Origin of the sequence: Saccharopolyspora oryzae (assembly GCF_027853915.1) — a bacterium.
Classification (GTDB): Bacteria; Actinomycetota; Actinomycetes; order Mycobacteriales; family Pseudonocardiaceae; genus Saccharopolyspora; species Saccharopolyspora oryzae.
In genome coordinates this window covers 111344-167549 of the sequence record NZ_JAQGLA010000008.1, presented here as the reverse complement: position 1 = coordinate 167549, position 56206 = coordinate 111344, and the positions used below count along the sequence as shown (strand labels likewise).

Below are 56206 nucleotides of genomic sequence, written 5' to 3'. Positions count from 1 at the left end.
CCACCGACATCATCGTCGGCTTCCCGGGGGAGACCGAGGAGGACTTCGAGGGGACCATGGAGGTCGTCCGGCAGGCGCGGTTCTCCAGCGCGTTCACCTTCCAGTACTCCAAGCGACCCGGCACGCCCGCGGCGGACCTGCCCGACCAGCTGCCCAAGGAGGTCGTCCAGCAGCGCTACGACCGGCTGGTCGAGCTGCAGAACGAGATCTCCTGGGAGGAGAACAAGAAGCTCGTCGGTCGTCCGGTGGAGCTGCTGGTCGCCGAGGGTGAGGGCCGCAAGGACGCGGAGACCCACCGGCTGTCCGGCCGCGCCCGCGACGGGCGGCTGGTGCACTTCACGCCGACCGGTGCCGTCGACCGCGAGATCCGGCCCGGCGACGTCGTGCACACCACCATCACCCGCGCCGCCCCGCACCACCTGGTCGCCGACACCGACATCAGCGCGCACCGGCGGACCAGGGCCGGTGACCACTGGGAGGAGGGCGTGCGGCCGAAGACCTCGGGCGTCACGCTCGGCCTGCCCTCCTTCGGAGCACCGGCCGCGAAACCGGCCGCGGAACAGGGATGTGCGTGTTGAGCCGAGTTCAGGACGTGACGATGAGCAACGCCAAGATCGGCCGAGACCTGCTGCGCCCCATCGACCCGGGCGCCCGAGCGGTGCTGATCGCCTCGGTGATGCTGATGCTGGTGCTCTCCTCGCTGCTGCCGTGGGCCGGTGACGCCGCGGGCTGGCAGGTGCTGACCGGCCAGGCGTCCCCCGAGCTCAAGATCGGTCTGCTGCCATGGCTGTTCGCGGTCAACTCCACGGTCGTCGGCCTGGGCTTCGGCGCGCTGGCGCTGATCACCCGCCGCTGGGTGTTCGCCTTCGCGGCGGGCCTGGCCGGAGCGGTGGTGACCTTCGAAGGCGTGATCGCGATCTGGTCCCGCCAGACCAGCGGCCAGCACGGCCCGTCGATCGGCCTGATCCTCGCGGTGATCTGCATGGCCGTCCTGGCGGTCCAGTGGATCAAGACCATCTGGACGCGCGACGAGGACTGAACTTCCTCGGTGCCGGGGCACCTTCGACCGCTGGTCGGAGGTGCCCTTCGCTTTTCGGCTGATCGGGTGAGCGCGCCAACCGGCCCGGTGCTCCGGACGTCCCACGGGCATGTCGAGAGATCTTCACTGGGACGGCGGCTACAACGTCCGCGACCTGGGCGGCCTGCCCGCAGGGGACGGGCAGCAGGTGCGTCGGGGCGCGGTCGTGCGCTCGGCGGGTTTGTCGTTCCTGACGGAGAAGGGCTGGACGCAGGTGTGGGAGCACGGGGTCCGCACCGTCGTCGACCTGACTAGCGAGGGCGAGGAGCGAGCTGACCTCGCGCCGCGACCGGCCGGTCTGACCAGCCTCAAGATCCCGCTGGACCCGGTGCACGACACCGAGTTCTGGGACTGCTGGGGCAACGGGCTGCACGGCACCCCGCTGTACTTCCGGCCGTTCCTGGACCGGTTCCCGGAGCGCACCGCGGAGGTCGTCAAGTCCATCGCGCACGCCGAACCGGGCGGCGTGATCGTGCACTGCTCCGCTGGTCGCGACCGGACCGGGATCATCTCGCTGGTGCTGCTGGCCTTCGCCGGGGTGGCGCCCGACGAGATCGTCGCCGACCACGCCCTCAGCGACGAGCGGTTGCGGCCGATGTTCGAGCGGCTCGGTCGACCGGACCAGGAGCCGGTGATCAACGAGGTCCTCGCCGAACGCGGCACCACCAAGCGCGAAGTGGTGCGCGCAGCGCTCGACGGCTTCGACGCCGAGGCCCACCTGCGTGCTGGCGGCTGCACCGACGCGGACCTGTCGGCTCTGGAGCAGAGGCTGCTCGCGCCGTCCGCATGACGGCGCGAGCCCGCGCGGCTTACCGGCTGGCGATCGCCTGCTCCGCGGCCGACAGCCACTCCCGCCACTGGTCGGCCTGCTCCTGCGCCTTCTTCGCGCGGCGTTCGTCGCCCGCGGCGCGCGCCTTCTCGGCCTGCGCCTCGAACTGCTCGACCCGCTCGCGGAACTGGTCGACCCGGGCCTGCGCCTCGGGGTCGGTGCGCCGCCACTGCGCGTCCGCGGCGGAGCGGATCTTGTCGCCCACGGCCCGCAGCCGGCCCTCCAGCTCGCGCATCCGCTCCCGCGGCACCTTGCCGATCTCGTCCCAGCGCTCCTGGATGCGGTGCAAGTGCGCCTGGGCGGCCTTGAGGTCGGCGGACGCGTCGATCTGCTCGGCCTCGACGAGCAGCTCCTCCTTCAGCTTCGCGTTCTCGGCGAACTCGGCGTCGCGCTCGGAGAACGCCTCCGAGCGGCGGCTGAAGAAGCGGTCCTGCGCGGCGCGGAACCGCTGCCACAGCGCCTCGTCGCTGTCTTTCGGCGCCCGCCCGGCGGCCTTCCACTCGGCCATCAGCTGCTTGTAGCGGTTCGCGGTGTCGCCCCAGTCGCTGGACTCGGTCAGCGCCTCGGCTTCCTCGACGAGTTCCTGCTTGCGGGCCTTGGACGCCGCGCGCTGCCGGTCCAGCTCGGCGAAGTGCGAACCCCGGCGGCGGCTGAACGCGTCGCGCGCCTTGGAGAACCGCCGCCACAGCTGCTCGTCGGTCTTGCGGTCGACGCCGCGGACCTTCTTCCACTCCTCGAGGATCTGGCGCAGCCGGTCGCCCGCGCTCTTCCAGTGCGTGGCCTCGGCTGCGATCTCCTCGGCCTCGGCGACCAGGGCTTCCTTGCGCGCGATGGCGTCCGCGCGGGCCTGCTCCTTCTCGTGCTTGGCGCCTTCGACGGCCTGCTCGGCGCGCTCCAGCAGGTGCTCGATCCGGGCGTTGAGCGCGGCCAGGTCACCGATCACGTGCGCATCGGCCAGCGACTCGTGCAAGTGCTTGGCGTTGGTCAGGGTGTGCTTCGGGTCGCCGGCGTGGGTGCGCAGCCGGGTCTCCAGCAGCTCGACCTCGGTGAGCAGGTCGTCGAACTTGCGCGCGTAGAGCGCCAAGCCCTCGGCGGCGTCACCGGCCTGCCAGGAGCCGATCGCCCGTTCCCCGTCGGCGGTGCGGACGTAAACCGTGCCGTCGTCGTCCACCCGACCCCACTTGGTGGGATCGCTGGACGCGGTCGGTACCGCGGGCGCGGCCGTGGTTGACCCGGTGGTGCCGGTGGTCGAGTCCTCGGTCGCCTTCTTGGCGACCGGCTCGGGGGTCGTGTCCTGGTGCGTCATGGCCGGCTTCCTCCTTGCGTGCCCGCTCCGATGCCCGTGCTCGGCACGGGCGCCCCGAACGATCGGGGCCCAGCAAGCGGTGACCCGAACCCATCGGCGGTCCGTCCTCCGCTGGCGCATTCAAACAGGTCAAGGCGCGAATCGGTACTCCGTCGCGGAATTGACGCGCCGGAGCAACGGCGAACCTCCGCGCGCGGCACCCGCAGCGATCTTGTGACCTGCACGGCTTCATTGTCATCAAGCACCTGTTCGGTTGCAGCGGGCAGGGGTGGCCGAGCCGGCCTCGAAGCCGCTCGTGACTCCCCGCTCCGTGCCATTCGCCAGTGCCTCTACCGTGCACAGATGTGATCACCTGTGTCGCCGTGGTGCCGTACCCGCCGTTGCTCGCCCCCGCGCTGACCGTGCGAGCCGATGCGGAGACCGAGCGTGTGCGGGGCGCCTGTTCGCGCGCCGTGTCCAGTCTGACTGAATGTGCAACCGAATGGGTGGCCGTTGGTGCAGATCGATCGGGCCCGCGCGTGCTGGGCCCGGACTCGGCCGGAACCTTCGCGGGGTTCGGCGTCGACGTCCCGGTGACGTTGGGCGGCACCGCGCCCGCGGACCCGGATTTCCCGCTCCCCGCGCTGGTCACCGGCCTGCTGCGCGAACAGGCCGGTGCCCGCTCCGCATCGGTGCACCTGCTCGCTCCGGACACCCCGGCGCAGGAGTGCCGGCGGCTCGGTGAGTCGTTGGCGGAGGAAGCAACCGGCCTGCTGGTCCTGGCGGATGGCACGAACTGCTCCGACGAGCGCTCGCCGTACCCGCCGGACCAGCGAGCAGGGCAGCTCGACGAGCAGATCCGCACGGCGCTGGCCGATGTCGACACCGACCGCCTCCAGGCGCTGGACCCGGAGCTGTGCGCCGAACTCGGTGTCGAGGGCCGCGCGGCGCTCCAGGTGTTGCCGGGAGTGGTGGCCGCCAGCGGCGGAACCTGGCGGGGCGAGCTCCTCTACTCGGCAACCCCGTACGGAGTCACCTACCACGTCGCCACCTGGACCCGGCAGCTCTGACCCCAGCGTCATCACCCCGGGCGGTGTCGATTTCGTGCGAAATCGACCACCCAGGGCAAGGGGATCCGGTGGGTCGGGGGCGATTAGGGTCGGGGGGTGCAGTGCCTTCCCCACCTGGTGGCGATCGTCGGTCCCACCGCCACCGGAAAATCGGATCTGGCCGTGGAGCTCGCCCAGGAGCTCGGCGGTGAAGTGATCAACGCGGACGCGATGCAGCTCTACCGGGGGATGGACATCGGCACCGCCAAGCTCACCGAGGCCGAGCGGCAGGGCGTTCCGCACCACCTGCTCGACGTCCTCGACGTCACCGAGACCGCGTCGGTCGCGGCCTACCAGCGGCAGGCCCGCGGCGTCGTCGAGGACGTGCTCGCCCGCAACCGCACCCCGATCCTGGTCGGGGGCTCCGGCCTCTACGTGCAGGCAGTGATCGACGACCTGACCTTCCCCGGTACCGATCCGGAGGTCCGCAGCAAGTTCGAAGCGGAGCTCGCGCGGGTCGGCCCCGCCGCTCTGCACCAGCGGTTGGCGGAGCTGGACCCGGCGGCCGCCGCGGCGATCCTGACCAGCAACGGGCGGCGCATCGTGCGCGCGCTCGAAGTCATCGAGATCACCGGCAAGCCGTTCTCGGCGAACCTGCCCAAGCCCGGGCCGCCGCGCTACGGCGCGGTGCTGCTGGGTCTGGACCGTCCGGTCGAGGCCCTCGACGAGCGCGTCGACCTGCGCGTCACCCGGATGTTCGACGCAGGACTCGTCGACGAGGTCCGCCGCCTGGAGAAGGTCGGGCTGCGCGAGGGGCGCACCGCCAGCCGTGCCCTCGGCTACCAGCAGGTCCTCGCCGAACTCGACGGCGAGCAGGACATGGCGGAGGCCGCGGCCGAGACCGCCAAGCTCACCCGCCGCTTCGTCCGGCGGCAGCGGTCCTGGTTCCGCCGCGACCTCCGGACCCGCTGGTTCGACGCCGCCGACCCGGCGCTGGTCGCCGACGTCCGGGCCGCGCTCGCTCCGTAGACTTGCTGCGTGCGCACTTCTCAGGGGCCCGAGTTCATCAAGGGCCACGGCACCCAGAACGATTTCGTCATCCTGCCCGACCCCGACGGCGCGTTGGAGCTGACCGAGGCGCGGGTGCAGGCGCTGTGCGACCGCCAGCGCGGGCTGGGCGCGGACGGCGTGCTGCGGGTGGTCCGGGCCGGCGCGCTGCCGGACGCCCCCGCCGACGTCCCGGCCGACGTGTGGTTCATGGACTACCGCAACGCCGACGGTTCGATCGCCGAGATGTGCGGCAACGGTGTGCGGGTGTTCGCCCACTACCTGGTCGACGCCGGGCTGGCCACCGGGGGTGAGCTGCCGGTCGGCACCCGCGCGGGCGTGCGACCGGTCCGGATCTGCGACGACGGGCAGGTCACCGTCGACATGGGTGCGACGAAGATCTTCGGCGAGTCCACCACCACCGCGTCCGGCCGCACCTTCACCGGGGTCGCCGTCGACGTCGGCAACCCCCACCTGGCCTGCGTGAGCGACGTCGAGCTGGAAGGCCTGGACCTCAAGACCCGGCCGCCGCACGACCCAGACCTGTTCCCGAACGGCACGAACGTCGAGTTCGTCCGGCCGCTGGACAGCGATCACGTGCAGATGCGGGTCTACGAGCGCGGGGTGGGCGAAACCCGCTCCTGCGGGACCGGCACCGTCGCGGCGGCGGTCGCGGCGCTGCGCGCGGCCGGCGCGGACACCGGGCGTCGGGTCGTGCACATCCCGGGTGGCACCGTCGAGGTGGAGGTCACCTCGACGACTGCCACGCTCACCGGACCGGCAGTCCTGGTCGCCCGCGGGCACCTCGACCCGGCCTGGTGGCAGAACGCGTAGCGGTTCGGCTGTTGGTGGCCTCACACGGGTGCGAACGGGTCACCGCCGGTTCGAGGCGTGAAAATCAGTCGCGGGCCGTGGGACAATGGCGTTGATATGAAAAATTCTTTGACCTGGTCCGCCGAGCTCGACCACGACGTGGTCGAACCCGACGAGTACGAATCCGTCCCGTCTGCAGATCCGTCCACGGGTGAGATGGAACGCACCGAGCGTGCGTCGCTGCGGCGGATCGCGGGGTTGTCCACCGAGCTCGAGGACATCACCGAGGTCGAATACCGCCGCCTCCGCCTGGAGCGCGTGGTGCTGGTCGGCGTCTGGACCGATGGCGACGCCGCGCACGCCGACGCCTCGCTGGAGGAGCTGGCCCGGCTGGCCGAAACGGCCGGTTCGGAGGTGCTGGAGGGCATCATCCAGCGCCGCGACCGACCGGACCCCGGCACCTACGTCGGGTCCGGCAAGGTGCTCGAGCTCCGCGACATCGTCGTGTCGACCGGCGCGGACACCGTGATCTGCGACGGTGAGCTCTCGCCCGGCCAGCTGCGCCAGCTGGAGGAGAAGCTCAAGGTCAAGGTGGTCGACCGGACCGCGCTGATCCTGGACATCTTCGCCCAGCACGCCCGCTCCAAGGAGGGCAAGGCGCAGGTCGAGCTCGCCCAGCTCCAGTACTTCCTGCCGCGCCTGCGCGGTTGGGGCGAGACGATGTCCCGGCAGGCCGGTGGTCGTGCCGGCGGTGCCAACGGCGGTGTCGGTACCCGTGGTCCTGGTGAGACCAAGCTGGAGACCGACCGGCGGCGCATCCACAAGCGCATCAGCAAGCTGCGCAAGGACCTGGCCGCGATGCGCACGGTGCGCGGCACCAAGCGCGGTCGCCGGGAGGCCAACGAGGTGCCGAGCGTGGCCATCGCCGGCTACACCAACGCCGGCAAGTCCAGCCTGCTCAACGCGCTGACCGGCGCGGGTGTGCTGGTGGAGGACGCGCTGTTCGCCACCCTGGATCCGACCACCCGCCGGGCCGCTACCCCGGACGGTCGTGCCTACACGCTGACCGACACCGTCGGTTTCGTGCGCCACCTGCCGCACCAGCTGGTCGAGGCGTTCCGCTCGACGCTGGAGGAAGTCGGCGGCGCGGATCTGCTGGTGCACGTCGTGGACGGCTCCGAGGCGTCGCCGCACGAGCAGGTCGCTGCGGTGCGCGAGGTGCTCAGCGAGATCGGCGACGAGCACGAGTCGGAGATGCCGCGGGAGCTGCTCGTGGTGAACAAGATCGACTCGGTGGACGAGACGCGCATGGCCGAGCTGCGGCGGTTGCTGCCGGGCGCGATGTTCGTCTCCGCGCACAGCGGCGCGGGTGTGGAGGAGCTGCGCGAGGCCATCGCCGACTTGCTGCCCCGCCCGGACGTCTTCGTCTCCGCGCTGGTGCCCTACACCCGCGGCGAACTGGTCGCCCGGGTGCACGCCGAGGGCGAGGTCGTCGCTGAGGATCACACTCCGGACGGCACCCGTCTCCAGGCCAAGGTCCGGTCCGATCTGGCCAGCGCGCTGGAGCCCTTCGCAGGCAAGGGCTGAGGACTGCTGTTGCACTGCTGCTGGTGACGTCGGGCGCTGCCTCGACGTCACCAGTTCTGCGCGCCGGTGCTCTTGACCGGGCGACGGGTCGAATCCGTCGATCGAGCCGAGCGGGACCGGCGCTTCAACCGGCCAGCACTGCCGTTCGCTGCTGTGCTGGCCGGAGCTGTCTCCCTTCCCGCACGGGCCGACTGCGCCGCAAGCGCTGACCCAGGTATCCCCAGACCCGGGTATCAACGCTGCTCGGCCCCGCGGGAAGAGCTTCTGGAACCGTCGCCTCAGAGGCGGCGGAGGACTGCGACCACCTTGCCCAGGATCGCCGCGTCGTCGCCCAGGATCGGCTCGTAGGCGGCGTTGTGGGGCAGCAGCCAGACGTGCTCGTCGGTGCGCTTGAAGGTCTTCACCGTCGCCTCGCCGTCGATCATCGCGGCCACGACGTCGCCGTTCTCGGCGTCCGGCTGCTGGCGCACGGCGACCCAGTCACCGTCGGTGATGGCGAGGTCCACCATGGAATCGCCGACGACCTTGAGCAGGAACAGCGTCCCGTCGCCGACGATCTCCTTCGGCAGCGGGAAGACGTCCTCGATCGACTCCTCGGCCAGGATCGGGCCGCCGGCCGCGATGCGCCCCACCACCGGCACGTAGGCGGGCTTGCTCTGCCCGGAGCCCTCGAGCTCCGGCTCGCCGCCGACCAGCACGCCGACCGTGCGCGGGCGGTGCGGGTCCCGGCGCAGGTAGCCCTTCCGCTCGAGCACGCGGAGCTGGTAAGCGACCGACGAGGTCGAGGTGAGGCCGACGGCATCACCGATCTCGCGCACGCTTGGCGGATAGCCGTGCTCGCGCATCCACTTGCGGATGGCGTCCAGCACGCGCAGCTGGCGTTCGCTGAGCTCTTCGACTCCGCTGGGCTGCTCGGGCAGGGTGTGCACCTCGGCCTGGGGGTCCTTGATGTCTTGTACCTGGCCCTTGATCGAGCCGGTCGCATTGCTCGCCACCGCTGCCTCCTGTCCATGTGGGTGAACTGCGGTGTTGATCGCGGGGGCGTTCGGAACGCCCGGTTTCCACAGTAGACGCGCGAAACGCAGAGATCAAACACCTGTTCGAGTTAATTTTGACCCCAGGTATCGCGCTGCGGGGCACTCTTGGTACACAATCGCACGCAGGTTCGATCGAACATTCATTCGATCTTGGTTCGCAGTGCGGGAGGCGGCATGACCACGTTCATCGATGCGGCGGGGCGGACGCGCCAGGTCGAGCGGCGGTCGGCCGCCCGGCGGAGGACGGCTGAGCCGGCCGCGGTGATCCGGCCTCGTGAGGGGGAAGTGCAGGCAGCCGGCCGGGTCGTGCCGCGCGCGGTGCGGCCGGCCTCGGTCGCGTACGACCGGGCGGGCCGGAGCGGCGAATGGATTTGGCTGACCTCGGTGGCGATCTTCACTTTCCTCATTGTCATGCTGGTGGGGCTCTTCGGGTTCCGCGACGCGCCGATGGCGGGCGGTACCACCCTGGTCGAGGTACACAGCGGCGACACTCTGTGGGGGATAGCCGACCGGGTGGCCCCGGGCGGCGATCCGCAGGCCGTGGTCGCCCGGATCGTGGAGCTGAACGAGTTGGACACGACCGCCGTCGAAGCCGGTCGACTGCTGGTGGTTCCGGTGTCCGGTTGATCTGCTCGGCGGAGTGGCCGGGGTCTCGCGGCCGGCTGCTCCGCGCGGCGACCTGCCGGTTTTCGATCGCGGCGCGCGGGGGAGGCGGACGCGGCACGCCGAAGGTCGTTCCCGGTTTGCATCGCGCTGTCGGCGAGGTTTAGAGTCGACCACAACATCTAGTAGTTACGTCCGTGTATTTAGTCCACAGGTTGGGCTTATAAGGTGTTCGCGCACCCACGGAGCGTGAATGGTCGTCGACTGCCGCGAGGCAGGTGGCGGCGAACTGGGGAAGGGGGGTGAGTGCCGGTGCGGTGCCCATTCTGCCGCGGGGAGGACTCCAGGGTCGTCGACTCGCGCGAGGTCGAGGAAGGCCAGGCGATCCGGCGCAGGCGATCGTGCTCGACGTGCGGTCGGCGCTTCACGACCATCGAAGAACTGGTGCTGTCGGTGGTCAAGCGCTCCGGTGTCACCGAGCCCTTCAGCCGGGAGAAGGTCGTGCGCGGCGTGCGCCGCGCGTGCCAGGGACGTCCGGTCGAGGAAGACGCGCTGCAGCAGCTCGCGCACCAGGTGGAGGAGACCGTCCGGTCGCTCGGCGTGTCCGAGCTGCCCAGCCACGAGGTCGGTTTGGCGATCCTCGGGCCGCTGCGCGAGCTGGACGAGGTCGCCTACCTGCGCTTCGCGAGCGTGTACCAGGCGTACTCCTCGGTGGAGGACTTCGAGAAGGAGATCGCCGAGCTGCGAGCGGCCCGCGAGGCCGCGCGGACCGGTGCGGAGAACAGCAGTGAGTAAGGCGCGCCGGCGCGCGGTTCGCCGCCAGGCCGGAAACGCAAGACGTCAGCAGGAGTCCCGACCGGGGACGCCGCTGAGTGAACAGCCACGACCGAACCGGACGGGTAGCCCGGACGGGGCCGACCAAGCACGACGAGCGAGTGACAAGGAAGAGGGTCAGGTCATGACAGAGACCGTCGGTAGCCCGGCCGGCGCAGCGGGGGAGTCGGCAGCAGGTGCCCGCGAGGGCATCCGGGTGCAACGCGTCTACACCACGGAGGGGGTGCATCCCTACGACGAGGTCAAGTGGGAGCACCGCGACGTGGTGATGACCAACTGGCGGGACGGGTCGGTCAACTTCGAACAGCGCGGTGTCGAGTTTCCCGACTTCTGGTCGCTCAACGCGGTCAACATCGTCACCAGCAAGTACTTCCGCGGTGCGGTGGGTTCCGAGGAGCGGGAGAGCAGCCTCCGGCAGCTCATCGACCGGGTCGTCAAGACCTACGTCGCCGCCGGTGTCGAGCACGACTACTTCGCCACCGACGCCGACGCGGAGATCTTCGAGCACGAGCTGACCTGGATGCTGCTGCACCAGGTGTTCAGCTTCAACTCCCCGGTGTGGTTCAACGTCGGCACCAGCTCGCGCCAGCAGGTGTCCGCCTGCTTCATCCTCTCCGTCGACGACACGATGGAGTCGATCCTCGACTGGTACAAGGAAGAGGGCCTGATCTTCAAGGGCGGCTCCGGTGCCGGCCTGAACCTGTCCCGCATCCGTTCCTCCCGCGAGCTGCTGTCCTCGGGCGGCACCGCTTCCGGTCCGGTTTCGTTCATGCGCGGTGCGGACGCCTCGGCGGGCACCATCAAGTCCGGTGGCGCGACCCGCCGCGCGGCGAAGATGGTCGTGCTGGACGTCGACCACCCGGACATCGAGGAGTTCATCGAGACCAAGGCGCGCGAGGAGCACAAGATCCGCGCGCTGCGCGACGCCGGGTTCGACATGGACCTCGGCGGCGCCGACTCCAACTCGGTGCAGTACCAGAACGCGAACAACTCGGTGCGCGTCTCCGACGAGTTCATGCGCGCGGTGGAGAGCGACGGCCAGTTCGGGCTGCGCTCCCGCACCTCCGGTGAGGTGCTGGACTCGGTGCAGGCCCGCGACCTGTTCCACAAGATGGCCAAGGCCGCTTGGGGTTGCGCCGACCCGGGCATCCAGTACGACGACACGATCAACGACTGGCACACCTCGCCGGAGACCGGTCGGATCACCGCGTCCAACCCGTGCTCGGAGTACATGCACCTGGACAACTCCAGCTGCAACCTGGCGTCGCTGAACCTGCTCAAGTTCCTGCGCGACGACCTGACCTTCGACGCGGACCTGTTCGAGAAGGCCGTCGAGTTCGTCATCACCGCGATGGACATCTCGATCTGCTTCGCGGACTTCCCGACCGAGTCGATCGGCATCACCACCCGCAAGTTCCGCCAGCTGGGCATCGGCTACGCCAACCTGGGCGCGCTGCTGATGGCCACCGGTCACGCCTACGACTCGGACGGCGGCCGCGCCCTGGCGGCGGCGATCACCTCGCTGATGACCGGTACCGCCTACAAGCGGTCGGCCGAGCTGGCCGGTGTGGTCGGCCCGTACGAGGGCTACGCCCGCAACGCCGAGGCGCACCAGCGCGTCATGCGCAAGCACGCCGCGGCCAACGACCTGGTCCGCACCTACCACCAGAACGACGCCGCCGTGCACAAGCTGGCGACGAAGGTGTGGCAGGAGGGCCTGGAGATCGGTGCCCGCAACGGCTGGCGCAACGCGCAGGCCTCCGTGCTGGCCCCGACCGGGACCATCGGCCTGATGATGGACTGCGACACCACCGGCATCGAGCCGGACCTGGCGCTGGTCAAGTTCAAGAAGCTGGTCGGCGGCGGCTCGATGCAGATCGTCAACCAGACGGTGCCGCGCGCGCTGCAGGCGCTGGGCTACCAGGACGAGCAGATCGAGGCGATCGTCGAGTTCATCGCCGAGAACGGCCACGTCGTCGACGCGCCGGGCCTGCGCCCGGAGCACTACGAGGTTTTCGACTGCGCGATGGGTGAGCGCTCGATCGCGCCGATGGGCCACGTGCGGATGATGGCCGCGGTGCAGCCGTTCATCTCGGGTGCGATCTCCAAGACGGTCAACATGCCGGAGTCGGCGACCGTCGAAGAGGTCGAGCAGCTCTACTTCGAGGGCTGGAAGCTGGGCCTGAAGGCGCTGGCGATCTACCGCGACAACTGCAAGGTGGGTCAGCCGCTGTCGGCGGGCAAGGGCGACAAGGCCGAGAAGGAGAAGGAGGTCGAGAAGCAGATCGAGTACCGCCCGGTCCGCAAGCGGCTTCCGAAGAAGCGCCCGAGCCAGACGGTCTCGTTCACCGTGGGCGGTGCCGAGGGCTACCTGCACGCCGGTTCGTACCCGGACGACGGGCTGGGCGAGATCTTCGTCAAGCTCGGCAAGCAGGGTTCGACCCTGGCGGGTGTCATGGACGCCTTCTCGATGTCGATCTCGGTGGGTCTGCAGTACGGCATCCCGCTGGAGTTCTACGTCTCGAAGTTCCAGAACCTGCGCTTCGAGCCGGCCGGCATGACCGACGACCCGGACGTCCGGATGGCCAGCAGCGTGCTGGACTACCTGTTCCGCCGCCTGGCGCTGGACTACCTGCCCTACGAGAAGCGCGCCCAGCTGGGCATCTTCACCGCCGATGAGCGGGAGGCGCAGGTCAACGGCGAGGTGGTCCCGGCCGAGCAGCCGAACGAGGTCCACCTGGACACCTTGCGCTCCACTGTGGACTACTCGAAGCAGGAGAAGTCCGAGGACACGAGCCGGGCGGGCAGCTCGACCGAGCTCCTGGAGCTGCGACTGGGCAAGGCCGCGGACGCGCCGCTGTGCATGACCTGCGGCACCAAGATGCGCCCGTCGGGCTCCTGCTACCTCTGCGAGGGCTGCGGCTCCACCTCCGGCTGCAGCTGAGGTCGGGATCTACCGCATCTAACAGAAAACCGAGCACCTGAAGCGAAGTCGCGAAGGTGCTGCTGAAAGGGGAGTCGGCCACTCAGGTCGGCTCCCCTTTCCAGTACCCCGCGACCTCACTCTCCGGTGCTGGTGGGTGACACCCGGATCAAAATTCCATTGAAATCGAAGATCCGATTTCCATGGAATTTGCGGAGGTTGTCCGCAGGTGTTGGCGGCTCTAGTCGTGGACGAGGTTGTCGACGTCGTATCGGACTCCGGTCAGGTCTTCCGAGATCTCCCACAGCCGGCGCGCGGTTTCGACGTCGTGCAGGGCCCGGTGCTGGTTGCGCGGTGCGGGACCGCCGCGCAGTTCGAGGAATCCGGACGGGGCGAGGTAGCTTCCGCTGGGCACGTTCGGGTCGGTCGCGGCGCGCAGGGACGTCCTGGCACCTCCGGGGGTGGGCTGGAAAGCGGCTCGGATGATCAGCGGCATGACGGTCCGGTAGAGCGCACCGCGTTCGGTGTTGGCGCCTCCGGTGAGCACGTTGCTGCGTGTGAGCCCGGGAGCGACGGCGAGGCTGTGCAGGTGCGGGAAGGCTTTCGCCGCACGGCGGTGCAGTTCTCGGGCGAAGTAGAGGTTCGCCCGCTTCGACTGCACGTAGGCGAATGCGGCTCGGTATCCGCGTTCGGCGTTGAGGTTGGTCAGGTCGAATCGCGCGAGGCGCTGGCCTTCGCTGCTGACGGTCACGACCCGGGGTGCAGGTGCGGCGAGCAACCGGGGGAGCAGTCGTCCGGTGAGGGCGAACGTGCCGAGGTGGTTGACGCCGAACTGCGACTCGAAACCGTCTGCGGTGCGGGCGAGGGGAACCATGGCGATCCCGGCGTTGTTGATGAGCAGGTCGATTCGGTGGTGCGGGAAGGTCTCGGCGAACTCGCGTACCGACTGAAGGCTGGCGAGGTCGACCTGCTGCAGCTCGACTCGGGCGTCCGGAAGCTCAGCTCGCAAGCGTTCGAGCGCGGCTCGCCCGCGTTCCGCGTTGCGGCAGGCCAGCACGACGTGGGCGCCGCGGCGGGCTAGTTCTCGCGCGGTCACCTGGCCGATGCCGCTGTTCGCCCCGGTGACCACGGCCAGGCGTCCGGACTGATCGGGGATGGAGCGGAAGGTTCAAGAGCTGCGCTCGTCGGGTCCGGACCTGCGTTTCGTCACGTCTCGATCTCCTAGCATCCAACAACGCAACTTTGAGTTGCGATAATCTGATGCTGGCACGAAGCGGGAAGCTAACGCAACACGGAGTTGCAATGACATCTGATGCCGAGCCGCGCAAAGCGGTGGGGCGCGGCGAGAAGGTCCGCGCTGCAGTCCACGCGGCCACGCTCGCAGAACTGGTGGACAAGGGCTATGCCGCCCTCACGGTGGACAACGTCGCGCAGCGCGCGGGGGTGCACAAGACGACCGTCTACCGCCGGTGGGCGGACCGGGAGAGCCTCGTCGTGGACGCACTCGCCGATCACGTCGCCGCGGACATCCCGGTGCCTGATACCGGCGCTGTCGACACCGATCTCCGCGAACTCGCGCGCTCCCTCGTGCACACGATGACGAGCCCGACCGGGCAGGCAGTCCTCGCGGCGATGCTCTCGGATGCGGCGCGCCTGCCGGAGATCGCCGACGCCAGGAAGCGCATCTTCGGCGACCGGCTCAGGCGCGCCGAGCCGGTGATCGCGCGGGCTGTCGAGCGCGGAGAGCTTCCCACCGACACAGACCCCGGCGAACTGCTCAAGACGCTCGCCGCACCGATCTACTTCAGGCTGCTGATCAGCGCCGAACCGGTCGACGACTCCACCGCCGAGCACGCAGCCGCCCTAGCGCTCGCTGCCGCACGCGGCGGCGTGGTGCGCAAGGGGTGAACCGAACTCCGGGAGATCAGGAACTCTTGGCGGAGCGATGCTCGCCACCTGTTGAACAGCCGGCGATGCCGGAGCCGCTATCGTGGTGCGGGGTCGTGACTGGCGTTCAGGTGGAGTACCACCGGGGAGCGGCCCGGCCGGTTCTGCCGGTCCGAAGCCGCGCGCCTGGGTGATGAGGAAGAACGACACCCGAGGAGCAACGCATGGCTGACGCTCGTCTGATCGACGGCACCGCAGTGGCCCGCGACATCATGAACCGCACCGGTGAGAAGGCCGCGGACTTCGAGAAGCGGACCGGGGCCAAACCCTGCCTGGCGACCGTGCTGGTCGGCGAGGACCCTGCTTCGGTCACCTACGTGCGGATGAAGCGGAACCGGTGCGCGAAGTTCGGCATCGAGTCCCGCCACGTGCCGCTGCCGGACACGATCACGACCGAGGAACTGGTCGGCGCGATCACCGAGCTGTCGAACGACCCGTCGGTGCACGGCATCCTGCTGCAGCACCCGGTCCCGGCCCACATCGACGAGCGCGCAGCGTTCGACGCCATCTCGGCGGAGAAGGACGTCGACGGCGTCACCTCGCAGTCCTTCGCGGCGATGGCGTTCGGATTCGACGGTTTCGCCTCGTGCACGCCGGCGGGGATCATGCGCCTGCTCGACGCCTACGACGTGGATCCGCGCGGAAAGCACGCCGTGGTGATCGGCCGCAGCGCCATCCTGGGCAAGCCGATGAGCATGCTGCTCCTGGCGCGCGACGCCACGGTGACGGTGTGCCACTCGAAGACGACCGACCTGCCCTCGCACGTGCGGAACGCGGACATCGTGGTCGCTGCGGTCGGCAAGCCGGAGTTCGTCCGCGGCGAGTGGATCAAGCCCGGTGCGGTCGTGATCGATGCGGGCTACAACGAGGGCAACGTCGGCGATGTCGAGTTCGACGCAGCGGCGACCCGGGCCGGCCTGATCACCCCGGTGCCGGGCGGAGTCGGTCCCACGACGATCGCGGTCCTGCTCGAGCAGACCGTGACCGCGGCCTTCCGCCAGCAGCAGATCCCCGCCGAGGCGTAGTGCGGAACTGATTCCACATCGGACAGCGCTGATCGGGATTTTCGTTCGCGAGCGGTGCGAAACTGGTTCCATGGCCATCGACCACGCGTTGGCGGGTTACCGCGTCGCTTCGCGCGCCGCTCGGCAGGACTGGCAGGACGTCGGACTCCCGAGCGCTGATCTGGTGTCGATGAGCAGCTGCGTCGTGGACGTGCTGGAATCCGACCCGGACGGTTGGGACGGCTGGTTCGACGACCTGCGATCGGCCGAACGAGCACGCGCTCAGGAGAGCCGCGAGCTGCACGTGCTCGAGGTGGGATTCGCGGTACCTGATCTCCCGGAGCTGTCGGCCGACATCGCGGACGGCGGCTGGGACGCAGCAGCGGGCAGCTTGCCGGAACGCCTGGCGCGGGGAGAGCCCTGCTCAGGAGGACGACTGCTCGGCTTCGAGCTGGTCGGCTACGACTGCGGGCTCTGGCACACCTGGACCTGCCTCGGAGGTCTGGTCCGCGACGTCGGACGGGCGACCGGTGTACGTCCCGGGCAGTGGGGGCTGATCCAGGACGAGCAGCAGGCGCGTCAGGCGGCTGACTGGCTCACGGAGTCCGGGCTCGGCGACCCGAAGGTCTTCCGGTGGGTCGCGGCGAGACTGGTCGCAGCCGGCGGTTGACCTGGGTGGGGGCCGCACTCGCGACCCCCACCCGCGGCGTCAGTTCTTGTGGTCGGCGAGGAGCTTTTCGGTGCCGACGAGGCGGACGCAGGTCGCCAGGCCCGCGATGGCCTCTTCGAGTTCCGCCTGGTCGGGGAAGGTCGGCGCGATTCGGATCACGCTGTCGGTCGGGTCGTCGCCGTAGGGGTGGGTCGCACCGGCCGGGGTGAGGGCGATGCCCGCCTCCTTGGCCTTCGCGACCACCGCGCGGGCGCAGCCCTCGGGAACCTGCAGGCTGATGAAGTAACCGCCGGCCGGCTTGGTCCACGAGGCCAGGCCGGTGTCGCCCAGCTCGGCGGTCAGGATCTTGTCGACCGCGTCGAACTTGGGGCGGATCAGCGCCGCGTGCTGCCGCATGTGCTCGCGCAGGCCCTCGGCGTCGCGGAGGAAGCGGACGTGGCGCAGCTGGTTGATCTTGTCCGGGCCGATGCTGCGCTTGGCGGTGCAGGCCAGCCACCACTCGATGTTGGCGGGGGAGGAGCCGAAGAAGGCGACGCCGCCACCGGCGAAGGTGATCTTCGAGGTGGAGCCGAAGATGAAGGCCCGGTCCGGGTTGCCGTTCTCGGCGCACAGCGCGAGCACGTCGGCGATCTCGACGGCCTCGTCGGTGAGGTGGTGCACCGCGTAGGCGTTGTCCCAGAAGATCCGGAAGTCCGGGGCGGCGGTGGGCATAGCGGCCAACCGGCGCACGGTCTCGTCGGAGTAGACGGTGCCGTCCGGGTTGCTGTACTTGGGCACGCACCAGATGCCCTTGATCTTCGGGTCCTCGGCGACGAGGCGCTCGACGACGTCCATGTCCGGGCCGTCGGCGGTCATCGGGACCTGGATCATCTTGATGCCGAACCGCTCGCACAGCGCGAAGTGCCGGTCGTAGCCGGGGACCGGGCACAGGAACGCGATCTCGGGCTCCTCGACCCAGCGGCGCTGGCCGCCCGGGAGGGTGCCGAGCTGCGCGAAGACCAGCGCGTCGTGCATCAGCTCGAGGCTGGAGTTGCCGGCCGCCAGCAGCTGCTCGACCGGCACCTGCAGGTCGTCGCTGAAGATCGACCGCAGTTCGGGCAGGCCCTGCAGCCCGCCGTAGTTGCGCAGGTCGGTGCCGTTGGCGGAGGTCAGCGGGTCCTGGACGGTCGCCAGGTCGTTGGAGAGGTCGAGCTGGCGCGGCGACGGCTTGCCCCGGGTGAGGTCCAGCTTCAGGCCGCGCGCGACCAGGGCCGCGTGGTCCTGGCTGGCGCGGTCGCGCTGGGCGGTCAGCTCTTCGACGGTCGATGCTGGAGCGTTCACCGGAGTCCCTTCGCCGTGAATCGTGGATCAGGCCACCTGTACACCCTAATGACCTGCTCGCAGCCACTTCGACGGCACCGGGGCGCGGTGCGTGCCGACCGCCCGGCGCGGCGGCGGAATCCTCGCGCTGCCAACCGATCCGGTGGATCGTGTTCCTGGCCACAGCCGTCACGGCAGCGCTGAGGGCAGGCCTTCGCGGTAGGTCGGGTACTGCGGGGTCCAGTCCAGTTCGCGTTTGGCCTTGCCGTTGTCGAGCCGGATCCGGGTGCCGACCAGCAGGGCGTGCAGGTAGGGCGCGGTCCGCAGCAGCCATCCCGGGACGCGCAGCGGGGCCGGTGCTCCCGCGGTCTCGGCCACCGCGCTCAGGAAGTCGCCCATGTCGACGGGTTGGTCGTCGACGATGTTGTACGCCTGACCGGCTCGTCCGCGCTCGAGGGCGGCGACCGTGGCGGAGGCGGCGTCGGCGATGTGGATCGGGTGCAGCGTCGCTGCTGGGCGTGGCACGGGGAGCAGTCGTTTCCGCGCCAGTGCCAGCATCTTCCGCGTCGCGGGCTCCGGCCCGTAGAACAGGCCGTAGCGCAGGGCGATGCCTTCGACCCCCGGAGTTCTGAGCACCTGGTCCTCATTGGACCGCAGCGATCGCAGGTGGTGGTCGAAAGCGCCGTGTCCCGTCTCGGCGAACGGGTGCTCTTCGGTGAGGCGCTGCTGGCCGTGGTCGCGCCACCCGTAGCCGAGGAAGAACGACTGGGTGACGAACCTGCGGGCCCCGAGCTGCGCTGCGGCGCGCAGCAGGTTTCGGGTGCCCGCATCGCGCAGGGCATCTGTGGGGTGCAGGTCGCGATGGCGCGCGGGGGTGCGTGTGATGGCGGTGGCCTGGTGGATCATCGCGTCCGCGGTTTGCCCGTCGAGTGCGGTCAGGAGTGCCTCGGCGTTCATCACGTCGGCGAGCACGGGCACGACTCCGGCGGTTCGGAGTCGCTGCGCCCCGTCGGAACTCCGGGTGAGACCGACGACTTCGTGGCCTGCTGCGAGCAGCTGCGGGACCAGTGCGGAGCTGATCGTTCCGGTCGCTCCTGCCAGCACGATCTTCATCGGCCGACCTCCAGTCCGGAGTGGCGGATCGTGCGGATCCGGGTCAGGAGCGCAGCGGCCCCCACCGCGGCCGTGCCGAACAGGATCCACGAATCGGACGGGCGGCCGCCGCCGGCGTCGACTGCGTGGTTGATCCCGTGGAGCAGGTTGACGACCGCGAAGCCGGTGAGCACGACGGCCAGGGCATCGCGCCAGGTCAGGGCGGTGAGCATCATCAGCCCGATGCCGATCTGGAACACCCCTGCGTCGTGCAGGAAGTGCTCGTGGTTCGGCCAGTTCGCCCACTCGGCGAAGCCCGTCGGATCGAGCCGGCACCAAGCGCCGATCACGAGCATCATGGCTGCGCCGATGATGGTCGCGGTCGTGGTGAAGGCGTTCCGCGGGCGCTGTGCGCGCGTTGTCATCGAGGTCCTCCTTCTCGTCGCAGGGTGGACGAGATGGGCCGCCGGAACGTGACAGGAGCGGGCGGTCTCGAGGTTGCACCGTTCCGCCCAGATCGCTCGCGCGAACACGCGTCCAGCGCGGTGGTCGTACGCTGCGCATTGGTCGACCGTTGTCCAGTAGCTCGAGGCGAACCTCAGCGGGGTGAGTTGCGGTGGCGAGTGATCTGCGGCGTCCGGGTGTGCGAGAAGTTGCGGTACCCGACGATGTTCGGTCGTGCAGTTCGCTGCGCGAGGTTGGTTACGAGGATGCGTTCAGCGTTCACATCGGCGAGGACGATGGTGGCGCTGAGCGGTGGGCGCGGACGATGCTCGAGTCCGCGCCTGGGCCTGCTCGGGCCTTCCTGCGCGCAGGATGGTGGATGCTCGGCGCGGAGCTCGGCCCGGCGTCGTCATCTCCGGCGCACGTGTTCGGTTGGCGGATCGGTGAGGTGGGATCCGACTGGATTCGCCTCGAATTGCGTTCGAAGTTCGGTTTGCGGGCGAACTTGGTGCTTCGCGTGAGGTCGGAGTTCTTCGACTTCGCGACGTTCGTCGAGCACTGCGGGGCGGCGGGTCGGATCATCTGGCCGTGCGTCGTCCCGATCCACCTGGTGGCCCTGCGCTACTTGCTCTCCCGGGTCGCTCGTGTTCCGCTGGAGGACGCTCGCTGAGCAGTATTGGACAGATCAGTTCATAACCTGTTACGGTCTTCGCATGGCGCGACCGAGGTTGTTCGACGAGGACCGTGCGCTCGAAGCCGCGATGCGGACCTTCTGGGCGAACGGTTACGAAGCGACGTCGACCCAGGACCTGTGCGAGGCGACCGGCCTCGGTCGCAGCAGCATCTACAACACCTTCACCAGCAAGCACGACCTGTTCATGCGCTCGCTCGTCCGCTACATCGACGCCATGACGACGAAGCAGCTGGCGATCCTGGACGACCCCGAGAGCTCCGAGCTGGAGCGGATTCGGGCGCTGTTCGCGGAGATCGTCGAAGCCGAGCTGGAGAACCGCCGGGGCGGGCGCAGTTTCGGTTGTTTGACGGTCAATTCCGTCGTCGAGCTCGCCGGCCGGGACGAGGAGGCCGCGCGGGTGCTGGACCGGGACGGCGAGCGTCGCCTGGACGCGTTGCGGATGGTGATCGAATCCGGTCAGCGCGGCGGCAGCATCACGTCCGCGCGCGATGCGGATGCGCTCGCCAGGTTCGTCAACGCGGTGATCGGCGGGATGCGGGTGTCCGGCCAGGCGGGGGCTGACCGGGCCGTTCTGGAATCCATCGCTGAGACGGCGATGGATGCTCTGACCAGCTGAAACCGGCGCCGAGTCGGCGCGCGCCGAACTCTGCTCAAATTTTGTACTGATCTATCCAAAAAGGGAGAGCCATGCCACGCGCGGTCTACATCCTCGCTCTGGGCATATTCGCCATGGTGACCAGCGAGTTCGTGGTCGCCGGACTGATGCCGCAGATGGCCGTCGGACTCGACGCCACCATCCCGCAGATCGGCTACCTGATCACCGCCTTCGCCGCCGCGATGGCCCTGGGCGGGCCGTTCCTCTCCGTCGCGCTGATGAAGATCCGGCCGAAAGCGGCGCTGCTGGGCCTGTTCGGGATCTTCCTCGTCGGCAACCTGCTGGCGGCCACCGCCGCCGGCTACGGGGTGATGCTGGTCGCCCGCATCATCACCGGCGTGGCGTCGCAGGCGTTCTTCGGCATCGCGCTGTCGCTGTGCGCGCAGCTGACCCGGCCGGAGGTGCGCGGCCGCGCCATCGCGGTGGTGATGAACGGACTGATGCTGGGCACCCTGCTCGGCATGCCGCTGTCCACATTGGTCGGTGAGAGTCTGGGCTGGCGCGCGGCGTTCTGGGCCATTTCGGCGTTGGCAGTGGTTGCGGCGCTGGCCACCGTGGCCGGGATCCCGGGTATCTCCGGAGCTGCGGAAGAGGGGAACTTCCGGCAGGAGCTGGGTGCTTTCCGCCGCCCGAAGCTGTGGTTGGTGCTGCTCACCAGCACCCTCATCATCGGCGCGACGTTCTCGGCGTTCAGCTACTTCAACCCGATCCTCACCGAGCTGAGCGGCTTCAGCACCGGAACCGTCCCGCTGCTGCTCGTCGCCTACGGCGCCGCGACGGTCATCGGGAACACCGTCGTCGGACGGCTCGCCGACCGGTACACGACAACCGTGCTGCTCGTGGGTCTGGTGCTCAACGCGGGTTTCCTGACCGGATTCGCACTGCTGGCGCACGTCAGCGTTGCCGCGGTGGTGTTCATGCTGGGCATCGGGCTGGTCGGAGTGACGATGAACCCGGCGATGATCACGCGCGTCCAGCGCACCGCCAACGCGCGGCCGCTGGTCAACACCGTGCACTCCTCGTTCATCACCTTCGGCGTGATGATCGGATCCTGGGCCGGAGGAACGGCCATCGATCAGTTCGGCCTGCGGGCCCCGCTCTGGTTGGGCGTCGCCCTGGCGCTGATCGGAATCCTGACGCTGCTCCCGGACCTGCTGCGCCGCCGCGCAGCTGCGGACACCAGGGCTGGTCAGCCCGCCGACCAGCGGTCCGCGGCGACGGTCTAGAAGCACTCGCTGCGCCGTGCCGGGTTCCTGCTCGGCACGGCGCAGCCGGGCAGGTGCGTTAGTCTCCACGGCATGACGGCTCCTGTTCATGCTGCTGTGGTCGGTTAGTTCCGGATCTCGCCCCACCGGCCGAGGCGTGCGGGCCCGGCTGGGGATCTGAGCGTCCACCTCCCACTTCGTGCAGCTCAAGCGCGCAATTCGCTGCTGAGCTGCATCCGACCGCATCAGCAGGAGCGGTTCATCCATGCACCTCCCAGAAGGCGATGCTGCCTGCGCGCAGCAGGTCATGCCCGGAAACGCACTGCGCTGGTTCTCGGCGAACGGCGCAGAACCACCGGTCCGATTCGTCCACGCCGATGACCGGATGTCCGCGAACCGGGCATACCGGCTGGTATCCCGGGGGACCGGGTTGCTGTGGCAGGGCGATTTCCACCAGGCCCGCCAACTCCTCAGCGCGCTCTCCCGCCGTCTCCAGCGGCCGCAGAAGCGCACCTCGTCCGCTGCCGAAGCGTTCTTGCACCACCGGCAGGAGCAGTCGCGAAGAGCACGGGCGCTGTCGCTCGTCATGGTCCGCATCGAGAGCGACCACGCGCTGGAGCTGCGTCGCGCACCAGACGTCGGTCCTGCTTGCCGCGACGTGTACGGCGAGGTCGACGCGCCGTACGTCGTCCCGTTGCGGGAGTTGCTCGGCGTCATCAGTGCGGGGGAATGGCGGCGGAAGGGCGTCGCAGTGCCGGCGCTCGGGGCGCACATCCACCCGCACTACGGGGTGTTCGCCCCGACGAGGAACGAGTACGTCGACCTGGTCGCGGATGCTCCGCTGCCGCCGGTCCGGACCGCATTCGACATCGGTACCGGAACCGGCGTGCTGGCAGCGCTTCTCGTGCGCCGCGGCGTGGCACGGGTGGTGGCCACGGACAGCTCGGCACGCGCGATCCGGTGCGCCGAGGACAACGTGCGGCGGTTGGGACTCACCGGCCGGATCGAGCCGGTGGAGGCCGATCTCTTCCCGCCGGGACGCGCGCAGCTGGTCGTGTGCAACCCGCCGTGGCTCCCGGCCCAGCCGCATTCGTCGCTGGACCACGCGGTCTACGGCCCGGAGAGCCGGATGCTGCTGGACTTCCTCGACCGGCTGCCCGACCACCTGCAGCCAGGAGGGGAGGGGTGGCTGATCCTCTCGGACCTGGCTGAACGCCTCGGCCTGCGCACTCGGGCCGAGCTGCTCGACGCCGTTCACCGGGCCGGGCTCCGCGTCGTCGCCAGATCGGACACCGAGCCCCGCCATCCGAAGGCCGCGGCGCCCGGAGATCCGTTCCACGCCGCTCGCGCCGGCGAGGTCATCTCCCTGTGGCGGCTCGCGCCGATCGAGGGCTGACCGGGCATCCGCGGGTGCCGTCGGGTGGCGGCACCCGCGGATGTCACGTTCGGCGGCTTCGGCTCGTCCTCGTGGTGTCTTCGGGAAAGGATGGACGAGTGCGGAATCCGATTTTGGTGACGGGTGGGACGGGCACGCTGGGCAGAGCAGTGGTGGAGCGGTTGCTCGATGCAGGGCACGACCTGCGAGTTCTCAGCCGCAGGAGTCGCCCGGCCGCGGCAGGGTACGAGTGGGCGACCGGGGATCTGCGCACGGGAGAGGGCATCGACGCGGCCACTTCGGGAGTCGACGCCATCGTGCACTGCGCAACCACGTTGGGGCGCAAGGACGTGGCGGCGACGCAGCGGCTGATCGACTCGGCGCGGCGCAGCGGTAATCCGCACCTGGTCTACATCTCGATCGTCGGCGTCGACGAGGTGTCGCTGCCCTACTACCGGGCGAAGCTCGAAGCCGAGGAACGCGTGGTGAGCTCGGGACTGCCGTGGACGATCCTGCGAACCACCCAGTTCCACGACCTGGTGGCCCGGATGACCTCGGTGCAACGCCGGTCACCCGTGATCGCCGCACTCGCGGGGGTGGACTTCCAGCCGATCGACGTCCATGAGGTCGCGGCGCGCCTGGCCGAGCTCGCGGTGAGTGCTCCGGCGGGACGCGTCCCGGACATGGGCGGGCCGGAGATCCGCAGCCACCGCGACCTCGCCCGCGAGTACCTGGCCGCGACCGGACGCCGTCGCCTCGTGCTGCCGATCCGCGTGCCGGGCGCAGCTTTCGCCGGTTATCGCCGGGGTGGACACCTGGCCCCGGAGCACGCGGTCGGCCGCGTGACCTTCAGCGATTTCCTCGCCGGAGAAGCGCGGTGACGATGCGCAGCTGGCTCCGCGCGGGTCTGTTCGTCCTGACCTTCGTGCACGTCGCAACGGGCATCTGGACGTTGTTCTTCCCGCAGTCGTTCTACGACGACGTGCCGACCGTCAGCGACTACCCGCCGTTCAACGAGCACCTGTTCCGCGACTTCGGGGCGATGAACCTGGCCATGGCAGTGGTGCTCGGCGCAGCCGCGGTGCTCCTCGACCGGACCTTGGTCCTCGTCGCGCTGGTCTCGAACCTCGTCTGGGTCGTGCCGCACCTGGTCTTCCACACCGCGCACCCGGCGGGCCCGCTGCTGGTGGTGGGCCTGGCCGCGATCGTCGCGATTCCGGTGGTGCTGCTCGTGCTTACCCGCGGTGCTTCGCCAGCAGGTGAGCGGCGACAGCAGTCGCGCCGGTGACGGAGAAGACCGACGGCCAGGCCCCGATCTTCTTGGCCAGCGGGTGCGAGCCGGTCAGCGCTGCGGTGTAGGTGGCGCCCAGCGCGAGAGCCGGGACGACACCGGTCCGGCGGCGGCAGGTCTCCATCGCGGCGAGCCCGGCGCCGGCCGCGACAACTCCGCCCCAGTGCCGGTGCTTGGTGGCGCGGGCGACCGCGAAACCGCCGATCAAACCGGCCGAGGTGAGCAGGCTGGACGGGATGGACATGCGCACTCCTTGCAGCTGGCTGCGGACTAGCCCCCGCGACTCTACCGGGACGGGAGGGGGGAAATTTGGCGCAAACCCGCCTGGAACGTGCTTGACCGGGCATTTCGAGCTAAGAAATGTCCTGGTGTCATGTCCCTTCGTCGTTCCCGGGGAGCCTGCATGCGGCGCGTTCGGATGGGTTTGCTGGCTGCGTTGTGCGTCCTACCGCTGAGCGGGCCGCCCGCGGTGGCGCAACCGCCGCAGGGCCCGGTGTTCCAGGACGGCGAGGCGCAGCCGGTGTTCGACCCGGCGCAGGCGGTGCGCGAGGACCTGTTCGTGACCGCGCCCGTGGACAGCGATCGCGACGGGCAGGACGACCGGGTGCACGTCCAGGTGGTGCGCCCGAAGGAGACCGACCAGGGCTTGCGCGTTCCGGTCGTCTACCAGGCCAGCCCCTACTTCTCCGGTGGCAACGACGTCCCGAACCACAACGTCGACACCGAGCTCTACGTGCCCGAGGCGCCCGGCAACCGGTCGCTGCGCACTTCCGCGGCCGACGAGCGGATGGCGGTGGCCGCCGACATCAAGTGGGACTACGAGGAGTACTTGCTGTCCAGGGGTTTCGCCGTGGTGTACGCGGAATCCCTGGGCACCGGGGAGTCCACCGGATGCCCGACCACCGGAGCCGAGAACGAGACCATCGGCGCGAAATCGGTCGTCGACTGGCTCAACTCGCGAGCGCCCGGGCACAGCGCCGACGGCGCGCCCGCGGCTGCCGGCTGGGCGACCGGCAAGGTCGGGATGATGGGCGTGTCCTACAACGGCACGCTGCCCAACGCGGTGGCCAGCACTGGCGTCGACGGGCTGGAAGCGATCGTGCCGATCGGCGCGATCTCGAACTGGTACGACTACTACCGCAGCGACGGAGCGGTCGTCGCGCCCGGCGGTTACCAGGGCGAAGACGCCGATGTGCTCGCCGAGTACGTGCACACCCGGGCCGACCGCGAACCGTGCCGCGCGGTGCTCGACCAGCTGCGGGCGGACCAGGACCGGATCACCGGCGACTACAGCCCGTTCTGGGACGAGCGCAACTACCTCAACGACGTCGGGAACGTCCGGGCCGCAGTGCTTTCCGTGCACGGGCTCAACGACTGGAACGTCAAGACCAGGCAGGCGGCCCAGTGGTACGAGGCCCTGCGCGAGCGCGACGTTCCGCACAAGATCTGGTGGCACCAGTCCGGGCACACCGATCCGATCCGGCTCCGCAAGGAGGAGTGGCTGCGCGAGCTGAACCGCTGGTTCACCCGCTACCTGTACCAGGTGCCCAACGGGGTCGAGGGCGAGCCGCGCGCCACCGTTCAGCGCGAGGACGGCAGCTGGGTCCAGGAGCCGGAATGGCCGTCGCCGCAGGCCGAGGACGTGGTCCTGCGACTGGCTCCCGGCGGTCCTGAGCGGGGTGGGCTGACTGCGGAGAAGAAGTCCGACCGGGCCGTTGAGTCGCTGCGCGACGACGCCACCCGGACTGCCGAGGACCTCGCGGCCGCGCCGGGTTCGCCGAACCGGCTGGCCTACTTCGGCGAACCGCTCGCGGAGCAGGTCAGGGTCAGCGGAACGGTGCGGGCGGACCTCGCCCTGTCCTTCGACCGGCCTGCCGCGAACGTGACCGCGCTGCTGGTGGACCAGGCGCCGGACGGCTCGGTGTCGGTGGTGACCCGGGGGTGGGCCGACCCGCAGAACCGGCAGAAGATCGACATGACCTCCCCGATCAAGCCCGGGCAGACCTACCAGATCGAGGTGGCCATGCAGCCGGACGACTACGTGTTCGCGCCTGGGCACCGCATCGGTGTGGTGGTGCTGTCCAGCGATCACGACTTCACGTTGCGTCCGAAGCCGGGCGCGGGGCTGGCGCTGGACCTGTCCCGGACGTCGATCACGTTGCCTGTGGTCGGGTCCGTCAGGTAGCGGTCCGCGGGTTTCAACGGGCGGTCGGAGCTTCGGCTCCGGCCGCCCGTTTTTGATAGAACTTCGTGTTGTTGTGCCGGTTTCGGAGCGCATTCGCCGATCAAGCGATCCGCTTCACCCTGCCGAATGTCATTCCATAGTGGACTTTTTGAGGTCTTGCTCGACAATTGTCCACACCGGACCGATTGATCCACAGATTTCGAAAAACCCCTTTCCGCAACGGGTTTCGACGGTGATCGTGGTGGCATGACAACGCGACTGAACACCACCGTTTCCCTGTCCGAACCCGACGACGTGCTGGCCGCGGTGCCGCACATGCTCGGCTTCCACCCGACCAACTCGCTCGTGGTGCTGACGCTGCACGACCTGGGGTTCACCCCGAGGTTCGGCGTCACAGTGCGCACGGACCTGCCGTGCTCGATGCGGATGTGCGGCTTCGGCGAATACCTGCTGTCCGGACCGCTGGGACGGCAGCGGGCGGAAGCCGTCATCCTCGTCGTCATAGGGGAGGAACCCAGTGCGGACGCATGCGACGACAACTGCGCCGGCGCCTGCCGGCGACCACTGCTCAACGGGACCGGTGCGGACGAGATCGATACCGGCCCGCCGCTCGCGGACCTGGTCGACGTGATCCGGGATTCCTTCCACCGGGCCGGAATCGTGACCGCGCACGCCATGTGGGCGCCGCAGATCCAGGCCGGTGCGAGCTGGCGCTGCTACTCCGATCCGGAGTGCTTCGGCGAGATCCCCGACCCGAAGTCCTCGCCGGTCGCGGCGGCGATGGCCGCAGCGGGATCGGTGACCTTCGGCAGCCGAGACGAACTCCGCGCACTGGTGGCCCCCGAGTCGGCCCAGGCCGTCACGCGCTGGTCGGCGAAGCTCGACGCGCTGGCCGAGGAACGCATCGAGGACCACGATCCGGCCAGGGTGTCGCGAGACGTGCAGCTCGTGCACGCGGCGATTCAGCGGGCGGCCAGCGGTTCCGCGCTGACCGAGGACGACAAGCTGCGAGTGCTGCTAGCGGTGTCCGACACCCGAGTCCGCGACATCGCCCTGGGCACCGCGCTGGGCGACACGGCCAAGGCGGCCGAAGAGCTCTGGCTCGCCCTGGTCCGCAACGCCCCGGACCCGGAACTGCCCGAAGTCGCCGCGCTGCTGGCGTTCTCCGCCTACTTGCGCGGCGAGGGGGCGCTCGCCGGGGTCGCGCTGGAACGGATCGAGCGGGTCGAGCCGGACCACCAGCTGGGCGCCCTGCTGCGGCAGGCCATGGAAGCCGGCTTGCCGCCCACCGAACTGGCCGTCATCGCCAGAGACGCCGCTGAAGACGCCCGGATCATGCTCGAAGAGGACGGAGCTTGGTGATGCAGGACAACGTGAACACCCGACGGTCCGGGAACCGCTGGTCAGGCCTGCTGTCGCTGCTGGGTGAACTCCCAGGCGTCGCGCACGATGACGTCGAGGTCGGCCCGCTGCGGCTGCCAACCCAGCTCGTCCCGCGCGCGCTGGCTCGACGCCACCAGCGTCGCCGGGTCACCGGCGCGTCGGGGCGCCACCTCGGCGGGGATCGGGTGACCGGTCACCCGGCGGCAGGTGTCGATGACCTGCTTGACCGAGAAGCCGGTGCCGTTGCCCAGGTTGTAGATCCGGTGCTCGCCGGCGACGGCGTTCTCCAGCGCCAGCAGGTGGGCGTCGGCCAGGTCCGTGACGTGGATGTAGTCGCGGACGCAGGTGCCGTCGGCGGTGGGCCAGTCCTCGCCGAACATCTGCACCTGCTCCCGCTGGCCGAGTGCGACCTGCAGCACGATCGGGATGAGGTGCGTCTCGACCGTGTGCCGCTCGCCGAACGCGCCGTGCGCGCCGGCCACGTTGAAGTACCGCAGGCTGACCGCGCCGATGCCGTGGGCGTTGGCGTAGGAGGTGATCGCGTGGTCGATGGCCAGCTTCGTCGCGCCGTAGGTGTTGGTCGGCCGCGTCGCCGTGTCCTCCGTGATCGGCGAGACCTCCGGTTCCCCGTAGGTCGCCGCGGTGGAGGAGAACACCAGCCGGGGCGTGCCGTGCTCGCGCATCGCGTCCAGCAGCCGCAGCGAGGTGACCACGTTGCCCTGCCAGTACTTCTGCGGGTCCTGCATGGATTCGCCGACCAGCGACTTGGCCGCGAAGTGCAGCACACCGTCGAACGGCTCCGCGAGCAGCTCGCCCGCCGCCGCGGCGATGTCGGCCTCGACGAACTTGCAGCCGTCCGGGACCGCGTCGGCGTGCCCGGTGGACAGGTCGTCGACCACGACGACCTCGTGACCGGACTCCACCAGGCGTGCGGCGCACACGCTTCCGACGTAGCCGGCGCCGCCTGTGACGAGGAGCTTCAACTCGGTACTGCCTTCCGTGCGAGTTCTAGTTCGGCCGCCGTGGACCGGCGAGCGGCAGCGGTCGCCCGGTGGTCACCGGTCCCGCCCCGCACCGGCGGAGGGTACCGCTGTGAACAGCCGGGGTTCGGTCAGGTGCGCCTGCGCGAAGGCGTCCAGTACGGCCTGCTCGATCCGCGGCCGGTCGGCGACGGGCACGAGGGCGATCGCGGAACCGCCGAAACCACCGCCGATCATCCGGGAGCCCAGCGCGCCGGTGGCCAAGGCGGTGTCGACCGCGAGATCCAGCTCGGGGCAGGAGATCCGGTAGTCGTCGCGCAGGCTGACGTGCGAGCCGTTGAGCAGCGGCCCGATCTCGGCGTACCGCCCGGCGCGGAGTTCGTCCACTGTGGCCAGCACCCGGTCGTTCTCGGTGACGACGTGCCGCACCAGTGGCCGGAGTTCCTCCGGAAGCTGCGGCAGCACCGTCGGCAGCTCTGCCGCGGTCACGTCGCGCAGGGCCTTGCGCCCGAGCAGCTCCGCTGCGCGCTCGCAACCCCGACGGCGTTCCCCGTAACCGGATTCGCTGTGCGAATGCTTCACGCGGGTGTCGATGACGAGCAGCTCCAGGCCTGCGCTGAGCGGGTCGAACGGGATCTGCTCGGCGTCGCCGGAGCGCACGTCGAAGAACAGCGCGTGCGCCTCCGTGCAGGCCAGCGAAGCGGTCTGGTCGAGCAGGCCCGTCGGCGCCCCGGCGAAGTCGTTCTCGGCCCGCTGCACCAGGCGCGCGATCTCCCCGAGGCTCGGCGCGCCCGGCTGCCCCGGCGCGGCGTGCGCGGTGTCGAGCAGCGCCAGCGCCGTCGCGCACTCCAGCGCGTGCGAAGAGGACAGACCGGCACCGGTCGGCACGTCACCGGCGATCACCAGGTCGGCCCCGCCGAGGGCGAAACCGGCTTCGCGCAGCGCCCAGGCGACCCCGGCGGGGTAAGCGGCCCAGCCGGTGGGCGAGCCCGGTCGCAGCTCGTCGATGCTGGTCTCGGGACTGCGGTGGAGTCGTCCGTCGCTGCCGTAGGTCGCCGTCGACAGGAGCCCGTCGGTGCGGGGCCGGATCGCGACCGCGGTGCGGTGCGGCAGGGCGAAGGGGAGCACGAACCCGTCGTTGTAGTCGGTGTGCTCCCCGATGAGGTTCACCCGGCCTGGGGCGGACCAGACCGCGTCGGCGGCACCGCCGTGCTCTTCGGCGAACGCTGCCGCCGCGCGCTCGGCCGAGGTCACTTGGCGTGCACCATGACCGCGTGCGCGATGCCGGTGGTCAGCTCGGTGGTGCCGTTGTCGCCCCGCACCTCGATCGGCTTGTTCGGCCCGATGACCGACATGATCTCGACCTCGTTGCCCGGCACGACGCCGACGTCCTTCAACTCGGTCATCAGGTCGGGGTCGAGCTGGACGTGCTCGGCGATGCGGCGGATGACCGCCCGCCCACCGCCGTTGCGGGCGATCTCGTCGACCCGCTGCAGGTCACCTTCGGCCGAGGTCTCGGTGTCGTCCACGCCGAGCTCGTCGAGGCCGGGGATCGGGTTGCCGTAGGGGGACGTGGTGGGACGGCCGAGCAGCTTGACGAGCTTGCGCTCGACGGCCTCGCTCATCACGTGCTCCCAGCGGCACGCTTCGTTGTGCACGTGCTCCCACTCGAGACCGATCACGTCGACGAGGAGCCGCTCGGCGAGGCGGTGCTTGCGCATCACGCTGACGGCGCGCGCGCGGCCGGTCTTGGTGAGCTCGAGGTGCCGGTCTTCGGCAACGGTCAGCAGCCCGTCGCGCTCCATGCGGGCCACCGTCTGGCTCACCGTGGGGCCGCTCTGCTCCAACCGCTCGGCGATCCGTGCCCGGAGTGGAACAACGCCCTCTTCTTCGAGGTCGTAGATGGTGCGCAGGTACATCTCAGTGGTATCGATGAGATCGTTCACGTCGGCTCCCCATTCAGTCCCAACCACGATGCTAGTCGCCCCGGGCGACAGCAGTCAGCGGTCGGGGAGTTGACTGCCAGGATTTTCGACCGACCTCGTCGCCGGGCTACGAAAGGCCGTCCAGATGGATCCTTTGATCAGTACCGATGATCTCATGGCCGCGTTGGCGGAGCAGGCACCCCCGACCCTGCTCGACGTCCGTTGGTCGTTGCTCGGACCACCCGGCCGGGACGCCTATGAAGCGGGCCACCTGCCGGGCGCGGTGTTCGTCGATCTGGACGCCGAACTGGCCTCGGAACCCGGTCCGGCGGGCCGCCACCCGCTGCCGGAACCCGGCGACTTCGAAGCCGTCCTGCGGCGGGCCGGGGTGGACGCGGACCGGCCGGTGGTCGTCTACGACGCCGACAACGGTTCCGCCGCTGCCCGCGCTTGGTGGTTGCTGCGCTGGGCCGGACATCGGGAGGTGGCGGTGCTCGACGGCGGGTATGCGGCGTGGACCGCGGAGGGACGGCCGACCACGACCGAGCAGCCGCAGCCGGCCGAAGGCGGGTTCCGGGTCCAGCCCGGCTCGATGCCGGTGGTGGACGCCGACGGCGCAGCGCAGCTCGCCCGCGAGGGAACGCTGCTGGACGCGCGCGCACCGGAGCGCTACCGCGGTGATGTCGAGCCGATGGATCCGCGGGCCGGGCACGTTCCGGGCGCTCTGAACGCACCGTTCGCCGCGCACGTGGACGACACCGGGAAATGGCGTTCCCCGGAGGAGCTGGCGGCTCACTTCACCGCGCTCGGCGTCGGCACGGGCGGGGCGGTCGGTGCGTACTGCGGTTCGGGCGTGACGGCCTGCTCGGTGCTGCTCGCTCTGGAGCACGCCGGAGTGACCGATCCGCAGCACCCGGCCGCGCTGTACGCGGGCTCGTGGTCGAACTGGTCGGCAGACCCGGACCGCCCGGCCGCGACCGGAGAGGAGGCGGGCTGACCGAACGATCCGGCCCAGCTCGATCAAGCGCAGCGCAGTGTCCTGGAACACTGTGTTGGCGGACACAGGGCGGGTAGCGTCCGGGCCATGGGTTCTCAGTGCGCAGTGGTGTGGGACGAGTCGCTGCTCGACTACGACCTCGGCGGGCACCACCCGCTGCATCCGATCAGGTTGGACCTGACCATGCGGTTGGCGAGGTCGCTCGGAGTCCTCGACGGCGTCGAGGTGCTCGAGCCGGAACCGGCGACCGAGGAAGACCTGCTGCGGGTGCACACCCGGGAGTACATCGAGGCCGTGCGCGCCGCGCCGATGGCGGGCTGGGAGGTCGGCCACGGGCTCGGCACGGAGGACAACCCGATCTTCGATCGGATGCACGAGGCCGCGGCGCTGATCTCGGGCGCCTCGATCCGGGCCGCGGAGCAGATCGTGTCGGGCAAGGTGGACCGGGCGTTCAACATCGCGGGCGGGCTGCACCACGCGATGGCCGACCATGCGGCGGGGTTCTGCATCTACAACGATTGCTCGGTGGCCATCGCGTGGATGCTCGAGCAGGGCGTGGAGCGCATCGCCTACCTCGACGTCGACGTGCACCACGGCGACGGCGTGCAGGCGGCGTTCTACGACGACCCGCGGGTGATGACCATCTCCCTGCACCAGCACCCGCTCACGTTGTGGCCGGGAACCGGGTTCAGCACGGAGATCGGCAGCGGTGCGGCGGACGGCACGGCGGTGAACATCCCGCTACCCCCGGGGACCGGGGACGCGGACTGGCGTCGCGCGTTCCACGCGGTGGTGCCCTCGGTGCTGTCCGCGTTCCAGCCCCAGGTGCTGGTGACGCAGTGCGGGGCCGACGCGCACCGCGACGATCCGCTGGCCGACCTGTCGAAGAGCGTGGACGGGCAGCGCGCCACCTACCAGGACCTGCGGGAGCTGGCCGACAGCTGCGCCGGTGGCAAGTGGCTGGCGCTGGGCGGTGGCGGGTACTCGCTGTTCCGCGTGGTGCCGCGCGCCTGGACGCACCTGCTGGCCACCTTGTTGGACCGGGACGTCGCGCCGGAGACGACCATCCCGGAGGATTGGATGGCGCATGCGGTGCGGGTCTCCGAGAACGTGCCGCTGCCGACGTCGATGACCGATGGGGCCGACCCGTCGTTCGAGCGCTGGACGGGGGTGACCGCGTCCTCGGTGGACACCGCGATTCGCGACACCCGGCACGCGGTGTTTCCGTTGCACGGTCTCGACCCGGTCGACAGCCGCGACTGAGGAGTCCGAAGTGGACGGAACGGTTCAGGGGCAGGAGAAGGCCCCGGAGGAAGTGGAGTACCCGCGGCAGTGGGAAGCCGACGTGGTGCTCTCCGACGGTGGCACGGTGCACATCCGGCCGATCACCGGCGCGGACGCCGAGAAGCTGATCGCCTTCCACGGGCGGCTCAGCGACCGGACCCGCTACTACCGCTACTTCGGCCCCTACCCGCGGATGCCCCAGCGCGACGTGGAGCGCTTCACCCACGTCGACTACGTCAACCGGGTCGCGCTGGTCGCGCTGCTCGGGGACGACATCGTCGCGGTGGGCCGCTTCGACCGGCTGGGCGAGCAGCGGTCGGCCGAGGTCGCGTTCGTGGTGGAGGACTCGCACCAGGGGCGCGGTCTCGGGTCGATCCTGCTGGAGCACCTCGCGGCCGCCGCTCGGGAGCGGGGGTTGCAGCGCTTCGTGGCCGAGGTGCTGGCGGAGAACTCGACGATGGTGCGGGTGTTCCGCGACGCCGGGTACCAGGTGAGCCGCGCGATGGAGGAAGGCGTCGTGCACCTGGAGTTCGACATCGACCTCACCGAGGAGTCGGTCGCGGTGGCCCGCGCCCGGGAGCAGGCCGCCGAGGCGCGCAGCGTGCACAACCTGCTGCGACCGCGGTCGGTGGCGGTGATCGGGGCTTCCACCGACCACCGCAAGATCGGCCACGCGGTCCTGACGAACCTGCTCACCGCGGACTTCTCCGGGCCGGTGTACCCGGTCAACCCGGAGCACCGCTCGGTACGGGGCGTGCGCGCCTACGCCTCGGTGCTCGACATCCCGGACGAGGTGGACCTGGCCGTGGTGGCGATCCCGGCCGCCGGCGTGACCGAGGTGCTCGACGACTGCCTGGCCAAAGGGGTCAAGACCCTGGTCATCGTCAGCTCCGGGTTCAGCGAGAGCGGTCCGGCCGGGCGCGAGGTCGAGCGCGCGATGGTCCGCGAGGCCCGCGTGCACGGCATGCGGGTGGTCGGTCCGAACGCGCTGGGCGTGGTCAACACCGCCCCGGACCTGAGGCTGAACGCGAGCTTGGCCCCGCAGCTGCCCGGCCGCGGGCGGACCGGGTTCTTCTGCCAGTCCGGTGCGCTCGGGGTGGCGATCCTGGCCACCGCGACCGAGCGCGGGCTGGGGCTGTCGACGTTCGTCTCGGCGGGCAACCGCGCCGACGTATCCGGCAACGACCTGCTGCAGTACTGGCAGACCGACCCGGCCACCGACGTGGTGCTGCTCTACCTGGAGTCGTTCGGCAACCCGCGCAAGTTCGGCCGGCTGGCGCGCCGGTTGGCCCGCAGCAAGCCGATCGTGGTGGTCAAGTCGGGGCGCAACGCGGTGCGCCCGGGGTTGGCGGCGACCTCGGTGCAGGTGGACGAGACCAGCGTGCAGGCGCTGTTCGAGCAGTCCGGTGTCATCCGCGTGGAGTCGGTGGCGCAGATGTTCGACACCGCGCTGCTGCTGGCGCACCAGCCGCTGCCGCAGGGCGATCGCGTTGCGATCGTCGGCAACTCCTCGGCGCTGGGCATGCTCGCAGCGGACGTGGCCCAGGCCCAGGGGCTGCAGCTGGCCGGCGATCCCGTCGACGTGGGCGCGTCGGCGGGGCCGGAGGACTTCGCCGCCGCAGTGCGCGACGCCGCTCTGCGCGAGGACGTCGATGCGCTGGTGACAGTGTTCGCGCCGCCGGTAGCGGTTCCCGGGACCGCTTACGCGCGGGCCATGCGGGAGGCGTTGCAGGAGGCCGACGTCGCGCGGTCCAAGCCGGTGGTGACGACCTTCCTGGCCGCCGAAGGCGTGCCGGACGAGCTGGTGGTGCCGGGTGCGGACGGCATTGCGGGCAAGGGGTCCGTCCCGTCGTACCCGAGCCCGGAGCGCTCGGTGCTGGCCCTGGCCAGGGTGACCCGCTACGCGCAGTGGCGCGCCGCGCCGCAGGGCCATTTCGTGCGGCCCCCGGACGTCGACGCCGAGCGGGCGCGGACGCTGGTCGAGGGTTGGCTGGCGGCCGGTGTCACCACGCTCGAGGACAAGCGCGTGCTGAGCCTGCTCGCCTGCTACGGCATCGACGTGGTGCCGTTCCGCCGGGTGAGCAGCGTGGACGCAGCTGTGGCCGCGGCAGAGGAGCTCGGATACCCGGTCGCGCTGAAGACGGTCGACGATCAGCTCCGCCACCGCAACGACCTCGTGGGAGTCCGGCTCGACCTCGGTAGCGCTGATGCGGTGCGCGCGGCCTACGCCGACATCCACGGGGTGTCCGGGATGGACGAGGTCTACGTGCAGCGGATGGCGGTGCGCGGAACTTCGTGCGTGATCGACCTGATGGACGACCCGTCGTTCGGCACGCTGGTGTCCTTCGGGCTTTCCGGGGTGGCCAGCGAACTGCTCGGCGACAAGGCGTACCGCGCGCTCCCGCTGTCCGATGTGGACGTTTCGGCGCTGGTCCGCGCGCCGCGGGCGGCGCCGCTGCTGGCGGGTTACCGGGGCAGCGAGCCCGCTGATCTCGCGGCGCTGGAGGACCTGGTGCTGCGGGTGGCGACGCTGGCCGAAGACCTGCCGGAGGTGCGGGAGCTGGCGTTGCGCCCGGTGCTGGCTTCGCCGGCGGGTGCTGTGGTCACCGGGGCCAAGGTCGCCATCGGGGAGTCGCCCGCGGTGCTGGACACCGGGCCGCGGCGGCTCCGCTGACGCCCTGTCCGAGACGCGAGCGTTCCGTTAATCTGTGCCTCGTGGACACCGAAACCGCCGCTGGCATCCCGGAGCCCGACGCACCCGCTTCGGTCGTGCTCGGCCTGGTCTCGGCCGGACCGCACCGGATCAAGGTGCGCGCGGCCCAGCAGGACGACCCGAGCAGCCCGGTGGTCGTGCTCGTCCCCGCCATGGGCGTGCCCGCGCGCTACTACCGGCCGTTCGTGGCCGACTTGCACCGCCAGGGCCTGACCGTGGTGACCTACGACCTGCGCGGCCAAGGTGAGAGCAAACCGCAGGCGGCCCGCGGCGTGCGCTACAGCTACCAGAGCTTGATCGACGACCTGGACGGCGTCCTCGACCTGGTCGGATCGGTGCTGCCGCAGGCGCCGCGCTTCCTGATCGGGCACAGCCTCGGCGGCCAGATCGCCATGCTGCACTCGGCACGCCACCAGGGGCGGGTGCAGGGCGTCGCGCTCATCGCCTCGGGATCGGTGTGGTTCCGGAGCTTCCCCGGCTACTACAAGCTGCGCACGCTGATCGGCACGCAGGTCGTGGCCAGCGCCTCGACGCTGCTCGGCTACTGGCCAGGCCACCGCTTCGGCTTCGGCGGTCGGCAGGCGGCAGGTCTGATGCAGGACTGGGCACGTCAAGCCCGCACGAGCAAGTACCGCCTCAACGGCTCGACCACCGATTACGAAGCGGCGTTGGGCGAGATGCGGATGCCGCTGCTGACCGTCAGCGTCGCGGGGGACCGGTTGGCGCCGCAGTCCTCAGTGGACCACCTGGCGGGCAAGGCGCGGCACGCGCTGCGCACGTCCAAGCACTACACGCGGGACACGTCCGGCGCGGAGAACCTCGGTCACTTCAGCTGGGTGCGCAACGGCGGTGCGCTCTCGCAGTGGATCCGGGACTGGATCGCGGCCGCGCACGAGCCGTCCGTCCACTCCTGAGCTTGAGATGACGAGGCGGGTGGGACGTCGATCCCACCCGCCTTCGCATCAGCAGACCGAGTCGGTCGGTTTCGGAACGCCGAGGCCGAACAGCGGGCGCAGCTTCAGCCCGATCCAGGTGCCAGCCAGGGCCAGCAGTCCCCAGACCCAGCCGTGCAGCGAGAACGAGGCGATCCCGGAGAAGTAGGCGCCGATGTTGCAGCCGTAGGCCAGGCGCGCCCCGTAGCCCATCAGCAGGCCCCCGATCACCGCCGCCAGCACCACCTTCGCCGGAAGGCGCTTGACCAGCACGAACGCGCCCGACGCGGCGGAGGCGACCAGTGCGCCGACCATGATCCCGAAGTCGAGCACCGAGGTGGAGTCGGCCAGCAGCGGACCGGCCAGCGACGCAGCCCGCTCGCCCTGCCAGTAGGGCCAGCTCGCCACGTCGACGCCGACCGCCTGCAGCGCCTTCGAACCCCACAGGACGAATGCCGAGGTGATGCCCCACGGCGAACCGCGGGTCAGCAGCACGACCGCGTTGAGCGCGGCCAGCAGGATCGCGCCGACCCACAGCGGCCACGAACCGCGCAGTACCCGCCACAGCCCGCGCGACGTCGGCGGGCGACCAGCCGGGGGAGCGTCGTGCCGACGAGCCCACCGGGTCGCCGCGAACCCGATCGCACCCAGCACCGCCAGCTGCACGATCAGCGCGCCGAAGTAGCCCAGACCGGTGTCCTCGGCCAGCGAGAAGGATCCGAGGGTGATCGAATCGGACGTCCACAGTGGAAAGTGCAGGGCGCCCAGCACGGAACCGCAGATGAAGAAGAACAGCGTGACGACCAGCAGGCTGTTCCCGCCGCCGACGGCGAACAGAGTTCCCGAGGCACAGGCGCCGCCGAGCTGCATGCCGATGCCGAACAGCAGCGCGCCGACGACCAGGCCGAGACCGACCGGTGAGACGTTTCCTTCCACCTCGCCGCCGAAGAACGACACCCCGCCGGCCAGGATCGGGGCGAACAGAATCGACGCCGCACCGAGCATCAGCAGGTGAGCCCGGATTCCCTCGGTCTGCCCGACGGAAACGAGCTGCCGCCAAGCCGAGGTGAACCCGAACCGGGAGTGGAAAAGGGTCAGTCCGAGGGCGAGCCCGAGCGCGGCCAGCACGGCGGACTTCACCCCGACCACGGCGGCTGCGGCAGCAATCAGGGCCACAGCTGCGATCACGCCGACGGTCAGCGGAACCCACTGCGGTTTTCCCTGCGGTTCTTCCGGGGGCGCAGTTCTCTCTGGGGCGGATGTGGCAGTGGTCGACATTTCTCGTCACTCCAAGGCTGGAAGTGGATCGCATCGACCAAACCACGACCAGGTGACCGATTACCAGCAGTTCCGGACTGTGGGAAAGCTGTTGAGGATCGGTGCGATTTCCACGCAACCCGCCGCGCGGCCCGTTCCGTCTCTAGGGCATGAGACGCCTACACACCGCAATGGGTGCGGGGGCTCTGCTCCTTGCGCTGGCCGCCTGCGCCCAACAGCCGACGAATGAAGTGGGTTTCGGTGGGCAGCCGCCGGCACCGCCGGGACCGGTGCAGCCGAAACCGGAGAACGAACGCACCCCCGTCGCCGAGGGCTCGCTGGACTCTTCGGCGCTGCCCAAGGGGTACCCGACGAAGGTCTGGACCCAGGACGACGGGACCGCCCTCGTGGCCACCGGTCAGGAAGGCGGCTGCAGCAAGGTGCACGCCGAGGTGGCCGAGCAGACCCCGCAGCTGGTCAAGCTCGTCCTGGTCGAGGAAACCCCGGAGCCACCGGGGATCTGCACGATGGACCTGCGCTACCCGCCGGTGGCGGTCCGCCTGGACGCCCCGCTCGACGCCCGCAAGGTCGTCCTGGAACAGCGAGACGTCAAGGTGCCGCGCTGATCGTTGGCGCACAACGGAATCCTGCCGAGAGGACACAGTGAGGTTTTCCATCCTCGTCCTGCGTGGCGGTGCCGGTCATGCCTCGCAGTCGCAGACCAGACAGGATGGAAAAGGCTCATTGAGTAGATGAGGAGAACGCCGTATTTCCAAAGGGAGGTGGGGCTCCTGAGGAAATGCGGCGTTCTCCGCTGGTGCGGGTCGAGTTCTCGTCCTGCCGGAGAAAGCTCGACCCGCACTCAGATGTTTCTAGTTCGTGCTCATTCCTTCAGCGGTTGAAGGAGATCTGCAGGGTCGGCTTGGTGGCTTCGGCGAAGAAGTCGTCGCCCTTGTCGTCGACCACGATGAAGGCCGGGAAATCCTCGACCTCGATCCGCCAGACCGCCTCCATGCCGAGCTCGGGGTACTCCAGGACCTCGACCTTGCGGATGCAGTCCTGAGCCAGTCGGGCCGCCGGGCCACCGATGGAACCGAGGTAGAAGCCGCCGTGGGTGCGGCAGGACTCGGTCACCTTGGCCGACCGGTTGCCCTTGGCCAGCATGACCAGCGAGCCGCCCGCGGCCTGGAACTGCTCCACGTAGGCGTCCATTCGGCCCGCGGTGGTGGGGCCGAAGGAACCGGAGGCGTAGCCGTCGGGCGTCTTCGCCGGACCGGCGTAGTACACCGGGTGGTTGCGCAGGTACTCGGGCATCGGCTCGCCGGCGTCGAGGCGCTCGGCGATCTTGGCGTGCGCGATGTCGCGCGCCACCACCAGCGGACCGGTCAGCGACACCCGGGTCTTGACCGGCAGCTTGGACAGCTCGGACCGGATCTCGTCCATCGGGCGGTTCAGGTCGATCTTGACGACCTCGTCGGACAGCTGCTCGTCGGCCACGTCCGGCAGGTAGCGGGCCGGGTCGCGCTCCAGCTGCTCCAGGAACACGCCCTCCGGGGTGATCTTGGCCTTGGCCTGGCGGTCCGCGGAGCAGGACACCGCGACGCCCACCGGCAGCGACGCGCCGTGGCGCGGCAGCCGGATGACCCGCACGTCGTGGCAGAAGTACTTGCCGCCGAACTGCGCGCCGATGCCGAACTGCCGCGTCATCTCCAGGACCTGCTGCTCCATCTCGACGTCGCGCAGCGCGTGCCCGGACGCCGAGCCCTCGCGCGGCAGTTCGTCGAGGTAGCGGGCGGAGGCGAGCTTGGCGACCTTGAGGTTGAACTCGGCGGACATGCCGCCGACCACGATCGCCAGGTGGTAGGGCGGGCAGGCCGCGGTGCCCAGCGAGCGCAGCTTCTCCTCGAGGAACCGGCCGAGCCGCGTCGGGTTCAGCAGCGCCTTGGTCTCCTGGTAGAGGAAGGTCTTGTTCGCGCTGCCGCCGCCCTTGGCCATGAACAGGAAGTCGTACTGCGGATCGGTGCCGGCCTTGGAGTACAGCTCGATCTGCGCGGGCAGGTTGCTGCCGGTGTTGCGCTCTTCCCAGAAGTTCAGCGGAGCCATCTGCGAGTACCGCAGGTTCAGGTCCTGGTAGGCGTCGAAGATGCCGCGCGCCAGCGCCTGCTCGTCCTGACCGCCGGTGAGCACGGACTCGGTGCGCTTGCCGATCACGATCGCGGTGCCGGTGTCCTGGCACATCGGCAGCACGCCGCCTGCCGAGACGCACGCGTTGCGCAGCAGGTCGGTCGCCACGAACCGGTCGTTCGGGCTGGCTTCCGGGTCGTCGATGATCGCACGCAGCTGGGTCAGGTGCGACGGGCGCAGCAGGTGCTGGATGTCCTTGATCGCCTCGCTGGCCAGGGCGGTGAGCGTGGTCGGCTCGACTTCCAGGAAGCGCCGCCCCGCGGCCTCGACCACTCGAACACCTTCGTCGGTGACCAGGCGGTATTCGGTGTTGTCGGGGCCGAGCGGCAGTACCTCGGTGAAATCGAACTTCGTGGTGGTCACGTCGCGGCTCCTTTGCGCGCGTTCGGGTTACGCGATGCCCCATGTAACCGCGTGGTGGATCAGCGCGTCCACGGGGGTGGCTCAGGTGTGACGAAACGCCTCCGACCGGTGTGCGGGGAGCGGTGCGGAACCTGCGACGCTGGCAGCAGGACTTGTCGCCGCACTTCGAGCGGTGCCCGCAGCTACGGAGGTCACTTTGTCGACGACGGATCCACTCGACCGGCTGGTCAACCTTCGCGACCTGGGCGGACAGCCCGTCGGGGACGGTGCGATGACCCGAACGGGCGTCGTCTACCGCAGTGATGCGCCGCACACCGGCGATCGCGCCCCGGACGGCATGCCGAGCTGGCCGCCGAAGGTGGTGGTCGACCTGCGCGATTCGTGGGAGACGGAGGGCAAGCAGCACCCGCTGGCGGAGGTCGCGGAGGTGCGCCACATCCCGCTGCTGGAGGACCTCGACGAGGTCGAGCTCGAGCTCGACGACTCGGCGCACGACCTGACCAAGCTCTACCAGACGATCTTGCAGGGAGCCTCGAAGAAGCTGGTCGAGGTGTTCCGCATCGCGCTGGAAGCCGACGGCCCGGTCCTGATCCACTGCGCTGCGGGCAAGGACCGCACCGGGGTGTCGGCGGCCATGCTGCTGAGCGCGGTGGGGGTCCGCGAAGACGCGATCGTGGCCGACTACGCCCGCACCGACCAGAACATGTTCGGGGTCCTCAAGCGCCTGGACGCGGCCCCGGTCCTCCCACCAGGTGTGGACGAGGAAGTGGTCCGAGAGCTCATGTCGACTCCCACCGAGGCGATCGAAAGCGTCCTGGCGACCTTCGCCGCCCACGAAGGCGGAGCGGCGGGCTGGCTCCGATCCCACGGAGCCACGGAACAAGAGCTGACCCGCTGGCGCCACAAGTTCACCCCGAAGCCCTGACCGCACCAAGACGAACGGCCTGTTCACCTCAAAGCACGAGGTGAACAGGCCGTTCGCGCAAACCCAGTGCGACCCTCAGAGCGTCGAGCCGAGGGCCCGCCCAAGTAAGGGTCGGGAGGTCGGACCCGTCCAAACGACGACCCCGGCCTCCCGGAGAAAGCGGCGGAAACCCACCGCGAAGCCAAAGAACAAAACCCCCAAGCCCAAAAACCCTGCCCCCACCACCCCAAAAGGTCAACAAGCCAACCGGGTCAACAACAAAACCTCGGGGGGACCAACCCCCAACCCCGGGCGTCCCACGGACCAGACCGAACAAGGGCTGGTCCGTGAGCAGGTTGGGAACGTCAGGAGGGCGAGGAGCCCTCCTGTACGTCACCACCGCACCGTGGGGGTCTGCGGGGGCTCGGCCCCCGCAACATCATCTTGACCGCGCCGTGGTCCGCGCTTTCCGCGGACACACGTCACCCCAAACCAGCGCGGTCAACTCGCGTAGGCGCGCAGGCGGTCGGCGCGGTCGCCCTGCCGGAGCTTGGACATGACCTCGCGCTCGATCTGCCGGACCCGCTCGCGGGACAGGCCGAACGCCTTGCCGATCTGGTCCAGGGTGCGCGGCTGGCCGTCGTCGAGGCCGTAGCGCATCCGGATCACCGACTGCTCGCGCTCTTCCAGGGTGGCAAGCACGCGGCGCAGGTCGTCCTGCAGGAAGCCGGAGATCACCGCGTTCTCGGCGTCGGCGGATTCGGCGTCCTCGATGAAGTCACCGAGCGGCGCGTCCTCCTCGGCACCGACCGGCATGTCCAGGCTGACCGGGTCGCGGGAGTGGTCCATCAGGTCGAGGATCTTCTCCACCGGGATGCCGGCCTCTTCGGACAGCTCGTCGTCGGTGGCTTCCCGGCCGAGCTTCTGGTGCAGGTCGCGCTTGATGCGGGCCAGCTTGTTGACCTGCTCGACCAGGTGGACGGGCAGGCGGATGGTGCGGCTCTGGTCGGCCATGCCGCGGGTGATGGCCTGCCGGATCCACCAGGTGGCGTAGGTGGAGAACTTGAAGCCCTTGGTGTAGTCGAACTTCTCGACCGCACGGATCAGGCCCAGGTTGCCCTCCTGGATGAGGTCCAGCAGCGGCATGCCGCGACCGGTGTAGCGCTTGGCGAGGCTGACCACCAGGCGGAGGTTGGCCTCCATCAGGTGGTTCTTGGCTCGACGACCGTCCCGGACCACGGCGTTGAGGTCGGTGCGCCGCTCGGGGGAGAGGTTGTTGCTGGTTTCCAGCAGGTGCTTGGCGAACACCCCGGCCTCGATGCGCTTGGCGAGGTCGACCTCTTCCTGTGCGGTGAGCAGCGCGGTTCGCCCGATGCCGTTGAGGTAGACGCGCACCAGGTCAGCCGATGGGCCCTGGGTGTCCAGGTCTTCGGCAACTGCGACGTCTGGCTTGGTGGTCTGCGGGACGGTCATGAGCTCCCTCCCTGACGGGCTGGCTTGGCTGGCGCAATTCACACCTGCGCGCCGTTGCGCGGTGCGTTTGACGCGTACGCTCGTTGGTACGGGCTTGCGCGTCGACGTCTCCTCCGGGTGTTGTCGATCAGTGCGGGGCACCTCTCGGCATGGCCGTCGAAGCTTCGTTACCTGGAAAACGACCGGCGTGCCGAATTCGTTCCCGAAGTTCTCGATTGGGAGACGTCATGGCGGTCACATCCGTTGCGCCACCAAGTCTGAGGATTTCCTGAGAATCCTCGTTACATTTACACCTCAACCAAAAGTGTGAATGGCCCGTCGTTGACGCTCTCCACCGACATCATCGCCCCGAAGGTCCCTGTGGACACCCCCGCGCCCCGCTCCCGCAACTCCGCCACGACCGCCTCCACCAGCGGTTCGGCGTGCTCCGGGCGGGCTGCCTCGGTCCACGACGGGCGGCGTCCCTTGCGGGTCGAGCCGTACAGCGTGAACTGGCTTACGACGAGCAGCGGTGCCCCGGTCGTGGCACAGGACTCCTCGTCGCGCAGCGCGCGAATCTCGTGCAGTTTGCGCGCCATTTTGACGACTTCTTCACGCCCGTCGGAATGCGTCACACCCAATAGCACTAACAGCCCGGGCTCTTCGATCTTGCCGACGACGACGCCATCGACCGTTACCGAGGCCCGAGTGACCCGAGTGGCGATTGCCCTCATTGCGCACCACCCGCCCATTCCGCAGGAACGAGCATTCCGTGCCGGATGAGCTCGCGCACCACGGGCAGCGCGGCGCGGGTCAGTTCCTCGGAGTCCTCGCCGAATCCCATCGCGAGCAGTTCGATCAGCTCCTCCAGCGGCAGCGCGCCCCGGCACCCGGCGAGCAGCCGCACGCCGAGCTCGTCGACCTCGTGCTGCCAGCCCGGGCCGTCGGTGCGGTGCAGGCGGTGCACCAGCGGGCTCCAGCCCTCGTCGCCGGGCGCGGACACCTGCTCCAGCACGGTGCTGTCCGCGGTGATCAGGCGTGCGGCCAGCAGCCCGTCGTTCGAGCCGTGCGCGCGCAGCCAGTCGACGCGGCGCAGCCACTGGTCCGACTCCGGGCCCAGCGGGTCCTCGAAGGCGTGCCGCAGGTCCTCGCAGACGACCTCGCCGCGCTCGGCGTCGGTGCGGCGAAGGGTGACGAACCCGAACCCGATGCCGAGCACGCCGTTGTCCTCGAACCAGTCCAGCCACTCGCCGGCCTTCTGCTGGCCCGCGGGTGAGCGCAGGTCGTAGCCCGCGTCGCGCAGCCAGGTGCCGACGTACAGCGCCGGGTCGGCGACGTCGCGCTGCACGAACCAGGCGTCCACCCCGGCGCCCGGCGGCAGCCACCGGGACACGCGGTCCTCCCAGTCCTCGCCTTCGCGGTGCACCCAGGACGCCAGCAGCTGCCCGGTGCCGCCCTCGTTGAGGAAGGAGGGCAGCTGGCGCACCACCAGCGCGCTCGCGTCGTCACCGGCCAGGCCGGAGTCCCGGTAGGTGAAGTCGGTGCGCGGCGGCCCCACCACGAACGGCGGGTTGCACACCACCATGTCGAAGCGGCGCCCGCGCACCGGCTCGAACCACTCGCCCTCGGCGAGCTCGACGTCGAGCTCGTTGAGCCGGAACGTCGCGTCGGCCAGCGCCAACGCCCGCTTCGAGACATCGGTCGCGGTGATGCGCTGAGCGTGCTTGCTCGCGTGCAGGGCCTGCACGCCGCAGCCGGTGCCCAGGTCGAGCACCGAGCCGACCTCCCGCCGCGAGGTGGCCCGGACCAGGCTCAGCGAGGCGTGCCCGATGCCGAGCACGTGGTCCGGCTCGACCGGGCGCCCGCCGCGCAGCTCCGAGTCCAGGTCGGACATCACCCACCACGAGTCGTCGCCGACGCCGTGCGGGCGGACGTCGAGCCCGGCGCGCACCCGGTCGCCGTCGGCGACGACGATCCCGGCGGCCTGCGCTTCGGCCAGCGGCAGCGGCGCGAAAGCGGCCTCGACGGCGGCCTGCGGCTCGGCCTGGCCGAGCAGGAACAGGCGGATGAGGGTGCCGAGCGGCCCGCCGTCGGCAGTGGCGCGCAGCGCGGGCACCAGCTCGCCGCGCCCGAGGGAGATGTGCGCTTCCGGGCCGAGCAGTTCGACGACGCCGTCGGCGTCGTATCCAGCGGCGCGAAACGCGTCGCGAAGTCGGTCGATGCGGTCGTGGGACAGATCTGGAATCACGCCCCGAATCCTCACACGCCCGCCGAACGGCGCATCCGCCCGCCGAACGATGAGCTCAGCCCGCCAGGACGCGTTCCAAGGTGCGCCTGCCCAGCAGGCTCATGGTCGGGTTGCTCTCGACGTAGTACCAGACCAGGCCCATGGCCTGCACGAACGCCCACGCCTTGCCGCGCTCCCACTCGAGGTGGCCGCAGCCGAGCTCGTCGCGCAGCGCCTGCCGCGGTTCCCCGTCGAGCAGGTGCCAGGCCGCGACGAGGTCCAGCGCGGGATCGGCCGGCCCCAGCCCGCCGACGTCGATGATCCCGGCCAGCCGCCCGCGGGACACGAGCACGTTGCCGGGAATCAGGTCGCCGTGCGTCATCACATCGGGCGAATCGCGGGGCAGCTCCCGCAGGGCTTCCCACACCTGCCGGAGCCGCGCGACGTCGAGGAGTCCGACGCTGTTGCCGAAGCAGGTCTCCAGCCACGCGTCGTGCGATCGCAGGTCGCCGCCCCGGCCGTCCCCGGAGAACGTCCGCCCGCGCGTGTCGATCGACCGAACACCGCGGATGAACTCGCCCAGGTCACGTGCGAAAGCGACCGATTCGCGCGGATCTTCCTCGGTGGCCACGACCCCGGGCAGCCAGCTCTGCACCGACCACGGAAGCGGATACCCGGCCCCGGGCTCGCCGAACGCGACCGGCTCAGGAGTGCGGAACCGCGTGCGCCCGAACAGCTCACGAGCTGCGGAGGCCTCTTCCTCCCGCTTCCGCCGCACAGATTCGACGTCTCCGGGCTCCAACGGAAACCGAGCCGCGAAGTCCTCGCCGATGCGGAAGATCGCGTTGACGGTCCCCTCCGAAGCGAGCTCCCGGATGGGCAACCCGCACCACTCGGGGAACTGCTCATCAACCAACTCGCGCACCATCTCCGGTGACACGGTCAACTGGTCGGCGTGCATCTCCACGTCGGCAGCGTCACACGTGCCGATCTTCGACCGCAAAGCGTTTTCGGTCGTGCGCGTGCCGCACCGGCGATGCGAACTTCAGCTGTCGGCGCCCGTGCAGGCGGCGATCTGCTGCCGCGGCCCGTGCTGGCTCCCGATCACAGCTGATCCGCGGGGATCTCGTAGACGATCTCCAAGCCGTCCTCTTCGTCCCACTGGTCTCCGACCTCGATGAAGCCGTACTGGGACGCCAACCGGTAGGACGCCGTGTTGTCCGGGCTGATGGTGACCCGGACCGTGCGCACTCCTGGCTCTCGGGCAGCGCGCTCGAGGAGGGATTCCAGCGCTGCGCGGGCGTAACCGCGCCGGCGGTGCGCGGGATCGACCGCGTAACCGATCTCCACCAACCCCGATGCGTCCGGAGGTCCGTGGTAGCCGGCGTGGCCGACCGCCAGCTGACGCTGCTCATCCCAGATGACTCCGGTCACCCACCCGGCGCTGGCGGGATCCTCCTCGGCCTGCTCGCCGCGCATCAACCACACCCCGCGCCAGTCCGGGTCGGTGAAGTGGGTGGTGAGGGGCACTGGGCTGACAGCGTTCGCCGCAGCCAGATCCCCGGCGGCCAGTGCCTGGAACACGGGGCCGCTCAGGTGCACGATCCGAACGTCAGGCTTGCGGTGCTGCTCGGGAGTGGGTTCGTCGGTCATCGCGAAAGACTTCCAGCCGGACGCCGGGAAGCGCACCTGATTTTCGGATGCTTCGGCGGGTCCCAGCGGCCGGGCGTCGGGCAGGTCGGGTTTCTGGCGAAAAGCGCTTTGCACAGGCGTCCCGGTGCGGCAATCTTCACCGCGGTCCCGCTTCATTCGGTCGTGGAAGGTCGCGATGTTCTCGATTTCCCTGGGTGACGACGGCGCTGAGCTCCGCCCGCTGGAGCCGTGGTCGGCGGAGGAGTTCCTGGCCCACATGAACCGGGGGAGGGAATTCATCGGTCAGCACATCGGGCTGGCTGACATGGTCACCGATCTGGATTCGAGCCGCTCGTTCCTCCAGCAGTACGCGGCGAAGGCCGCGGCCGACACCGCGCGGATCTACGGGATCTGGGTGCAGGACCAGCTGGTCGGCGGTGTTCTCTTCCGGACGATGGACGTCCCGCGCGGCATCGCCGAGGCGGGCTGCTGGCTGGAGCCGTCGGCGGCGGGCCGGGGACTGGTCACCAGGGCGGCGCAGGTGATCATCGACTGGGCCGTGGAGGAGCGCGGCATCCACCGGGTGGAGTGGCGCGTCTCGGCGGCGAACCAGGCCAGCATCGCGGTGGCCAAGCGGCTGGGCATGGTCAAGGACGGCACGCTCCGCGGAGCCGGCCTGCACCGCGGTGAACGGCAGGACCTGGAGATCTGGTCCGTCCTGGCCCCGGAGTGGCGGGCGAGCAAGCAGGAGCGCTAGCCGGCATCGGACGGTTGCAGCCGGTCGGCGGAGACCTCGTAGATGATCTCCAAGCGTTTTTCGATCGGTTGCGCACCGGCGCCTCTATGCCGAGCGCACCTCTCAGCGCGCATTGGTTTCTTGAGTCGGCTCACCTATCGCTTCTTCTCGGCGTCGAGGAGCTGACTGATGCGCAGGTGGAGTGAACTCGAGGGCGGCGGCGTTTTCGGCTGCCTCGGCTTCGGTCGCTTCGGTTTCATCGTCGGCGACCTGAGCGCGGATGGCGTCGTGTCGCGTACGGCGAGCTGTCTCGGCTCTCCTTGCGAAGGAGGCTTGGTGGAGAGGCGTGCGACGATGTAGCCATGCCGAAGAAGCTCAACCTGACCGGCGATGCCGAGGCCGACAAGCTGCTCAGCGACGACCCGTTCGCGCTGCTCACCGGGATGCTGCTCGATCAGCAGGTGGCGATGGAGGTCGCGTTCGCCGGGCCGAAGAAGATCGCCGAGCGGATGGGCGGGTTCGACGTCACCAAGATCGCCGAGTCCGACTTGGACGAGTTCGTCGAGCTGTGCGTGCAGAAGCCGGCGATCCACCGGTACGGCGGTTCGATGGGCAAGCGGGTGCACGCGCTGGCCCAGTACGTCGTCGAGCACTACGACGGCCGGACCGAGGCGATCTGGACCGAGGGCGACCCGGACGGCAAGGAAGTGCTGAAGCGGCTCAAGGCGCTGCCGGGCTACGGCGACCAGAAGGCGCGGATCTTCCTCGCGCTGCTGGGCAAGCAGCGGGGCGTCGAACCCACCGGGTGGCGCGAGGCCGCCGGGGGTTACGGGGAGGAAGGCTCCCGCCGATCGATCGCCGACGTCGTCGACGAGCAGACCCTCAACGAGGTCCGGGCCTGGAAGAAGGAGCAGAAGGCCGCCGCCAAGGCCGCCAAGGGCTGATCGAAAACCGGTCGACGTCGGGTCGCCCGGGCGGTTAGCGTTGGCGCGTGGTGGACGAGCAGCGGTTGGTGCGGGTTTCGAAGTACCTGGCCAAGCACCTGCGGCACCAGCCGGAACGCATCGGCGTCGAGCTCGACGCGAACGGCTGGGTGGACGTCGAGGTGCTGCTCGCCGCCGCTGCCGCGCACCGGTTCCCGATCTCGCGGGCGGAGCTGGCCGAGGTCGTCGCGAGCAACGACAAGCAGCGCTACGTGATCGACGGCGACCGGATCCGGGCCAGCCAGGGGCATTCGGTCCAGGTCGACCTCGACCTGCCGGTCGCCGAGCCGCCCGCGTTCCTGTTCCACGGCACCGTCGGCCGCAGCCTCGCCGCGATCAGGCAGGAGGGGGTGCGGCCGATGGGGCGCCAGGACGTGCACCTGTCGACCGACCGGGAGACGGCGCAGCGGGTGGGTGCGCGGCGCGGCAAGCCCGTGGTCCTGGTGATCAGGGCGGGCGAGATGCACCGGGCCGGGCACGAGTTCCGGGTCAGCGCGAACGGGGTCTGGCTGACGGCGCACGTCGCGCCGTCGTTCATCGACTTCCAGTGACCCGTGAGCACATCGTGTCGCCATGGCACCACTAAGTGCTCACGGGTGCGTTCTCAGGCCGCCGCTGCGCCCGGGCGCTGGTAGCGGTCGACGTACTCCTGGTCGGAGAGCTCCGCGATGGCGTACATGATCTCGTCGGTGATCGAGCGCAGGACCGGCAGCGAGCTGTCCAGACCGGCGTAGCGGCGGAAGTCCAGCGGGTCGCCGAAGCGCACCGAGACCGGGTGCAGGCGCGGGATCTTCTTGCCGCGCGGCTGGAGCTTGTCGGTGCCGGTCAGCGCCACCGGCACCACCGGCGCCCCGGTGCTCAGCGCGAGCCGGGCGACACCGGTGCGGCCCCGGTACAGGCGGCCGTCGGGGGAGCGGGTGCCCTCGGGGTGGATGCCGAACGCGCCGCCGTCGAGCAGCACCTGCTCCGCGGCGTCCAGCGCTTCCTTCGCGGCGCGGCCCTTGCCCCGGTCCACCGGGATCGCGCCCAGCGAGCTGAACAGCCACTTCGTCAGCGCGCCCTTGGCACCGCTGCCGTTGAAGTACTCGGCCTTGGCCAGGAACGCGACCGGGCGGGGCAGGACCAGCGGGACGATGAAGCTGTCGAGCACGGCGAGGTGGTTCGGCGCCAGGATCACCGGACCGGTGGTCGGAACCTTGTCCGCGTCGATCACCTTCGGCCGGTAGACCGTCCGCGCGACCGCGCCGACGACCCGCTTGCTCACCGCGTACAGCATTCACCCTCCACGACTCGGATCCCGCTCGAATCTAACCCCTGGAGGTTTCGCGCGTGCGGCGTGCTGGTCAACCTCGGGGGCGAGCCGTGAATTCCGCGCGGCACCCAGGGTGTTGGCGGCGGCGATCGAGTGGGAGCATGGACGGTGGAGGTAGCGCCGTGAACAGTTCACATCGTGACGACTCCCCGGTGCTGATCACCGAGGCCAAGCCGTCCTTGGACGACGAGCAGGCGACGCGTCGCCGCAGGTACGCGATCATGATGGCCAGCCGGATCCCGTGTCTCGTGCTGGCGGCAGTGGTGTTCCAGGTGTGGCAGTTGTGGTGGCTGTCACTGATCATCCTGGCGATCTCCATCCCGCTGCCGTGGATGGCGGTGCTCATCGCCAACGACAAGCCGGCGAAGAAGAGCGAGAAGGTGAACCGGTTCCGCCGTTCGCACCACGCCCTGGAGTCCCGGCAGCACCAGGTGATCGACAGCTGACGCGGCCCCGTGCGAACCGGCCTCCGGAAGCCGCCGGGCGCGGTCCGGAACCATTCGCATCCGTCGTGGGGCATCATTGGGGCATGAGCACGATGACGCTGCCGGAGACCGACACCCGGACCGAGACCACTGATCAGACCAGTGACGACCGGCCGGAGATGTTCCACTACGTGCAGAAGAACAAGATCGCCGAGAGCGCGGTCATGGGCACGCACGTGGTGGCGCTGTGCGGTGAGGTCTTCCCGGTCACCAAGTCGCCGAAGCCGGGGTCGCCGGTCTGCCCGGACTGCAAGGAGATCTTCGAGTCCCTCCCGCCCGGCTCGGACGAGTGACTTCCGACTGCGGCCGCGCGGTGGCTTAGCCGCCGCGCGGTTCGGTCTGCTTCCGCGGCTTCGGCAGCGGAATGCCGTTGCGCGGTAGTTCCACCGTCTCGCCCTTCTCGGGCTTCTCCGGTGCCTTGGGCTCCGCCGGCTTCTCCGGCGCCTCGGGCTCCGCCAGCTCCTCCGGCGCGCTCTCCTCGTCCGAGGTCTGGCCGTTGCGCCACGCGCGATAGCCCTCTTCGGTGTGCATGCGCTGCGCGAGGCGCTTCATCTCCAGCCGTCGCCACCGGCGGCGCTCCCGGCGCGTCATCTTCGCCGGGTACATCTCCTGGATCGCGTTGTTGAACTGGGCGCCCATGATGATCGCCAGACCGATGAAGAACGCGAACAGCAGGAACGCGATCGGGGTCGCCAGCGCGCCGTAGGTGTAGCCGGTGCTGGTGACCCAGGTGATGTAGAGCCGCAGGCCGATGCTCGAGCACAGGAACAGCAGCATCGCCAGCAGCGCGCCCGGCAGGCCGCGGTGCCAGGGCAGCTTGCGCGGCACCGCCACCTTGTACAGCGTGGCCAGCGCCACGACCAGCCCGATCGCCGTCGCCGGGTAGTAGAAGATCTGGATCAGCCAGGCGATGTCGTCCTGGTAGTCGCGCGGGAAGACCGTCGGCAGCCAGTCCGGGCCCAGCGCGATGATCGGCAGCCCGACCACCGCGAGCACCAGGCACACCAGGTACAGCAGCAGCGCGAAGATCCGCTGCCAGATGCTGTTGCGAACCAGGTACTGGTTGTAGGCCATGGTGATCGAGTCGACCAGCGACGCCAGCGCGGACGAGCCCGCCCACAGCGACAGCAGGAAGCCGACCGAGACGATCTCGCCCTTCCCCTTGGTCAGGATGTCGGCGACCGTCGGGCCGATGATCTGGTCCACCACGTTCTGGGTGAACACGGTTCGGGAGAAGGCCAGGATCTTGTCGTGCACCGCGTCGACGACCGACGGGCCGAACCAGTCCCCGAGGAAGCCCAGGCTGCCCAGCAGACCCAGCAGCAGCGGCGGCATCGACAGCGTCTGCCAGAACGCGGCGGCCGCCGACTCGGAGAAGATGTTGTCCCACCACGCCTTGTCCAGGGTGCGCGCGATCAAGCGCAGTGGTCCACGTCGCACCGGGGCGTCCCGCGGTGCGGTGGCTGCACTGCGTCCCCGGCTGTCTGGTGAACTCGGCGAACCCATGGCACCCATAAGGATGCTGCATCGGTCCGGCCGATGAGCGCCCACCCGGAAAAACGGTGTGTCGCATTCGTCTCCACGGCCGTCCCGGTGAAGATCGAGGCGCGAAGGTAAGCTGCACGACGGCCCGCAGCGAGTCGACGAACTCCAGTTCGCGGGCGTTCGCAGGGCGTTGCCACGGCTCGCCCTCGCCATTCAGGTATGGGGAGACCTAGGAAGGAGCGGCGAGCCGGCGTGTCCGAAGCGCAACTCGACAATCCAGTCCGATCCGTGCTCAGCGACCCCTCGCAGACTTCTTCTCGGCCACTGCGCGCCTGGCAGCGCAGAGCGCTCACCAAGTACTTGTCGACCAAACCGCAGGACTTCCTGGCGGTCGCGACGCCGGGCGCGGGCAAGACGACCTTCGGACTCCGGGTCGCGGCGGAGCTGCTGGCGGACCGGACGGTCGAGGCGGTCACGGTCGTCGCCCCCACCGAGCACCTCAAGCACCAGTGGGCGTTGGCGGCGGCGGGTGCGGGCATCGCGCTGGACTCGAACTTCCGCAACGCCGACGGCATCACCTCCAGCGACTACCAGGGCGTCGTCGTCACCTACGCGCAGGTCGCGGCGCACGAGGCCCTGCACCGGGTGCGCACCGAGCGCCGCAAGACGCTGGTGATACTCGACGAGGTGCACCACGCGGGCGACGCGAAGTCCTGGGGCGACGCGATCCGCGAGGCCTTCACCCCGGCCGTGCGGCGGCTGGCGCTGACCGGTACGCCGTTCCGGAGCGACGACTCGCCGATCCCGTTCATCGGCTACGAGCCCGACGCCGACGGTTCGCTGCGCAGCCGCGCCGACCACTCCTACGGCTACTCGGACGCGCTCAACGACGGCGTGGTCCGGCCGGTGGTCTTCCTGGCCTACTCCGGCGAGGCGCGGTGGCGCACCAGCGCCGGTGACGAGTTCAGCGCCCGGCTCGGCGAGCCGCTGACGGCCGAGCAGACCGCCCGCGCCTGGCGAACCGCCCTGGACCCGGCGGGGGAGTGGATCCCGTCCGTGCTGCGGGCCGCGGACACGCGGTTGGCGCAGCTGCGCAAGGGCGGCGTGCCCGACGCCGGCGGTCTGGTGATCGCCACCGACCACGTCACCGCCAAGGCCTACGCCAAGACCCTGCACAAGCTCACCGGCGACGAGCCGGTGGTGGTGCTCTCCGACGACCCGCAGGCCTCCGGCCGGATCGCCGAGTTCGCCGAGTCCGACGACCGGTGGATGGTCGCGGTCCGAATGGTGAGCGAAGGCGTCGACGTGCCGCGGCTGGCCGTCGGCGTGTACGCCACCAGCGCTTCGACCCCGCTGTTCTTCGCCCAGGCCATCGGCCGCTTCGTGCGGTCCCGGAAGCCGGGGGAGACGGCCAGCGTCTTCCTGCCCAGCGTGCCGGTGCTGCTGGAGCTGGCCAGCCAGCTGGAAGCCCAGCGCGACCACGTCCTGGGCAAGCCGCACCGGGAGAAGGACGGCTGGGACGACGAGCTGCTCGCCCAGGCCAACCGCAAGGAGGACGAGCCCGGCGAGGAGGAGAAGTCGTTCACCTCGCTCGGCGCCGATGCCGAGCTGGACCAGGTGATCTACGACGGCTCGTCGTTCGGCACCGCGGCCTTCAGCACCTCCGAGGAGGAGCAGGACTACCTCGGCCTGCCGGGCCTGCTGGAACCCGACCAGATGCGGGCGCTGCTGCGCCAGCGCCAGTCCCAGCAGCTCGAGGACGTCGCCAAGCGGGAGGCCAGCGCGAAGGCGGCGAAGGCCGCCGAGCAGGCCGAGCAGCGCGCGAACGCGAAGCCGCAGAGCGTGCAGGAACGGCTGGCGAAGCTCCGCAAGGAGCTGAACACCCTGGTGTCGCTGCACCACCACCGGACCCGCAAGCCGCACGGCAAGATCTACAACGAGCTGCAGAAGTCCTGCGGAGGCCCGCCGACCGCGATGGCCACGGTCGAACAGCTCGAGGAGCGGATCGCCACCCTCCGCTCCTGGTGACCCGCAGTTTCAATTGAAACTGCGCCCAGGGTTCTGCGGTTTCAATTGAAACTGCGAAGTGGCCCGTTCGGCGCAGCGTGCTGCCGTGACCGGTCTCTTAGGGTCGGCGCATGGGTTTCGACGTGGAGAAGGTCCGGGCGCAGTACCCGGCGCTGGCGGACGGCAGGGCGTGGTTGGACGGCGCGGCGGGCACCCAGGTGCCGCAGCCGGTGATCGACGCCGTCAGCGACGCTTACCGGATCGGGATGTCCAACGTGGGCGGGCCGTACGAGTCCAGCCGCCGCGCCGGCGGCGTCGTCGCCGAGGCCCGAGCGGCCGTGGCCGACCTGGTCGGGGCGCCCGATCCGGCGTGCGTGGTGTTCGGCCCGAGCATGACCGCCCTGACCTACCGGTTCGCCGCCGCGCTGGCCGATGGCTGGCGGCCCGGCGACGAGGTCGTGGTGACCCAGCTGGACCACGACGCCAACGTCCGGCCGTGGGTCCAGCACGCGCAGCGCGCGGGCGCGACGGTGCGCGTGGCCGAGCTGGACCCGGCGACCGGCGAACTGCCCGCGCAGCGCGTCACCGACCTGATCGGCGAACGCACCAAGCTGGTCGCGGTCACCGCGGCGTCCAACGTGCTGGGCACCATGCCGGAGCTGCGGACGATCACCGACCGGGCCCGCCAGGTGGGCGCGATCTCCTACGTCGACGGCGTGCAGCACTGCCCGCACGCCCACGTGCAGCTCGCGGAGCTGGGCGCGGACCTCTACGCGACCAGCGCGTACAAGTGGGCGGGGCCGCACCTGGCCGCGGTGGTGGCAGGGGACGCGTGGACGTTGGAGAACCTGCACCCGGACAAGCTCAAGCCGTCGCCGGACACCTCGCCGGACCGCTTCGAGCTCGGCACCAACCCGTTCGCCGCCATGGCCGGTGTCGTCGCCGCGGTGGAGCACCTGGCCGAGCTCGACTCCGACGCCGACGGCAGCCGGGCCGAGCGCCTGGCGGTCTCCCGCCGCGCGGTGCTGGCCCACGAGGACGCGCTGGCCAGGACCCTGTTCGACGGGATCGCGGCGTTGGACGGCGTGGTGCGCTACGGCGCTCCGCAGGGCCCGTGCACGCCCACCGCTTTCTTCGGGCTGCGAGACCTGGAGCCGTCGGCGGTGGCTGAACGGCTGGCTGAGCGGGGCCTCAACGTCTCCCACGGCCACTCCTACGCCTGGGAGGTGGTGCACGCGCTCGGCATCGGCCCGAAGGGCGGCGTGCGCGCGAGCCTGTCGCACTACACGAACGAGTCCGACGTCCGACGCCTCCTCGACGCCCTCGGCGACCTCACCGCCTGACCGGACCGCGAAAAGACCGTGCCCCCGTAGGAAGCCCTGCGGGGGCACGGTCATCTCGTCTTGCGGGTGGTTTACTGCTCGCCCTGCTGGAGGTCGGCCTGCACCTCGCGCAGTCCGTCCTCGTACGCGCGGGCGTGGTGCCCGCAGAACAGAAGCTCGCTACCGGATGGCAATACGGCGCGAAGCTTGGCAGCGGCCCCGCAGCGGTCGCAGCGGTCGGCGGCGGTCAGCTCGGGGCGGGTGAGCGTTCCCGGCATAGTGATCTCCCTCCGTCCCGGCGTCGGTGTGATCCGACGCCCTCGATCCTGCTACGACCACCGGTGGCCCACTGGCTGCGGGGTCGGTGCTCGTTGCCTCCACTCTTCCAGACGCTCGGGCACTAGTCAGTGTTCCCGCGCCGACCGGCGACGGTCGTCACCATGAAGCACCCGGTTGCAGCAGCGCTGTTCGCGGAACGTGATCGAATCCGCGAAAACCCTTGTGACAAGGGAAAATGCGGTTCCAGTTGCGATCACCGGAGATGTCCGGTGTGGATCTTATTCCGGACATTCGGTGTTTCAGATCACAGACCGGACGGCCATCGGCGAACGTCGTTTCCGCTGGAAGCGAACAGCGAATCTCAGGAGTTGGACCGCTCCCGCCGCCGAACGGAGGCCGAACCCGTCGCGAAGAGCGG

Annotated in this window: 54 protein-coding genes and 1 riboswitch (1 of these 55 only partly in view); of the genes, 34 read left to right on the top strand and 20 right to left on the bottom strand. The window is 69.9% G+C overall.

What is annotated here, in order from left to right:
* From miaB to OU415_RS08395, 3 genes are all read left to right on the top strand, one after another.
* Positions 1 to 578, top strand: the end of a protein-coding gene (miaB, locus tag OU415_RS08405) for a tRNA (N6-isopentenyl adenosine(37)-C2)-methylthiotransferase MiaB (protein ID WP_270948025.1). 922 nt of this gene lie to the left of the window's left edge; 578 of the gene's 1500 nt are visible here — the last part of the coding sequence; its start codon lies off the left edge, out of view; it ends in the stop codon at positions 576 to 578.
* Entirely contained in the window at positions 575 to 1039 is a 465-nt protein-coding gene (locus tag OU415_RS08400) for an Rv2732c family membrane protein (protein ID WP_270948024.1), read from the top strand. Before miaB ends, OU415_RS08400 begins: the two co-directional genes overlap by 4 nt.
* 109 nt (positions 1040 to 1148) lie before the next feature.
* Positions 1149 to 1868 carry a tyrosine-protein phosphatase gene (locus tag OU415_RS08395; RefSeq protein WP_270948023.1) on the top strand — a complete coding sequence of 240 codons (720 nt, stop codon included), beginning with the start codon at positions 1149 to 1151 and terminating at the stop codon, positions 1866 to 1868.
* Positions 1869 to 1887: 19 nt separating this feature from the next.
* On the opposite strand, the gene OU415_RS08390 is transcribed toward OU415_RS08395, so the two are convergent.
* Complete coding sequence (locus tag OU415_RS08390; protein ID WP_270948022.1) at positions 1888 to 3213, bottom strand: DUF349 domain-containing protein; 1326 nt, start codon at positions 3211 to 3213, stop codon at positions 1888 to 1890.
* Positions 3214 to 3698: 485 nt separating this feature from the next.
* On the opposite strand from OU415_RS08390, the gene OU415_RS08385 reads away from it, so the two are divergent.
* From OU415_RS08385 to hflX, 4 genes are all read left to right on the top strand, one after another.
* Positions 3699 to 4262: a class III extradiol ring-cleavage dioxygenase family protein gene (locus OU415_RS08385; RefSeq protein WP_270948021.1), complete on the top strand. Its 564-nt coding sequence runs from the start codon at positions 3699 to 3701 to the stop codon at positions 4260 to 4262.
* 96 nt (positions 4263 to 4358) lie between these two features.
* The gene (miaA, locus tag OU415_RS08380; protein ID WP_270948020.1) at positions 4359 to 5270 is read left to right on the top strand and encodes a tRNA (adenosine(37)-N6)-dimethylallyltransferase MiaA; all 912 of its coding nucleotides are present in this window, start codon (positions 4359 to 4361) and stop codon (positions 5268 to 5270) included.
* A gap of 9 nt (positions 5271 to 5279) precedes the next feature.
* On the top strand, positions 5280 to 6122 hold the full coding sequence (gene dapF / locus OU415_RS08375) for a diaminopimelate epimerase (protein WP_270948019.1): 843 nt from the start codon (positions 5280 to 5282) through the stop codon (positions 6120 to 6122).
* Between the two features lie 195 nt (positions 6123 to 6317).
* Positions 6318 to 7688, top strand: a complete 1371-nt coding sequence (gene hflX, locus OU415_RS08370) for a GTPase HflX (protein WP_270948040.1) — start codon at positions 6318 to 6320, stop codon at positions 7686 to 7688.
* A gap of 278 nt (positions 7689 to 7966) precedes the next feature.
* Here hflX and lexA read toward each other — a convergent pair whose 3' ends face one another.
* Positions 7967 to 8683 (bottom strand): transcriptional repressor LexA, encoded by a 717-nt coding sequence (gene lexA, locus OU415_RS08365; protein WP_408641822.1) that lies wholly within the window; start codon positions 8681 to 8683, stop codon positions 7967 to 7969.
* A 216-nt stretch (positions 8684 to 8899) separates the two neighbouring features.
* Between lexA and OU415_RS08360 the strand changes: the two genes are divergently transcribed.
* The 3 genes from OU415_RS08360 to OU415_RS08350 all read left to right on the top strand — a co-directional run bounded on the left by OU415_RS08360 (position 8900) and on the right by OU415_RS08350 (position 13106).
* A complete protein-coding gene (locus OU415_RS08360) occupies positions 8900 to 9352 on the top strand; it encodes a LysM peptidoglycan-binding domain-containing protein (RefSeq protein WP_270948018.1) in 453 nt (150 codons plus the stop codon).
* A 288-nt stretch (positions 9353 to 9640) separates the two neighbouring features.
* Positions 9641 to 10123 carry a transcriptional regulator NrdR gene (gene nrdR / locus OU415_RS08355; protein ID WP_270948017.1) on the top strand — a complete coding sequence of 161 codons (483 nt, stop codon included), beginning with the start codon at positions 9641 to 9643 and terminating at the stop codon, positions 10121 to 10123.
* Between the two features lie 163 nt (positions 10124 to 10286).
* Positions 10287 to 13106: a vitamin B12-dependent ribonucleotide reductase gene (locus OU415_RS08350; protein WP_270948016.1), complete on the top strand. Its 2820-nt coding sequence runs from the start codon at positions 10287 to 10289 to the stop codon at positions 13104 to 13106.
* A 220-nt stretch (positions 13107 to 13326) separates the two neighbouring features.
* Here OU415_RS08350 and OU415_RS08345 read toward each other — a convergent pair whose 3' ends face one another.
* Positions 13327 to 14241, bottom strand: coding sequence for an oxidoreductase (locus OU415_RS08345; RefSeq protein WP_270948038.1), 915 nt, complete (start codon positions 14239 to 14241; stop codon positions 13327 to 13329).
* A 146-nt stretch (positions 14242 to 14387) separates the two neighbouring features.
* Between OU415_RS08345 and OU415_RS08340 the strand changes: the two genes are divergently transcribed.
* From OU415_RS08340 to OU415_RS08330, 3 genes are all read left to right on the top strand, one after another.
* Complete coding sequence (locus tag OU415_RS08340) at positions 14388 to 14993, top strand: TetR/AcrR family transcriptional regulator (protein WP_270948015.1); 606 nt, start codon at positions 14388 to 14390, stop codon at positions 14991 to 14993.
* A gap of 85 nt (positions 14994 to 15078) precedes the next feature.
* Positions 15079 to 15171, top strand: a riboswitch (ZMP/ZTP riboswitch).
* Positions 15172 to 15196: 25 nt separating this feature from the next.
* A complete protein-coding gene (locus OU415_RS08335; protein WP_270948014.1) occupies positions 15197 to 16057 on the top strand; it encodes a bifunctional 5,10-methylenetetrahydrofolate dehydrogenase/5,10-methenyltetrahydrofolate cyclohydrolase in 861 nt (286 codons plus the stop codon).
* Positions 16058 to 16127: 70 nt separating this feature from the next.
* Positions 16128 to 16706, top strand: coding sequence for a hypothetical protein (locus OU415_RS08330; RefSeq protein WP_270948013.1), 579 nt, complete (start codon positions 16128 to 16130; stop codon positions 16704 to 16706).
* Between the two features lie 39 nt (positions 16707 to 16745).
* Here the strand turns inward: OU415_RS08330 and OU415_RS08325 are convergent, their stop codons facing one another.
* The 3 genes from OU415_RS08325 to OU415_RS08315 form a co-directional block, all read right to left on the bottom strand.
* Positions 16746 to 18026 carry an aminotransferase class I/II-fold pyridoxal phosphate-dependent enzyme gene (locus OU415_RS08325; RefSeq protein ID WP_270948012.1) on the bottom strand — a complete coding sequence of 427 codons (1281 nt, stop codon included), beginning with the start codon at positions 18024 to 18026 and terminating at the stop codon, positions 16746 to 16748.
* A gap of 168 nt (positions 18027 to 18194) precedes the next feature.
* Positions 18195 to 19118 carry an NAD-dependent epimerase/dehydratase family protein gene (locus OU415_RS08320; RefSeq protein ID WP_270948011.1) on the bottom strand — a complete coding sequence of 308 codons (924 nt, stop codon included), beginning with the start codon at positions 19116 to 19118 and terminating at the stop codon, positions 18195 to 18197.
* Positions 19115 to 19522, bottom strand: a complete 408-nt coding sequence (locus tag OU415_RS08315) for a hypothetical protein (protein ID WP_270948010.1) — start codon at positions 19520 to 19522, stop codon at positions 19115 to 19117. Before OU415_RS08315 ends, OU415_RS08320 begins: the two co-directional genes overlap by 4 nt.
* Before the next feature lie 536 nt (positions 19523 to 20058).
* Here OU415_RS08315 and OU415_RS08310 point away from each other — a divergent pair.
* From OU415_RS08310 to OU415_RS08285, 6 genes are all read left to right on the top strand, one after another.
* On the top strand, positions 20059 to 20211 hold the full coding sequence (locus OU415_RS08310; protein WP_270948009.1) for a hypothetical protein: 153 nt from the start codon (positions 20059 to 20061) through the stop codon (positions 20209 to 20211).
* 43 nt (positions 20212 to 20254) lie between these two features.
* Positions 20255 to 20851 carry a TetR/AcrR family transcriptional regulator gene (locus OU415_RS08305; RefSeq protein ID WP_270948008.1) on the top strand — a complete coding sequence of 199 codons (597 nt, stop codon included), beginning with the start codon at positions 20255 to 20257 and terminating at the stop codon, positions 20849 to 20851.
* A 71-nt stretch (positions 20852 to 20922) separates the two neighbouring features.
* The gene (locus tag OU415_RS08300; RefSeq protein WP_270948007.1) at positions 20923 to 22116 is read left to right on the top strand and encodes an MFS transporter; all 1194 of its coding nucleotides are present in this window, start codon (positions 20923 to 20925) and stop codon (positions 22114 to 22116) included.
* Between the two features lie 244 nt (positions 22117 to 22360).
* Positions 22361 to 23491 carry a class I SAM-dependent methyltransferase gene (locus OU415_RS08295; RefSeq protein ID WP_270948006.1) on the top strand — a complete coding sequence of 377 codons (1131 nt, stop codon included), beginning with the start codon at positions 22361 to 22363 and terminating at the stop codon, positions 23489 to 23491.
* Positions 23492 to 23589: 98 nt separating this feature from the next.
* Positions 23590 to 24351, top strand: coding sequence for an SDR family oxidoreductase (locus OU415_RS08290; protein ID WP_270948005.1), 762 nt, complete (start codon positions 23590 to 23592; stop codon positions 24349 to 24351).
* Positions 24348 to 24758, top strand: coding sequence for a hypothetical protein (locus tag OU415_RS08285; RefSeq protein WP_270948004.1), 411 nt, complete (start codon positions 24348 to 24350; stop codon positions 24756 to 24758). Before OU415_RS08290 ends, OU415_RS08285 begins: the two co-directional genes overlap by 4 nt.
* On the opposite strand, the gene OU415_RS08280 is transcribed toward OU415_RS08285, so the two are convergent.
* Positions 24706 to 25005: a hypothetical protein gene (locus OU415_RS08280; protein WP_270948003.1), complete on the bottom strand. Its 300-nt coding sequence runs from the start codon at positions 25003 to 25005 to the stop codon at positions 24706 to 24708. The genes OU415_RS08285 and OU415_RS08280 overlap by 53 nt on opposite strands.
* A gap of 159 nt (positions 25006 to 25164) precedes the next feature.
* Between OU415_RS08280 and OU415_RS08275 the strand changes: the two genes are divergently transcribed.
* Both OU415_RS08275 and OU415_RS08270 read left to right on the top strand, forming a co-directional pair.
* Complete coding sequence (locus OU415_RS08275; protein WP_270948002.1) at positions 25165 to 26946, top strand: Xaa-Pro dipeptidyl-peptidase; 1782 nt, start codon at positions 25165 to 25167, stop codon at positions 26944 to 26946.
* Positions 26947 to 27192: 246 nt separating this feature from the next.
* Positions 27193 to 28308, top strand: a complete 1116-nt coding sequence (locus tag OU415_RS08270; protein ID WP_270948001.1) for a DUF4192 domain-containing protein — start codon at positions 27193 to 27195, stop codon at positions 28306 to 28308.
* A 41-nt stretch (positions 28309 to 28349) separates the two neighbouring features.
* Here OU415_RS08270 and galE read toward each other — a convergent pair whose 3' ends face one another.
* The 3 genes from galE to OU415_RS08255 form a co-directional block, all read right to left on the bottom strand.
* Entirely contained in the window at positions 28350 to 29312 is a 963-nt protein-coding gene (gene galE, locus OU415_RS08265) for a UDP-glucose 4-epimerase GalE (RefSeq protein ID WP_270948000.1), read from the bottom strand.
* A 72-nt stretch (positions 29313 to 29384) separates the two neighbouring features.
* Positions 29385 to 30563: a galactokinase gene (gene galK, locus OU415_RS08260; protein WP_270947999.1), complete on the bottom strand. Its 1179-nt coding sequence runs from the start codon at positions 30561 to 30563 to the stop codon at positions 29385 to 29387.
* On the bottom strand, positions 30560 to 31255 hold the full coding sequence (locus OU415_RS08255) for a metal-dependent transcriptional regulator (protein ID WP_270947998.1): 696 nt from the start codon (positions 31253 to 31255) through the stop codon (positions 30560 to 30562). The genes galK and OU415_RS08255 overlap by 4 nt, the downstream gene beginning before the upstream one ends.
* A gap of 124 nt (positions 31256 to 31379) precedes the next feature.
* Here OU415_RS08255 and OU415_RS08250 point away from each other — a divergent pair, with 124 nt between their 5' ends.
* The 4 genes from OU415_RS08250 (at position 31380) to OU415_RS08235 (ending at position 37142) form a co-directional block, all read left to right on the top strand.
* The gene (locus tag OU415_RS08250) at positions 31380 to 32231 is read left to right on the top strand and encodes a sulfurtransferase (protein ID WP_270947997.1); all 852 of its coding nucleotides are present in this window, start codon (positions 31380 to 31382) and stop codon (positions 32229 to 32231) included.
* Between the two features lie 87 nt (positions 32232 to 32318).
* On the top strand, positions 32319 to 33494 hold the full coding sequence (locus OU415_RS08245) for an acetoin utilization protein AcuC (protein ID WP_270947996.1): 1176 nt from the start codon (positions 32319 to 32321) through the stop codon (positions 33492 to 33494).
* A gap of 10 nt (positions 33495 to 33504) precedes the next feature.
* Positions 33505 to 36189, top strand: a complete 2685-nt coding sequence (locus OU415_RS08240) for a bifunctional acetate--CoA ligase family protein/GNAT family N-acetyltransferase (protein ID WP_270947995.1) — start codon at positions 33505 to 33507, stop codon at positions 36187 to 36189.
* A gap of 41 nt (positions 36190 to 36230) precedes the next feature.
* Positions 36231 to 37142: an alpha/beta hydrolase family protein gene (locus tag OU415_RS08235; protein WP_270947994.1), complete on the top strand. Its 912-nt coding sequence runs from the start codon at positions 36231 to 36233 to the stop codon at positions 37140 to 37142.
* A 48-nt stretch (positions 37143 to 37190) separates the two neighbouring features.
* On the opposite strand, the gene OU415_RS08230 is transcribed toward OU415_RS08235, so the two are convergent.
* Positions 37191 to 38438: a YeeE/YedE family protein gene (locus OU415_RS08230; RefSeq protein WP_408641821.1), complete on the bottom strand. Its 1248-nt coding sequence runs from the start codon at positions 38436 to 38438 to the stop codon at positions 37191 to 37193.
* Positions 38439 to 38707: 269 nt separating this feature from the next.
* Between OU415_RS08230 and OU415_RS08225 the strand changes: the two genes are divergently transcribed.
* On the top strand, positions 38708 to 39043 hold the full coding sequence (locus OU415_RS08225; protein ID WP_270947992.1) for a hypothetical protein: 336 nt from the start codon (positions 38708 to 38710) through the stop codon (positions 39041 to 39043).
* Between the two features lie 265 nt (positions 39044 to 39308).
* On the opposite strand, the gene OU415_RS08220 is transcribed toward OU415_RS08225, so the two are convergent.
* Positions 39309 to 40964: a fumarate hydratase gene (locus tag OU415_RS08220; RefSeq protein ID WP_270947991.1), complete on the bottom strand. Its 1656-nt coding sequence runs from the start codon at positions 40962 to 40964 to the stop codon at positions 39309 to 39311.
* Between the two features lie 172 nt (positions 40965 to 41136).
* Here OU415_RS08220 and OU415_RS08215 point away from each other — a divergent pair, with 172 nt between their 5' ends.
* Positions 41137 to 41889, top strand: coding sequence for a tyrosine-protein phosphatase (locus OU415_RS08215; RefSeq protein WP_270947990.1), 753 nt, complete (start codon positions 41137 to 41139; stop codon positions 41887 to 41889).
* Between the two features lie 480 nt (positions 41890 to 42369).
* On the opposite strand, the gene OU415_RS08210 is transcribed toward OU415_RS08215, so the two are convergent.
* The 5 genes from OU415_RS08210 to OU415_RS08190 all read right to left on the bottom strand — a co-directional run bounded on the left by OU415_RS08210 (position 42370) and on the right by OU415_RS08190 (position 47200).
* Entirely contained in the window at positions 42370 to 43341 is a 972-nt protein-coding gene (locus OU415_RS08210; protein ID WP_270947989.1) for a sigma-70 family RNA polymerase sigma factor, read from the bottom strand.
* Between the two features lie 287 nt (positions 43342 to 43628).
* Positions 43629 to 44054: a D-aminoacyl-tRNA deacylase gene (gene dtd / locus OU415_RS08205; protein WP_270947988.1), complete on the bottom strand. Its 426-nt coding sequence runs from the start codon at positions 44052 to 44054 to the stop codon at positions 43629 to 43631.
* Positions 44051 to 45568: a N5-glutamine methyltransferase family protein gene (locus OU415_RS08200; RefSeq protein WP_270947987.1), complete on the bottom strand. Its 1518-nt coding sequence runs from the start codon at positions 45566 to 45568 to the stop codon at positions 44051 to 44053. The genes dtd and OU415_RS08200 overlap by 4 nt, the downstream gene beginning before the upstream one ends.
* A gap of 55 nt (positions 45569 to 45623) precedes the next feature.
* Positions 45624 to 46508 carry an aminoglycoside phosphotransferase family protein gene (locus OU415_RS08195; protein ID WP_270948037.1) on the bottom strand — a complete coding sequence of 295 codons (885 nt, stop codon included), beginning with the start codon at positions 46506 to 46508 and terminating at the stop codon, positions 45624 to 45626.
* A gap of 143 nt (positions 46509 to 46651) precedes the next feature.
* Positions 46652 to 47200 carry a GNAT family N-acetyltransferase gene (locus tag OU415_RS08190; protein WP_270947986.1) on the bottom strand — a complete coding sequence of 183 codons (549 nt, stop codon included), beginning with the start codon at positions 47198 to 47200 and terminating at the stop codon, positions 46652 to 46654.
* A gap of 175 nt (positions 47201 to 47375) precedes the next feature.
* Here OU415_RS08190 and OU415_RS08185 point away from each other — a divergent pair, with 175 nt between their 5' ends.
* From OU415_RS08185 to OU415_RS08175, 3 genes are all read left to right on the top strand, one after another.
* Entirely contained in the window at positions 47376 to 47936 is a 561-nt protein-coding gene (locus OU415_RS08185; protein WP_270947985.1) for a GNAT family N-acetyltransferase, read from the top strand.
* A 341-nt stretch (positions 47937 to 48277) separates the two neighbouring features.
* Positions 48278 to 48859, top strand: coding sequence for an HhH-GPD-type base excision DNA repair protein (locus OU415_RS08180; RefSeq protein ID WP_270947984.1), 582 nt, complete (start codon positions 48278 to 48280; stop codon positions 48857 to 48859).
* 50 nt (positions 48860 to 48909) lie between these two features.
* A complete protein-coding gene (locus OU415_RS08175; RefSeq protein WP_270948036.1) occupies positions 48910 to 49449 on the top strand; it encodes an RNA 2'-phosphotransferase in 540 nt (179 codons plus the stop codon).
* A gap of 53 nt (positions 49450 to 49502) precedes the next feature.
* On the opposite strand, the gene OU415_RS08170 is transcribed toward OU415_RS08175, so the two are convergent.
* On the bottom strand, positions 49503 to 50174 hold the full coding sequence (locus OU415_RS08170) for a lysophospholipid acyltransferase family protein (protein WP_270947983.1): 672 nt from the start codon (positions 50172 to 50174) through the stop codon (positions 49503 to 49505).
* 137 nt (positions 50175 to 50311) lie between these two features.
* Between OU415_RS08170 and OU415_RS08165 the strand changes: the two genes are divergently transcribed.
* Positions 50312 to 50656 carry a DUF3099 domain-containing protein gene (locus OU415_RS08165; RefSeq protein WP_270947982.1) on the top strand — a complete coding sequence of 115 codons (345 nt, stop codon included), beginning with the start codon at positions 50312 to 50314 and terminating at the stop codon, positions 50654 to 50656.
* 83 nt (positions 50657 to 50739) lie between these two features.
* Positions 50740 to 50988, top strand: coding sequence for a DUF3039 domain-containing protein (locus OU415_RS08160; protein WP_270947981.1), 249 nt, complete (start codon positions 50740 to 50742; stop codon positions 50986 to 50988).
* A 25-nt stretch (positions 50989 to 51013) separates the two neighbouring features.
* Here OU415_RS08160 and OU415_RS08155 read toward each other — a convergent pair whose 3' ends face one another.
* Complete coding sequence (locus tag OU415_RS08155) at positions 51014 to 52135, bottom strand: YihY/virulence factor BrkB family protein (RefSeq protein ID WP_270947980.1); 1122 nt, start codon at positions 52133 to 52135, stop codon at positions 51014 to 51016.
* 297 nt (positions 52136 to 52432) lie between these two features.
* Between OU415_RS08155 and OU415_RS08150 the strand changes: the two genes are divergently transcribed.
* Together OU415_RS08150 and OU415_RS08145 are read left to right on the top strand one after the other, a co-directional pair.
* Positions 52433 to 54208: a DEAD/DEAH box helicase gene (locus tag OU415_RS08150; protein WP_270947979.1), complete on the top strand. Its 1776-nt coding sequence runs from the start codon at positions 52433 to 52435 to the stop codon at positions 54206 to 54208.
* A gap of 110 nt (positions 54209 to 54318) precedes the next feature.
* Positions 54319 to 55530 carry a cysteine desulfurase-like protein gene (locus OU415_RS08145; RefSeq protein ID WP_270947978.1) on the top strand — a complete coding sequence of 404 codons (1212 nt, stop codon included), beginning with the start codon at positions 54319 to 54321 and terminating at the stop codon, positions 55528 to 55530.
* Positions 55531 to 55601: 71 nt separating this feature from the next.
* Here the strand turns inward: OU415_RS08145 and OU415_RS08140 are convergent, their stop codons facing one another.
* On the bottom strand, positions 55602 to 55787 hold the full coding sequence (locus OU415_RS08140; protein WP_270947977.1) for a DUF7455 domain-containing protein: 186 nt from the start codon (positions 55785 to 55787) through the stop codon (positions 55602 to 55604).
* Positions 55788 to 56206: the final 419 nt, after the last annotated feature.

Bases quoted from the DNA above. Each gene is read 5' to 3' on its own strand.
- OU415_RS08395 (WP_270948023.1), top strand. From the start codon at position 1,149: ATGTCGAGAGATCTTCACTGGGACGGCGGCTACAACGTCCGCGACCTG.
- OU415_RS08390 (WP_270948022.1), bottom strand. From the start codon at position 3,213: ATGACGCACCAGGACACGACCCCCGAGCCGGTCGCCAAGAAGGCGACC.
- hflX (WP_270948040.1), top strand. From the start codon at position 6,318: ATGGAACGCACCGAGCGTGCGTCGCTGCGGCGGATCGCGGGGTTGTCC.
- OU415_RS08360 (WP_270948018.1), top strand. From the start codon at position 8,900: ATGACCACGTTCATCGATGCGGCGGGGCGGACGCGCCAGGTCGAGCGG.
- OU415_RS08350 (WP_270948016.1), top strand. From the start codon at position 10,287: ATGACAGAGACCGTCGGTAGCCCGGCCGGCGCAGCGGGGGAGTCGGCA.
- OU415_RS08340 (WP_270948015.1), top strand. From the start codon at position 14,388: ATGACATCTGATGCCGAGCCGCGCAAAGCGGTGGGGCGCGGCGAGAAG.
- OU415_RS08335 (WP_270948014.1), top strand. From the start codon at position 15,197: ATGGCTGACGCTCGTCTGATCGACGGCACCGCAGTGGCCCGCGACATC.
- OU415_RS08330 (WP_270948013.1), top strand. From the start codon at position 16,128: ATGGCCATCGACCACGCGTTGGCGGGTTACCGCGTCGCTTCGCGCGCC.
- OU415_RS08320 (WP_270948011.1), bottom strand. From the start codon at position 19,118: ATGAAGATCGTGCTGGCAGGAGCGACCGGAACGATCAGCTCCGCACTG.
- OU415_RS08315 (WP_270948010.1), bottom strand. From the start codon at position 19,522: ATGACAACGCGCGCACAGCGCCCGCGGAACGCCTTCACCACGACCGCG.
- OU415_RS08305 (WP_270948008.1), top strand. From the start codon at position 20,255: ATGGCGCGACCGAGGTTGTTCGACGAGGACCGTGCGCTCGAAGCCGCG.
- OU415_RS08300 (WP_270948007.1), top strand. From the start codon at position 20,923: ATGCCACGCGCGGTCTACATCCTCGCTCTGGGCATATTCGCCATGGTG.
- OU415_RS08295 (WP_270948006.1), top strand. From the start codon at position 22,361: ATGCACCTCCCAGAAGGCGATGCTGCCTGCGCGCAGCAGGTCATGCCC.
- OU415_RS08280 (WP_270948003.1), bottom strand. From the start codon at position 25,005: ATGTCCATCCCGTCCAGCCTGCTCACCTCGGCCGGTTTGATCGGCGGT.
- OU415_RS08275 (WP_270948002.1), top strand. From the start codon at position 25,165: ATGCGGCGCGTTCGGATGGGTTTGCTGGCTGCGTTGTGCGTCCTACCG.
- OU415_RS08270 (WP_270948001.1), top strand. From the start codon at position 27,193: ATGACAACGCGACTGAACACCACCGTTTCCCTGTCCGAACCCGACGAC.
- OU415_RS08250 (WP_270947997.1), top strand. From the start codon at position 31,380: ATGGATCCTTTGATCAGTACCGATGATCTCATGGCCGCGTTGGCGGAG.
- OU415_RS08245 (WP_270947996.1), top strand. From the start codon at position 32,319: ATGGGTTCTCAGTGCGCAGTGGTGTGGGACGAGTCGCTGCTCGACTAC.
- OU415_RS08230 (WP_408641821.1), bottom strand. From the start codon at position 38,438: ATGTCGACCACTGCCACATCCGCCCCAGAGAGAACTGCGCCCCCGGAA.
- OU415_RS08210 (WP_270947989.1), bottom strand. From the start codon at position 43,341: ATGACCGTCCCGCAGACCACCAAGCCAGACGTCGCAGTTGCCGAAGAC.
- dtd (WP_270947988.1), bottom strand. From the start codon at position 44,054: ATGAGGGCAATCGCCACTCGGGTCACTCGGGCCTCGGTAACGGTCGAT.
- OU415_RS08195 (WP_270948037.1), bottom strand. From the start codon at position 46,508: ATGCACGCCGACCAGTTGACCGTGTCACCGGAGATGGTGCGCGAGTTG.
- OU415_RS08190 (WP_270947986.1), bottom strand. From the start codon at position 47,200: ATGACCGACGAACCCACTCCCGAGCAGCACCGCAAGCCTGACGTTCGG.
- OU415_RS08185 (WP_270947985.1), top strand. From the start codon at position 47,376: ATGTTCTCGATTTCCCTGGGTGACGACGGCGCTGAGCTCCGCCCGCTG.
- OU415_RS08180 (WP_270947984.1), top strand. From the start codon at position 48,278: ATGCCGAAGAAGCTCAACCTGACCGGCGATGCCGAGGCCGACAAGCTG.
- OU415_RS08170 (WP_270947983.1), bottom strand. From the start codon at position 50,174: ATGCTGTACGCGGTGAGCAAGCGGGTCGTCGGCGCGGTCGCGCGGACG.
- OU415_RS08165 (WP_270947982.1), top strand. From the start codon at position 50,312: ATGGACGGTGGAGGTAGCGCCGTGAACAGTTCACATCGTGACGACTCC.
- OU415_RS08160 (WP_270947981.1), top strand. From the start codon at position 50,740: ATGAGCACGATGACGCTGCCGGAGACCGACACCCGGACCGAGACCACT.
- OU415_RS08145 (WP_270947978.1), top strand. From the start codon at position 54,319: ATGGGTTTCGACGTGGAGAAGGTCCGGGCGCAGTACCCGGCGCTGGCG.
- OU415_RS08140 (WP_270947977.1), bottom strand. From the start codon at position 55,787: ATGCCGGGAACGCTCACCCGCCCCGAGCTGACCGCCGCCGACCGCTGC.